Source organism: Thioalkalivibrio sp. ALE23 (assembly GCF_000378545.1).
GTDB lineage: Bacteria > Pseudomonadota > Gammaproteobacteria > Ectothiorhodospirales > Ectothiorhodospiraceae > Thioalkalivibrio.
This window is the reverse complement of record NZ_KB900035.1, coordinates 1-56,341: the sequence shown is the minus strand read 5'-3', so window position 1 is coordinate 56,341 and position 56,341 is coordinate 1. Positions and strand designations below refer to the sequence as shown.

Sequence of the window (56,341 nt, the reverse complement as noted above, 5' to 3'; positions counted from 1 at the left end):
GCCGAGAGCACCTCGGCCCACTTGTAGGAGTAGTAACCCGCGGCGTAGCCCCCCGCGAAGATATGCGCGAAACCGTGCTGAAAACGGTTATAGGACGGCGGAGTGAAGACCGCGACCTCCTTGCGCACCGCATCCAGCAGATCCTGGATCTCGGCGGGGTCCGTCGGGGCCGGACGGTCGTGCAGGCGCATGTCGAACAGGGAGAACTCCACCTGGCGCAACAGCTGCAGGGCAGCATGAAAATGACGCGTCCCCTGCAGGCGTTCGTACAGGTCCTCGGGCATCGGCTCGCCGGTCTCGTGATGCCGGGCGAAGAGGTCCAGCGGTTCTCGCTCCCAGCACCAGTTTTCCATGAACTGGCTGGGCAGCTCGACCGCATCCCATTCCACCCCGTTGATGCCGGCGATCTCGGGCTCGTCGACCCGGGTCAGCATGTGGTGCAGACCGTGGCCGAATTCGTGGAAAAGCGTGATCACCTCGTCGTGGGTGAACAGCGCGGGCTGGTCATCCACCGGCGGCGTGGAATTGCAGGTCATGTAGGCCACGGGCAGCTGCAACCCGTCGGCCCGCGCATAGCGCTGGCGGCAGACATCCATCCAGGCGCCTCCGCGCTTGTTGCGGCGAGCGTAGAGGTCCAGGTAGAAGCCGGCCCGCTCATCGCCCTCGGGGCCGAAGATGCGGTAGAAGGTCACGTCGTCGTGCCAGGTCTCGATCTCCGGATCAGCCTCGAAACGGACCCCGAACAGGCGTTCGACCAGACGGAACAGACCGTCCACGGCCCGGGTGGCGGGGAAATACGGTTTCAGCATCTCCTGCGACAGTCCGAGCCGGCGCTCGCGCATCTTCTCCGCGGCCCAGGCCACATCCCAGGACTCGAGTTGCTCGAGGCCGAGTTCCTCGCGGGCAAAGCGCTCCAGCTCGGCACGGTCGCGTTCGGCCTGCGGACGGGCGCGGCGGGCGAGATCGGCGAGAAACTGCTCCACCTGCTCCGGGGTCTCGGCCATCTTGGTCGCCAGCGAACGATGGGCGTAACGGGGAAAACCGGTGAGTTCGGCCTTTTCCTGGCGCAGCTGCAGGATTTCGACCATGTTGGCGGAGTTGTCGTAGGCAACGTCGTGCGGGCCGGTCTCCGAGGCTCGGGTGACGAAGGCGTGATACACGCGTTCGCGCAGCGCGCGATCGTCGGCGTGAGTGAGGACGGCGTGCACGCTGGGGAAGTCGAGGGTGGCGGCCCAGGGTGCGTCCGGTTCGTGGTCACGGGCGTTCCGGGCCAGCAGGGCGCGGTCGGAATCGGACAGGCCGGCGAGTTCGCCCTCCTCGTGTAGCGGATGGGCCCAGGCCTGAGTGGCGTCCAGCACATTCTCTTCGAAGCTGGCGGTCAGCTCGGAGAGCCGCCCGTCGATTGCTCGCAGACGGTCGCGCGCCTCCGCGGGCAGATCAACACCGCTCAGATGAAAGTCACGCAGGGCATCGTCGATGACCTTGCGCCGCTGCGGCGAAAGCCGCGGGTATTCATCGCCATCGGCCAGCGCGCGGAAGGCCTGGTACAGGCCCTGGTGCTGCGACAGCCAGGAACCGTAATCCGACAGCCTGGGCAGGCAGGCATTGTAGGCCTCGCGCAGGGCCGGCGAATTCATCACCGAATTCAGATGGCTGACCGGTGACCACGCGGTCTCCAGGCGGTTTTCCAGTTCCTGGAGAGGAGCGACCAGATTGTCCCAGGTGGGGCGATCACCGGCGCGGGCGACGAGTTCATCGATCTCGCGGCGATTGTCGGCGAGCAACTGATCAATGGCCGGGATCACATGATCCGGCTCGATGGACCGGAACGCGGGCAGGGAATCCACGTTCAGCAACGGATTGGACACGACGGCTCCCGGGGTCGATGTTTGGGAACGGGATTATGCCACTGTCAGGGAAACACTGATCAATGTGCACGCTCGCGCTGGTGGGAGGGCTCCAGTGGGGCGTAGGAACCACGGGCGGTCAGGCGCGCGACCAGTACGCCCGGAGGGGTTCGGCACAGCGAGCGATAGGCGCCAAGGGCCGCATTGTAGCGGCGAATGGCATCCGTTATCGCTGCATCCAGGGCCTCGATACGCCGGACGCCGGAGTGATCGCGGTTGGATTCGCCGAATTCCTCGACGAGCAGGTCCCAGTTCTTCCGCAGGTCTCGCTCGGCCGTCGCAAGTTGCGGAGGATCGCCGTGGCGGCGGGCGGATTCCTGTGCCGCCAGGACGGTGTCCAGGCCGGCGCGCCGGGTGGGCGGGACCGCGAGTTCGGTCAGAGCCTGCGGTAAAAGCGCATTACGCTGGCACACCAGGACATCGAACTGCTCCCAGGCACGGGTGACCTGGCGATGACAGTGGGCGAGACGGGCCGCCGTCCGCCCCAGCCAGACGAGTCCGATCGCGCCGACAAGGGTCAGCAGCAGGGCGAGCACGGGCGACGCGCGCGGCTCAGATGTCGACGTTTTCGGCGCTCAGCGCGCGGGTCTCGATGAAGTCGCGGCGCGGCTCGACCTGGTCGCCCATCAGGGTGGTGAAGATCTCGTCCGCGCGAATCGCATCCTCCACGCGGACCTGCAGGAGGCGCCGGGATTCGGGGTCCATGGTCGTCTCCCACAGCTGCTCGGCGTTCATTTCCCCGAGGCCCTTGTACCGCTGGACGGACAGCCCACGCCGGCCTTCGGCCAGCAGCCATTCCATGGCTTCGGAGAAACGGACGATTTCGTGGCGTCGCTCGCCGCGCTGGATGTAGGCCCCTTCGTCCAGCAGGCTCTGCAGGCGTTCGGAGAGATCGAGGATGGCCTGGAAATCGCGCGAGGCCAGGGTGTCGTCGGTGAGGTGCTGCGACAGCCGCGCGCCGTGCTCGAGACGATGGAGTGCGAGCCGGTCATGACCGTCGGGGTCGCGATCGGCCTCCAGTTCGTAGCGCGTGGCACCCGCCTTGTCACTCGACAGTCCGTCGAGAATCGCCTGGAACCACTGCTGAACCGCAGGTTCGGTCACCGAACGCGGGCGCGGCATGGGTGGCGCTTCGAGCATGCCCCACAGGACGCGAGGATCATACAGACGTCCCAGACGCCCGACCGCCGCGGCGGCCGCCTGGTAGGCACGGATCAGGTCCTCGAACGCCTCGCCGGTGATCGCGGGGGCCTCGGCGGCGGGATGCAGCGCTGCCCCGTCCAGGGCCAGGGAGTGGATGATCTGCTGCATCTCCTGTTCGTCGCGGATGTACTGCTCGCGCTTGCCGCGCTTGATCTTGTACAGCGGCGGCTGGGCGATGTAGACGTGGCCGCGCTCGATCAGCTCCGGCATCTGACGGAAGAAGAAGGTCAGCAGCAGGGTACGGATATGCGAGCCGTCGACATCCGCGTCGGTCATGATGATGATCCGGTGATAGCGCAGCTTGTCGGGGTCATATTCGTCCTTGCCAATACCGCAGCCCAGGGCGGTGATCAGCGTACCGACCTCGGCGGAGCCGAGCATGCGGTCGAAACGCGCGCGCTCCACGTTGAGGATCTTGCCCTTGAGCGGAAGGATCGCCTGGAAGTGGCGGTCGCGGCCCTGCTTGGCCGATCCGCCGGCCGAGTCCCCCTCCACCAGGTAGAGTTCCGAACGGGACGGGTCCTTTTCCTGGCAGTCGGCGAGCTTGCCGGGCAGGCCGGCAACGTCCAGGGCACCCTTGCGACGGGTGACTTCACGTGCCTTGCGCGCGGCCTCGCGGGCGCGGGCGGCGTCCAGTACCTTGTCGGTGATCGCCTTGGCCTCGGACGGATTTTCCAGCAGGAAGGCGCCCAGCGCATCGGAAAGCACCGAATCGACGATCGGCTTCACCTCGGAGGAGACCAGCTTGTCCTTGGTCTGGGAGGAGAATTTGGGGTCGGGAACCTTCACCGACAGGACCGCCGTCAGACCCTCCCTCATATCATCGCCGGCCGTGGCGACCTTCGCCTTTTTGGTCAGGCCTTCGCGCTCGAGATACTGGTTGATCGTGCGGGTGAGCGCGGCGCGAAAACCGGCCATGTGGCTGCCACCGTCGCGCTGCGGAATGTTGTTGGTGTAGCAGAAGATATTCTCCTGATACGAATCATTCCACTGCAGGGCGACCTCAACTGCGTAATCGTCCCGCATCTGGTCGGCGTAGATGACCGTGGGATGCAGGGCGGTCTTTTTCTGGTTCAGGTGTTCGACGAAGGCACGGATACCGCCTTCGAACACGAAGGTCTCTTCGCGGTTGTCACGCAGGTCTCGGAGCGTGATGCGCACCCCCGAGTTGAGGAACGAAAGCTCGCGCAGGCGTTTGGCGAGGATCTCGTAATGAAACTCGATGTCGGAGAAGATCTCGCTGCTGGGCCGGAACCAGATTCGGGTGCCGTGCCGTTCGGTCGCCCCCGTTACGGTCAGGTCGGTCTCCGGGACGCCGAGATGGTAGGTCTGTTCGTGCCGCTGGCCATCGCGATGGATCTCGAGTCGAAGCTCTTCCGACAGGGCGTTAACCACCGAAACCCCGACCCCATGGAGGCCACCGGACACCTTGTAGGAATTGTTGTCGAACTTGCCGCCGGCGTGGAGGACGGTAAGGATGACTTCGGCCGCCGACTTGCCTTCTTCCTCGTGGACATCCGTGGGAATGCCGCGGCCGTTGTCGGCAACGCTGATGGCATTGTCCTCGTGGATCACGACCTCGATGCTGTCACAGTGTCCGGCCAGCGCCTCGTCGATGGAGTTGTCCACCACCTCGAAGACCATGTGGTGCAGACCGGTGCCGTCATCGGTATCGCCGATGTACATCCCTGGACGCTTGCGCACCGCGTCCAGCCCCTTGAGGACACGGATCTGGCTGGAATCATAGGCGGCGGGATCGGCGGGGATTTCGTGGTCGGCCATGGATGCGCTTCCGGCAGGTGACAATCCCGTCATTGTACCGCAAAGCCGGCCGATTCTGGCGGTCGGCGCGTCGGCGGCTGAAAAGGAGGAGGAGGAATGTTCCACGTGGAACATCAGTCGGGCGGAGCAGCCACCCGCCCGTGTTCCACGTGAAACATCCGGGGCTCCCGAACCCGGTCCCCGACCGCGCCGTGATCCACTGCGGTCAGCAGGACCTGCCAGCCCAGCATATCCAGCCCGCCGAGCAGCCCGGCCGTCACCCCTCGATCCAGTTCCGAAAGAACGTCGTCCAGCAACAGCAGCGGCGAGCGCCCCGTACGCGCCTCCAGCATCAGACCCTGGCCCACCACCAGTGCCGTCACCAGCCGTTTCTGTTCCCCGCGCGATCCCTCCGTCGCGTCCCTTCCGGCCAGTTTGAGCACCAGGTCGGCCCGCTGCGGCCCGACCTGTGCAAACCCCCGTTCCGCATCCGTGCTCCGACTGCGGTCGACCGCTTCCGCCAGCGAACGTCGCTGTTCCCATCCCGGCCGCAGCCGCAGATCCAGTCCTTCCAGGTCCCCCTCGAATCCCAGCTTCCCCGCGGCTTCCAGCGTCCGTGCCCGCCACTCCCCGACATAATCTTCGCGCGCCCGGGTCACGCGTTCACCCGCCGCCACCAGCGGCCCCTCGAATTCGCGCGCCGCGCGACCCTGTCCCTGACGCAACGCCGCGTTGCGTTGCTCGTGGGCCCGCCGCCAGCGCTGCCATGCCTCGCGATACCCGGCAATTCCGTGAAAACACCCCCAGTCCAGCAGGCGTCGCCGTTCTTCCGGTCCTTCGCGCACCAGGTCGAAGCTGCCCGCGTGCAGCACCCGCGAGGGCAGCCATTCCGCCACGCGCGCATGCCCCCGCAGCCACTCCCCGTCCAGACGCGAGCGTCGGCTTCCCTGCCATTCCACACCGAGCCGGTGGCGTGTCCCGCTCACCGGATCCCGCACCGTGCCTCCCACGCCGAGGTAGTGTTCCCCCTCGCGGACCACCCGGCGCAGTTGCTGCGTACGAAACGAACGACCGACCGACAACAGGTGACAGGCCTCCAGCACCGATGTCTTGCCGGCTCCGTTGGCCCCGGCGAACACGTTGAATCCGCCACTCAGCTGCAGCCGGCTTGCCTCCAGGTTGCGCACGCCCTGGATACGCAGTTCTTCCAGCACTCCGGGTACGCAGCTACAGACGCATCGGCATGACCACGTAGCGCGCGCCGCCGGGCGGTTCCGCCTGGATCAGGATCGAGGAGTTTCCGTCCCGAAGGCCGATCCGCACTGAATCCGTTTCAATCACGTTGAGCACGTCCTGCAGGTACCCGAGGTTAAAGCCGATCTCCATTTCCGGCCCGTCATAGGATGCTTCCACCGACTCCTGTGCTTCCTCGCGATCGGCGTTATGGGTCATCACCTGGCAGCCCGCCGGTCCCAGGACCATCCGCACGCCCCGGTACTTGTCACTCGCGACGATGGAGACCCGCGCCAGCGCCCTTTTGAGCACTTCCCGTTCAACCACCAGGGTCGCCGGGAGATCCGCAGGGATGACCCGTTCGTAGTCCGGGAAGCGCCCCTCGATCACCTTGGAACGCAACACCGCCGTTCCCAGCTCGAACACGATCTGGTCCTCGGCGAACCCGATACGCACCGCCTGATCGTCGTCGTTGAGGTTGCGCTTCAGCTCGGCCACCGCCTTGCGCGGCACGATCCGCTCGATGCGATTCTCCACGGGCTGGTCGAGTTCGATCTCCGCCAGGGCGAGGCGATGGCCATCGGTGGCGACCGCGCGCAGGGTGTGTCCGGTGGCCACGAGCAGCAGCCCCTGGAGGTAGTAACGCACATCCTGCTGCGCCATGGAGAACATGGTCGCCTCCAGCAACCGCCGCAGGCGGTTCTGTGGGACATCTACCGCGGCCAGGATTCCGCCGGCTTCCCAGTCGGGGAAATCCGCCCCGGGCAGGGTGGCGAGCGAAAACCGAGAACCGCCAAAACCGACACTCATGCGTTCGGCATCCAGGCTCGCCCGGATCTCGCTCTCGACGGGTGCGGCCTTCACCACATCCAGCAGCTTGCGCACCGAGACCGTGGTGTCGCATTCCGCCGGGATGTCCCCGGCTGCATGGGCACTCCAGGCCAGTTCCAGGTCCGTGGTTTCCAGCCGCATGCCCCCGGACTCGTCCGGCCGCACGCGGACATTCCCGAGGATCGGCATGGTCAGCCGCTTCTCGGCCGCACCCACGATCCGCTGCAGGGCCTCGGTCATCGCTTCCCGGTTGAATGAGAGTTCCATGGCGTGTCCTGTTGTAAGAGCTTTCTAAATGAATACTTGCAGTAATAACTGACGCATCAGCCTGTGGGAAAAAGACTATTTCCTTTTTCAAAACAAATACTTGATACTATTTCGCCGTCCCGTGAGCCCTTGGGGGCAACTGTGCGTGACCTGTGGACAGATTCCGTCTGCTCATTCGCCCACGGTTTATGCACCGTCACCCGGACAGGTTGTCCACCGTCTTGTCCACAGCCCGCAGAGCAGGTTCACCGACCCGGCTGTCAGCTGCTCAGTGTTCGCAGCAGATTGGAATAATCCTCGTCCAGGCTCGCGTCCGATTCGCGCAGTTCCGCGATCTTGCGGCAGGCGTGCATGACCGTGGTGTGATCGCGCCCGCCAAAGGCCTGACCGATCTCCGGCAGGCTGTGCTGGGTCAGTTCCTTGGCCAGAGCCATCGCGACCTGACGCGGTCGCGCGATGGAGCGGCTGCGCCGCGTCGACAGCAGATCCGCAACCTTTATGCGGTAGTAATCGGCCACCGTCTTCTGGATGTTTTCCAGCGTAATCAGCTTGTTCTGCACCGCCAGCAGGTCGCGCAACGCCTCCTTGGCGAAGTCCACCGTAATCGGCTTGCCGGTAAAGTGGGCGTTCGCCAGGACCCGGCGCAGCGAACCTTCCAGTTCGCGGATGTTCGAACGGATCCGCTTGCCCATGAAGAAGGCCACCTCGCTGGGCAGTTCGATCCCTGCCTGTTCCGCCTTGCGCTGCAGGATGGCGACACGGGTCTCCAGTTCCGGCGGTTCGATCGCGATGGTCAGTCCCCAGCCGAACCGCGACTTCAGGCGTTCCTCCAGCCCCTCGACTTCCTTGGGGTAACGGTCGGAGGTCAGGATGATCTGCTGCTGGCCTTCCAGGAGCGCGTTGAAGGTGTGGAAGAATTCTTCCTGCGAGCGTTCCTTGCCGGCAAAGAACTGGATGTCGTCGATCAGCAGCGCATCCGCACTGCGGTAGTGCTGCTTGAAATCGTCGATCGCGTTGTGCTGCAGCGCCTTGATCATGTCGGCCACGAAGCGCTCGGAATGCAGGTAGATGATCCGGCCTTCGGGCTGGCGTGCGAGGATACTGTTGCCGATCGCATGCATCAGATGGGTCTTGCCCAGGCCGACACCGCCGTAAATGAACAGGGGGTTGTAGCCGACCCCGGGATTTTCCGCGACCTGCAGACTGGCGGCCTTGGCCAGCTGGTTGGACTTGCCCTCGACGAAGGTCTCGAAGGTGAACGCCGGATTCAGGTTGCTGACCGGTCCGGATGCGCGAGGCGGCGCGCCGGCACCTTCGGCCGGCCGCGTCCCGCTGGCGCGCTCCCCGTCGCCTGCCGCTGCCGGCGCCGGTTCCTCGCCGCCGATCCCGAGACGGACGGCCGGCGTCTCACCCCCGGAACCGGCGGGGGCGATCTCCACCACCGCCTCTTCGATCGTCCCGAGGAGATGGTCCCGCACGTGCTCGAACACGAACTGGTTCGGGGCCAGAAGGCGCAGGGTGTCGCCACTTTCATCCGCATGCAGGGGGCGCAGCCAGGTATTGAGCTGCTGTTCGGAGACCTTGTCCTGCAGGCGGTCCAGGCAGGCCCTCCAAAGGCTGTCGGAAGCCACGCGATATTCTCCGATGAGGGATACGAAACAGGCGTGCAGTCTACGCCCGCCGCGCCCGGTCACGCCAGCCGCATCCCCCGGGGACGATTGACTTGTGGCGCTACACGGGGTAGGTTCACCGGCCTTTCATCCAGTCATTCCGGAATCATCATGAAGCGCACCTTCCAGCCCAGCCGTCTCGTCCGCGCGCGAACCCACGGATTCCGTGCCCGCATGGCCACCCGTGGCGGTCGCAAGGTCATCAATGCCCGTCGGGCCAAGGGCCGCAAGCGCCTGACGCCGTAACGCCCGGCCTCGGCCCGAGTGCCCGCGCAGTCCTCGCCGGCCGGCTTTCCGCGCGCCGCGCGCCTGCTGACCGGCGGTGACTACCGCTACGTCTTTCAGGACGCACGGCGGGTGCGCGGGCGCCACCTGACCCTGCTTTACCGCCCGCGGAGCGAGGACGGCCCCGCCCGGCTGGGCCTGGCGATCGGCAAGCGCCATGTCCGACGCGCGGTACGGCGCAACCGTATCAAGCGAATTGCCCGCGAGGCCTTTCGCCATCGCCGTACCGAACTTCCGCCGGTGGATGTCATCATCCTCGCGCGCGGCGGCGCGGGCGACGTGCAGGCCGAAGCCCTGCGGCGCGAGATCGACCATTTGCTGGACCGCATCCGATGAGCCGTCTGCTGCGCAAGATCGCCCTGTTGCCCGTGCGGGCCTACCAGTACGGCATTTCGCCGTTCATGGCGCCGCATTGCCGCCATTTCCCGACGTGTTCCGCCTACACGGTGGAAGCCGTGGAGACCCACGGCGTGCTGCGCGGATTCTGGCTGGGCCTGCGCCGCATCCTGCGCTGTCATCCCTGGTCACCGGGTGGCTATGATCCGGTCCCGCCGCGGGATCCCGACTCTCAATCTCCTTCCCGGAAGTAATCGCGCCCATGGATAACATCCGTCCCCTGCTGTGGTTGACCCTGGCCTTCATCCTGTTCCTGATGTGGATGGCCTGGAACGATGACTACGGCACCCGACCGGCCACCGAGACCGCGGCCGAACGCGAGCTGGAAGAAGATCCGGATGCGCGGCCGGAGGATGTTCCGGATACTCCGGAGGCGGCGGCCGAGCCCGAGGCCGACCCGGCCACCGATGCCCCGGAACCCATCGCGGCCCCGGAGCGGCGTCAGATCCAGGTGGTGACCGACAAGCATGACCTGCTGATCGATACCCGCGGTGGCACGATCCTGCGGGCCGATCTGCTGCAGTTCCCGCAGGATCTGCGCGACGACCCCCTGGTGCCGGTGCGCTTACTGGATCACCGCATTCGCGGTTATGTCGCGCAGAGCGGCCTGACCCACGACCGCGTCGAGGGTGTCGCCCCCGAAGGACGCGCGCCGTCGCATCACGCCGACTTCGAGGTCGATCAGGATCGTTTCGAGCTGGGCGAAGGCCAGGATCAGCTGCGCGTGCCGCTGCGCTGGACCTCGGAAGACGGCGAGATCGAAGTCGTGAAGACCTACGTCTTCAACCGCGGCACCCACCTGATCGAGGTGGAATACGAGGTTCACAATCACAGTGCCGATCCCTGGATCGGGCGCCAGTATCGCCAGCTGCGTCATGGCGAGACCCCCGACCGTGAATCCTGGTGGCTGTACACCTTCACCGGGGCGGCCTGGTACGACGGCAGCTACGAGCGCGAGCGTTTCGAGTCGCTGGCAGACGATCCGGTCGAGGATCGTATCGAGGGTGGCTGGGTCTCGATGATCGAGCACTATTTCGTGTCGGCGTGGATCCCGGGCGCCGAGGAACTCAACGCCCTGTACGCCCGCTCCGTGCCCGGCGAGGTGGGCGAGGAATACCTGATCGGCCTGCATTCGGCCGAGCCACTGCGCGTTGGTCCCGGTGAGACCGGGGATTTCCACACCCGGCTGTGGGTGGGGCCCAAGACCCAGGCCGAACTGGCCGAGATCGCGGACGGCCTGCAACTGACGGTCGATTACGGGGTGTTCACCTTCCTCTCCAGTCCGCTGTTCTGGCTGCTGGACAAGATCCACGCAGTGGTGGGCAACTGGGGCTGGTCGATCGTGATCCTGACGATCCTGATCAAGCTGGCGTTCTTCAAGCTCTCGGCGACCAGCTACCGCTCCATGGCGCGCATGCGCAAGGTCGCGCCCAAGCTGCAGGAGCTGAAGGAACGCTACAAGGACGACAAGCAGCGCATGAACCAGGCGCTGATGGACCTGTACAAGAAGGAGAAGATCAACCCGCTGGGTGGCTGTTTGCCGATACTCGTCCAGATCCCGGTATTCATCGCCCTGTACTGGGTGCTGCTGGAGAGTGTCGAACTGCGCCAGGCCCCGTGGTGGCTGTGGATCCAGGACCTGTCGTCGCGCGATCCGTTCTTCATCCTGCCGATCCTGATGGGCGTGTCCATGTTCGTGCAGTACAAGCTGAACCCGCCGCCGATGGATCCGGTGCAGCAGAAGGTCTTCATGGCGCTGCCGTTCGTGTTCACCGTGTTTTTCGCCTTCTTCCCGGCGGGCCTGGTGCTGTACTGGTTCACCAACAACCTGTTCTCCATCGCGCAGCAGTGGTACATCACGCGCAAGATCGAGACCGGCGCGGACCCCGACAAGCAGAAGGAGTGACCCTTCGTGGACGGTGACACCATCGTCGCGGTCGCGACCCCTCCGGGGTCCGGCGGCATCGGGGTGGTGCGCCTTTCCGGTCCCGAGTCCGCGGTAATGGCGCGGCGGATCGCCGGGCTTGATCCACGGCCCCGGCACGCCCATTACGTGCGGCTGCAGGACCCCGCCGGTGGCGCGCTGATCGACGACGGTCTGGTGCTGTTCTTCCCGGGCCCGCGTTCCTACACCGGCGAGGACGTGGTGGAGTTTCAGGGCCACGGGAGCCCCGTGTTGCTGGAACGGCTGGTCGCGGCCTGCGTGGCCCTGGGCGCGCGCCGTGCGCGCCCCGGCGAATACACCGAACGCGCGTTCCTCAATGGCCGCATGGACCTGGCCCAGGCGGAGGCCGTCGCCGATCTCATCCACGCCCAGACCGAGCGCGCGGCGCGGCGCGCACGTTCCAGTCTGGACGGCGCCCTGGCCGCCGAGCTGCAGCCGGTCTCGCGCCGCATCCGCGACCTGCGGGTCCACATGGAGGCGGAACTGGACTTTGGCGAGACCGATCTCGAGACGGATGTGGCCGGTACACTGGCGCCGGCGGCGGCCGAACTCGCCGCGCAGATCCGTGCGCTGATCGAACGCCTGCGGCCCGGCCGCTACCTGGACCGCGGTCTGCGACTGGCGCTGCTTGGGCCGCCCAACGCCGGCAAGTCCAGTCTGATGAACCGCCTTGCAGAGGATGAGGTCGCGATTGTCACCGATCGGCCCGGGACCACGCGCGACGTGCTGCGGGCACCGGTCGCGATCCACGGCATTCCGGTCGAGGTGGTGGATACCGCCGGCCTGCACGGGAGCGAGGATCCGGTGGAGCAGATCGGCATGGAACGGGCCCGCGAGGCCGGACGGACGGCCGATCTGGTCCTCGAGCTGCGTGACCTGACCGATCCCGACGCCGGGATACCGCAGGACCTGCCGGCCGATCTGCCCCGCCTGGTCGTGTGGAACAAGACCGATCTTGCCGATGATCGGGAGGGTTGTGTTTCCGCCGACGCACTCGCGATCTCCGCGCGCACCGGCGAGGGACTGGATGCGCTGCGCGACGCGATTGCCGCGCGCCTTGGCCTGGCCCCCGAGACGGATGGCGGCTTCAGCGTGCGTGCGCGTCACCTGGACGGCCTGGCGGCGGCGGCCGGCGCCCTGGAACGCATCGACCCGGCACTGCCCGGCGATCTCGCCGCGGAAGAACTGCGCAGCGCCGAACAGGCCCTGGACGCCCTGCTCGGGCGCCAGGACCACGAGGCCCTGCTGGGCGAGATCTTCGCCGGATTCTGTATCGGCAAATAATCCGAGTGCCGTCCTGCGACTTTTGCATTCGCCGTGATCCCGCCGCAGGCTTGCCGAATCCCGAGCGAAGGAATGCGGCATGGCGACCGAACCGGAAGTCCCGACCGAGGAATCCTCCCCTGCCTCCCTGCGTGAACGCCTGATCCGGATGAATCTTCCCGATCTGGTCCACGGCGGCGGTCACGCGCCCGACTTCCGCGAAACCCGGGCGGATTACATCCGCCGACGGATCCGGCCGCTCGCGCTGTTGCTGGCCATCGGTCTGCCCCTGTGGCTGCCGCTTGAATTCTTCCTGCTGGATACCCCGGATGCCCTGCTCACGATGATCCTGCGGCTCACCGGCGCCGTCGCCGGACTGGTGCTGTGGTGGAGTTGCCGCCAGGATACCGGCTACCGCGGGACGCTGTGGCGCCTCGCCCTGCTGCTGGCGATTCCGATGACGCTCTATGCCATGGCGCGGTTCATCATCAATTCCGACCTCGGGTCGGCGCTCGCCTCGGGTTACGCTTTCTTTCCCGCACTCACGGTCGCGGCCCTGGCCATCTTCCCGCTGACCCTGCGCGAAGGTGCGTTCGGTTCGGTCGCCATCCTCGCCGTCTACATGGCCATCGAGGCGGCCATGGGGAATCTGGGTCGCTGGGACACCCTGGGCAATCTCTGGCTGCTGGTGCTGGTCGCCGGGGTAGCCGTATGGGCCGCTCTCAGTCAGCTGCACATGCTGCTGCGGCTCTACCGTCAGGCCACTCGTGATCCGTTGACCGGCCTGTTCAACCGCGGGGCCCTTGCGCGCCGGGTCCGGCGTCAGCTGGAAGTCGGCGGCGGGGCGGATGCCGGCCTGTGTGTGCTGCTGTTCGATCTCGACTGGTTCAAGCGGATCAACGACACCCATGGCCATCGTGCCGGTGACCGGGTGCTGGAACATTTCGCTGCCCTGCTGCAGGACGAGTTGCGCGATGGTGGCACCCCCGGCCGCTGGGGCGGTGAGGAATTCCTCGCGGTCCTCCCGCATGGCGACCTCGAGCACGCGCGAGCGCTGGCGGAACGGATCCGCGAGCGTCTGGGGGCGGAACCGGTCGATCTGTTTCCGGCGGATTCGCTGAGCGTCACCGCCTCGGTAGGCGTGGCGTGTCGCCACGGCGGCGAATCGCTGGACGCGCTGGTGCAGCGTGCCGATGACGCACTGTACGCCGCCAAGACCGCCGGCCGCGACTGTGTGCGCAGCGCCCCCGTGCCGACCTGATCGATGCGCGCGCTCCTGCTACACTGATCGCTTGCAACGCAGTGGCCCGACCCCCGGGCCGGGAATTTCTGGAGCATGGCGGAATCCTTCGATGTCATCGTAGTGGGCGGCGGGCATGCCGGTACCGAGGCAGCCCTGGCGGCCGCGCGTACCGGTGCGCAAACCCTGCTGTTGACCCACAACCTCGAGACCGTCGGGCAGATGAGCTGCAACCCGGCGATCGGCGGCATTGGCAAGGGGCATCTGGTCCGGGAGATCGACGCGCTGGGCGGGGTCATGGCGCGGGCCGCGGATGCCGCGGGTATCCATTTCCGCGTGCTGAACCGGCGCAAGGGGCCGGCGGTGCGCGCGACCCGCGCGCAGTCGGATCGCCAGCTCTATCGCCTGGCCGTGCGCCGCGCCGTCGACCAGTGCCCCAACCTGCGGGTCTTTCAGCAGGGCGTCGCCGATGTCGTGCTCGAGGGTGACCGTGCCGCGGCGGTGATCACCGATGGCGGGATCCGTTTCGAGGCCCGCTCGGTGGTGCTGACCGTGGGCACCTTCCTCAACGGCCGGATGCATACCGGCGAGCAGAACCAGGCCGGTGGCCGCGCCGGCGACCCGCCGAGCGAACGCCTGGCGGCGCGCCTGCGCGAGATGGCGTTCGATGTCGGCCGGCTGAAGACCGGTACCCCGCCACGCATCGACGGCCGCAGCGTCGACTTTTCCGTGCTGGAACGTCAGCCCGGCGACGATCCGCGACCGGTCTTCTCGTTCATCGGTTCGCGCGACGAGCATCCGCCGCAGCGTGCCTGTCACATCGCCCGGACCACCGAGCATACCCACGCGATCATCCGCGACAACCTCGAGCGCTCGCCGATGTATTCCGGGGCCATCGACAGCACCGGCCCGCGCTACTGTCCGTCGATCGAGGACAAGGTCGTGCGCTTCGCGGACAAGGACAGTCACCAGATCTTTGTGGAACCCGAAGGCCTGGATACCCACGAGCTGTATCCCAACGGCATCTCCACCAGCCTCCCCTGGGAGGTACAGGTTGACCTGGTCCGCAGCATCCCCGGCTTCGCGCACGCACACATCACCCGTCCGGGGTATGCGATCGAATACGATTTCTTCGACCCGCGCGGCCTGACCCCGGCGCTGGCCACCCGCGACGTCGGCAACCTGTTCCTCGCGGGCCAGATCAACGGTACGACCGGCTACGAGGAAGCGGCCGCCCAGGGGCTGGTGGCCGGCCTCAACGCCGCCCGCCACGTCGCCGGGCACGACCCGTGGGTCCCGCAGCGTTCCGAGGCCTACATCGGGGTGCTGATCGACGATCTGGTCACCCGCGGTACCCGCGAGCCCTACCGGATGTTCACCTCGCGCGCCGAACACCGCCTGCTGCTGCGCGAGGACAACGCCGATCTGCGCCTCACGCCGGCGGGTCGCGAAATGGGTCTGGTCGACGACGAACGCTGGACCGTGTTCAGTCGCCGGGCCGAACAGGTCCAAGCGGAACGCGCGCGCCTGGGTGCGACCCGACTGTCGCGCGAACAGCGCCGCAACGAGGCCCTGGTCGCCTACCTCGGCCAGACACCCGATCCCGAAGCGACCCTGGAAGACCTCCTGCGCCGCCCGAACGTGGATTATCCCGGCCTGATGGCCTGCCTGCCCGAGCTGGCTGCGACCCTGCCCGCCGACGTCTGCGAGCAGGTCGAGATCCAGACGAAATATGCCGGCTACATCGAACGTCAGCAGACCGAGGTCCGCCGCCAGGCGCGCGCGGAAAACACGCCGCTGCCGGAAAACCTGGACTACGACCGCGTCCATGGGCTGTCCGCCGAACTGCGGCAGAAGCTCGCCGAGTTTCGTCCCCACACCCTGGCCCAGGCGGGGCGCATTCCCGGCGTGACCCCGGCCGCGCTGTCCGCCCTGGCCGTGCATCTGAAGCAGCGGGCCAGTGGCGAATGAGGACACCTGGCGTGCGGAGCTAGCGCGCCACGCCCCTGCCGCGGGCCTGACGGAACCCGCGATCGACGCGCTGGTGACCTGGCTGAGTCAGCTCGAACGCTGGAACCGGGTGCACAACCTGAGCGCGGTGCGCGACCCGCAGCAGATGGTGTCGCGGCATGTCTTCGACAGTCTCTGCCTGCGCCCGTGGCTGCAGGGGGAGCGTATCCTGGATGTGGGAACCGGCGCCGGACTGCCGGGGCTGATCCTGGCCCTGGCCGACGCGTACGCCCCCGACGGCGAGGCGGCCGCGAATCGGCGGTACTGTCTGCTGGACAGTGCCGCCAAGCGCGTTCGCTTCCTGCGTCACGTGATCGGCCTGCTGCGGACGGAAAACGTCGAGGCCCGGCATCTGCGGATCGAGCAGTTCGCGCCGCAGGCCCCGTTCGATACCCTGGTCTCGCGCGCCTTCAAGGCCCCCGCCGAGACCCTGCAGCGCGCCGGCCATCTGGTCGCCCCGCAGGGGCGGGTACTGGCGATGCTGGGCCCCGCCGACCGTGCCCGCGAAGCGTTGCCGGCACCGTGGTCGTATCAAGCGGTCGAGCCGGTTACCATTCCCGGCGAGCACGCCCCCCGTCACATCGCCATCATCGAGAGAACTGCGCCGTGACCGAGACCCTTGCGATCACCAACCAGAAGGGCGGCGTCGGCAAGACGACCACCTGCGTCAACCTGGCCGCATCGCTCGCCCGTCTGGGTCGTTCGGTGCTGGTGGTCGACATGGACCCGCAGGGCAACGCGACCACGGGATCCGGCGAAGACAAGCATGCCGACGTACGCACCACCTGCGACGTCCTGCTGGGTGATGCGCCCCTGGATGATGTCGTGCAACGCGTCGAGGCCGGCTTCGATCTGCTGCCGGCCAACGGTGACCTGACCGTGGCCGAGGTGCGCCTGATGGAGGAAGAGGGCCGCGAATATCGCCTGCAACAGGCCCTGGCGGATGCCCGTGGCCGCTGGGACTACGTGCTGGTCGACTGCCCCCCGTCGCTCAATCTGCTGACGGTCAACGGTCTGGTCGCCGCCGATGGCGTCGTCATCCCCATGCAGTGCGAGTACTACGCCCTCGAGGGCCTAACCGCGCTGATGCGCACCATCGAGAGCATCCAGCGCGGGCCCAATCCCCGCCTGCGCATCGCCGGACTGCTGCGCACCATGTTCGATGCCCGCAACCGTCTCGCCGGCGACGTCTCCGAGCAGCTGACCGGGTATTTCGGCGACCGGGTCTACAATACCGTGATCCCGCGCAACATCCGCCTGGCCGAAGCCCCCAGCTTCGGTCAGCCTGCTCTGTTGTATGATGCATCATCGCGCGGCGCGGTCGCCTATCTCGCCCTGGCAGGCGAACTGCTGCGCCGCTGATTGCTCCTTTCGGCAGGATTCGAAACATGGCCAGAAGAAACAGTGGACGACTCGGACGTGGTATCGACGCGCTGCTCAGCGGGGCCTCCGAGGAGCCCGGTGAAGAGGATCGCCTGGAGTCCGTGCCGGTCGAACGCATCCGCCGCGGCCGTTACCAGCCGCGGGGCCGGATATCCGAAGAAGCGCTGGCCGAACTGACCGAATCCATCCGCTCGCAGGGCATCGTCCAGCCGGTGGTCCTGCGGCCGGTGGACGAAGGCTACGAGCTGATCGCCGGCGAGCGACGCTGGCGCGCCGCCCAGCAGGCAGGCCTCGAAACGGTCCCCGCAGTGATCCGCGAGATCCCCGACCAGGCGGCCGCCGCGATGGCCCTGATCGAGAACATCCAGCGGGAGAACCTCAACCCGCTGGAGGAAGCCAGTGCCATCCACCGGCTGATCGGCGAATTCGAACTGACCCACCAGGACGCGGCCACCGCCGTCGGCCGCTCGCGCACCGCGGTGACCAATCTCCTGCGACTGCTGGAGCTCCACGATGCGGTCAAGGTTCACGTCGACGAGGGCCGCCTCGAGATGGGCCATGCCCGCTGCATCCTTGCCCTGCCGGTTGACGACCAGCCCGAGGTCGCCGAGCGCGTCGTCAAGCGCGGCCTCTCGGTACGCGCCACCGAACAGCTGGTTCGCCGCACCCTCGAGCAGAAGGATGCCGAGCCGGTCTCCACCGAGCCACCGCCCGAGATCCGGCAACTGGAGAGCCGCCTTGCCGACACCCTGGGTGCTCCCGTCCAGGTGCGTTACAACCGTCAGGGCAAGGGCCGGCTGGTGATCGAATACAACTCCCTCGACGAGCTCGACGGAATCCTGTCACATATTCAGTAACCCGGTCGGCCCCCGCGGGTCGCGTTGACCTCCCTTAAGGGCCCACTTATACTGCGCGCAATTTTCCGGAGAGGGGTGGGTTGTGCCCATCCACCAGATGACACCGCGACGCTTCAGCCCTGCCATCCAGTCGCTCGGTCTGCAGCTCGCAGTCACCCTTCTCCTGACGGTGCTCTTGCTGGTGCTGTCGTTACCGTCGGCCGCCATCTCGATGGCGCTCGGCGGCGGGATTGCCGCCCTCGGAAACGCCGTGATGGTATTTGCGGTCTTCGGGGCGTATCGTGCGTCGGCTGCCCGGAACCTGGCCGGGCGCATGATGCTGGCTCAGGTATTCCGGCTGCTGCTCATCGCAGCCGCATTTGCGGCGGTGTTCGCGGGTTACGAGAACCCCGACCTGCCCGCCCTGTTCGGTGGCTTTCTCGCGGTGCATCTTCTGCCCGTGTGGTGGGTCCACCGGGCATCCGCCCAAGCAATGAAGAGATAGCGACATGGCTTCAGAAATGGACGACCATATCAATCACCATCTCACGAACCTGACCTTCGGGTATCACCCGGAGGACGGGCTCGGCTTCGCGATGAGCGCATCGGAGGCCGCCGAGATGGGTTTCTGGGCCATCCACGTCGATTCGATGATCTGGTCCATCGGGCTCGGCCTGCTGTTCATCCTCAGCTTCCGTTACGCGGCAAAGCGGGTCACCGCCGGTGTCCCCGGTGGCTGGCAGAACTTCGTCGAATGGATCATGGACTTCGTCGACACCAACGTGCGCGGTTCGTTCAAGCACAAGAACGACCTCATCGCGCCGCTGGCACTGACTATCTTTATCTGGATCTTCCTGCTCAACCTGATGGACCTGGTGCCGGTGGATCTGATCCCGCACCTCGCCTATCTGCTGGGCATCCCGTACTTCAAGATCGTGCCCACGACCGACATCAACGTGACGATCGGTCTGGCGCTGGGCGTGTTCATTCTCATCATCTATTACTCGCTGAAGATCAAGGGTCCGGTGGGTTTCGTCAAGGAGCTGACCGGTGCGCCGTTCCAGACCTCCATCACCCCGCTGAAGCCCCTGACCTGGGTGGCCAACTTCGTGCTGGAAGTCGTCGACCTCCTGGCCAAGCCGGCTTCTCTCGCCCTGCGACTGTTCGGCAACCTGTACGCCGCCGAGATGATCTTTATCCTCATCGGCCTGATGTACTCCGCCGGACTGATGTTCGGGCTCGCCGGGGGCGTGCTGCACGTCGGCTGGGCGATCTTCCACATCCTCGTGGTGCCGCTGCAGGCCTTCATCTTCATGGTGCTGACCATCGTCTATCTGGACATGGCTCACTCGGAAGACCACTGATAACCCTTAACTTCAACCGACCGTCTCAACTTCACTGGAGATATTACGATGGAAATGGCTAACGCTCTGGTTATTATCGCCGCCGCTCTGATGATGGGCATGGCCGCTATCGGCGCCGCGATTGGTGTCGCCACCCTCGGGGGTCGCTTCCTCGAAGGCGCTGCCCGTCAGCCGGAACTGATCCCGATGCTGCGCACCAACTTCTTCATCGTTGTGGGTCTGACCGACGCCGTGCCGATGATCTCGGTGGGTATCGGCCTGTACGTCCTGTTCGTTCTCGGCTAAGGGCTGATCGAGTCACGAGGATCCCTCACCACTCGTCAACCTGAGGTAGCAGGATGAATATCAATCTCACCATCATCGGGCAGCTGCTGGCCTTCAGCGTTTTCGTATGGTTCACCATGCGATTCGTCTGGCCGCCGCTGACCCAGGCCCTGGAGGCACGGCGCAAGAAGATCGCCGACGGCCTCGCGGCCGCCGAACGCGGCGAGAAGGAACAGGAGCTGGCCCAGGAGCGTGCGACCGAGGTCATCAAGGAGGCCAAGCAGCAGGCCAACGACATCGTCGCCTCCGCTCAGAAGCGTGCCAACGAGCTCGTCGAGGAAGCCCGCACCAACGCCCGCGAGGAAGGGGAGCGAATCAAGGAATCGGCGCAGGCCGAAGCCGAGCAGGAGCTCAACCGCGCGAAGGACGAACTGCGCAAGCAGGTCTCCGACCTGGCGGTGCAGGGTGCCGAGCAGATCCTGGCCAAGGAGATTGACGCCAAGGCCCACGGTGACCTTCTCAAGAAGCTCGCTGCCAAGCTGTAAGGAGAGGCTATGTCAGACCTGATTTCGGTAGCCCGACCCTACGCCCGCGCCGCTTTCGAGCGGGCACGCGAGGACCAGGACCTCGCCGGCTGGGCCGAGCAGCTGGAATTGCTGGCGGCGATCGCCGGCGATTCCCGGATGCACGATCTCCTCTCGAATCCCCGGGTGCCGCGGGACAAGCGTGCCCAGCTCGTGCTGGACATCGCCGAGGGCAAGCTCAACGACGGTGCGGCCAACCTGGTCCGCCTGCTGGGCGAGAACGGGCGCCTGCCGGCACTGCCGGCCGTGAGCGAGGCCTTCAACGCGCTGAAGGCCGAAGCCGAAAGCCGCGTGGAGGCCGAGGTCATTGCGTTCCGCAAACTCACCCAGGCGCAGGAGAAAGAGATCCACAAGGCGCTGTCCGAACGTCTCGGCCGCGAAGTGGATCTGACCTCCTCGGTCGACAGCTCCCTTCTTGGAGGGGCCATCATCCGCGCCGGCGACCTGGTCATCGACGGCTCCGTGCGAGGCCAGCTGGACCGCCTGGCTGCCAATTTGAGTCGCTAAGAGGAAATTATCATGCAACTGAATCCCTCCGAGATCAGTGATCTGATCAAACAGCGCATCGACAAGTTCGATGCGGGCTCCGAGGCCTCGAACGAGGGCACCGTGGTCAGCCTGCAGGACGGCATCGCCCGCGTTCACGGCCTGGGCGACGTCATGCAGGGCGAAATGCTCGCCTTCCCCGGCGAAACCTACGGCATGGCGCTCAACCTCGAGCGCGACTCCGTGGGTGTGGTGATCCTCGGTGATTACAACCACCTGCGCGAAGGCGACACCGTCAAGTGCACCGGCCGCATCCTCGAGGTCCCGGTGGGCGACGAGCTGCTCGGCCGCGTGGTCGATTCGCTCGGGCAGCCGCTGGACGGCAAGGGCGCGATCGAGACCGGTCAGACCAGCCCGATCGAGCGCATGGCACCCGGCGTCATCGAACGTCAGGGCGTGGACCAGCCGCTGCAGAGCGGCATCAAGGCCATCGACGCCATGGTCCCCGTCGGCCGCGGTCAGCGCGAGCTGATCATCGGCGACCGCCAGACCGGCAAGACCGCCGTGGCCGTGGATGCGATCATCAACCAGAAGGATTCCGGCGTGAAGTGCATCTACGTCGCCGTTGGCCAGAAGGCCTCCTCGGTGGCGTCGGTGGTGCACAAGCTGGAACAGGCCGGCGCGATGGAGAACACCATCGTTGTCGCGGCCAACGCGTCCGAATCCGCCGCGATGCAGTTCATCGCCCCCTATGCCGGCTGCGCGATGGGCGAATATTTCCGCGACAAAGGCGAAGATGCCCTGATCGTCTACGATGACCTCACCAAGCAGGCCTGGGCGTATCGTCAGGTGTCCCTGCTGCTGCGTCGTCCGCCGGGCCGCGAAGCCTATCCGGGTGACGTGTTCTACCTGCATTCGCGTCTGCTGGAGCGTGCCTCCCGCGTCAACGAGGAATACGTCGAGCGTGCGACCAATGGCGAGGTCAAGGGTCAGACGGGCTCGCTGACCGCCCTGCCCATCATCGAGACCCAGGCCGGCGACGTGTCCGCGTTCGTGCCGACCAACGTGATCTCGATCACCGACGGTCAGATCTTCCTCGAGACCGACCTGTTCAACTCGGGTATCCGCCCGGCGATCAATGCCGGCCTTTCGGTTTCCCGTGTCGGTGGCTCGGCCCAGACCAAGATCATCAAGAAGCTGGGCGGCAGCGTGCGTCTCGACCTCGCCCAGTACCGCGAACTGGCCGCATTCTCGCAGTTCGCCTCCGATCTGGACGAAACCACGCGCAAGCAGCTGGATCGTGGCAAGCGCGTCACCGAGCTGATGAAACAGGGCCAGTACCAGCCGATGTCCATCGGCCAGATGGCGTTCTCCCTGTACGCGGCCAATCAGGGCTACCTCGACGACGTCGAGGAAGACAAGGTCGTGGATTTCGAACGCGAACTCCAGGCCTGGCTGCGCTCGAACCAGAAGGCGCTGCTCGACGAGATCAACAGCACCGGCGACTACAACGACTCCATCCAGGAACGCATGACCGCCGCCCTGGACGAGTTCAAGTCCAAGAACACCTGGTAACGGGAGCGCGCAATGGCGGGCACGAAGGAGATCCGGACGCAGATCAAGAGTATCCAGAATACTCAGAAGATCACCAAGGCCATGGAAATGGTGGCCGCGTCCAAGATGCGCAAGGCCCAGGACCGCATGCAGGAGTCCCGGCCGTACGCCGAAAAGATCCGCGACGTGATTGGTCACGTCGCGATGGCGAACGCCCAGTACCGTCACCCGTTCATGGTGGAGCGCGACGTCAAGCGCGTCGCCATGATCGTGGTGTCCACCGACCGCGGGCTGTGTGGCGGCCTGAACACCAACCTGTTCAAGCAGGCGGTCGCGGAAATGCGGCGCTACCGCGACGAAGGGGTCGAGGTGGATCTCTGCGTGTTCGGCAACAAGGCACTGCAGTTCTTCCGGCGGCTGGGGGGCAACATCGTGGCGCAGGCCACGGATCTCGGTGACCGCCCGCACCTCTCCGATCTCATCGGAACCGCGAAGGTGCTGCTGGACGATTTCCGCGAGGAAAAGATCGATCGCGTCGTTCTGGTGGAGAACAAGTTCGTCAATACCATGACGCAGAAGCCGCAGGTGACGCAGCTGCTGCCGACCGCGCCAAGCGCGGACGAAGAACTGGAATACCACTGGGACTACATCTACGAGCCGGAGCCCTACGAGGTCCTGGATACCCTCGTCGAGCGCTACGTGGAATCCCTGATCTATCAGGCCGTGGTCGAGAACGTGGCCTGCGAGATGGCCGCGCGGATGGTGGCGATGAAGGCGGCATCCGACAACGCCGGCACGATGATCAAGGACCTCCAGCTGGTCTACAACAAGGCACGCCAGGCCGCGATCACGCAGGAGATTTCCGAGATCGTCAGCGGCGCCGCGGCGGTCTAGCGACCGCCTCCGGCAGGCCCGACGCGGCAAGAATTACGACTTAGAGGATTGAACGCATGAGCTCTGGAAAGATTGTCGAAATCATCGGCGCCGTCGTGGACGTGGAGTTCCCCCACGGCGAGGTGCCCAGGGTCTACGACGCCCTGACGCTGGAAAACGGCCTGACCCTCGAGGTCCAGCAGCAGCTGGGCGACGGGATCGTCCGGACCATCGCCATGGGCAGCACCGACGGCCTCAAGCGCCAGACCGCCGTGAGCAACACCGGGGGCCCGATCTCCGTGCCGGTGGGCCAGGGCACCCTGGGCCGCGTGATGGACGTGCTGGGCCGCCCGGTGGACGAGGCCGGCGACGTGGAAACCGAAGAAAAATGGTCGATCCATCGCAAGGCCCCGAGTTTTGACGAACAGGCGGGCTCCACCGACCTGCTGGAAACCGGGATCAAGGTCATCGACCTGCTCTGCCCCTTCGCCAAGGGCGGCAAGGTGGGCCTGTTCGGCGGCGCCGGCGTGGGCAAGACCGTCAACATGATGGAGCTCATCCGCAACATCGCCATCGAGCACAGCGGCTACTCGGTGTTTGCCGGCGTCGGGGAGCGTACTCGTGAAGGGAACGACTTCTATCACGAGATGAACGACTCCAACGTGCTCGACAAGGTGGCGCTGGTCTACGGCCAGATGAACGAGCCGCCGGGCAACCGTCTGCGCGTGGCGCTGACCGGTCTGACGATGGCGGAGTACTTCCGCGACGAAGGCCGTGACGTGCTGATGTTCATCGACAACATCTACCGTTACACCCTGGCCGGCACCGAGGTATCGGCGCTGCTGGGCCGCATGCCCTCCGCGGTGGGTTACCAGCCCACGCTGGCGGAAGAAATGGGTGTGCTGCAGGAGCGCATCACCTCCACCAAGAAGGGCTCGATCACCTCGATCCAGGCGGTCTACGTCCCGGCGGACGACCTTACCGACCCGTCCCCGGCCACGACGTTTGCGCACCTTGACGCGACCGTCGTGCTGTCGCGCCAGATCGCGGAGCTGGGCATCTACCCGGCAGTGGATCCGCTGGATTCGACCTCGCGTCAGCTGGATCCGCAGATCATCGGCCAGCAGCACTACGATACCGCGCGTGCGGTGCAGGGTACGTTGCAGCGCTACAAGGAGCTGAAGGACATCATCGCGATCCTCGGCATGGACGAGCTGTCGGAAGACGACAAGCTGGTCGTGGCCCGGGCGCGCAAGATCCAGCGCTTCCTGTCGCAGCCGTTCTTCGTTGCGGAAGTGTTCACCGGCGCCCCCGGCAAGTACGTGTCGCTCAAGGACACCATTCGTGCCTTCCAGGCCATCGTGGACGGTGAGTACGATCACCTGCCCGAGCAGGCGTTCTACATGGTGGGTACCATCGAGGAAGCCGTCGAGAAGGCCGACAAACTCGGCTAAGGAGCACCTGTCATGCCAATGACAATGCATGTGGACGTGGTCAGTGCCGAGGAGTCGATCTACTCCGGCACGGCCGAGATGATCGCGGCCCCGGCCGAGGAAGGCGAGGTCGGCGTGTATGCCGGTCACCTGCAGATGCTGGTTCGTCTGAATCCGGGCGAACTGCGCATACAGGAGAAGGAAGGGGCGGAGCCCCAGCCGGTGTTCGTCTCCGGGGGCGTGATGGAGGTGCAGCCGCGCCACGTCACGGTGCTCGCGGATACCGCGGTCCGCGCGAAGGACCTGGACGAGGCCGAGGCGCTCGAGGCCAAGAAGCGGGCGGAGGAAGCCCTGGCCGACAAGCAGGCCGACTTCGATTATGCCAAGGCGCAGGCCGAGCTTGCGGAAGCCGCGGCCCGGCTGCAGATGATCGAAAAGCTGCGTCGCCGCCGCTGAACCAGCGGCAGACACTGCAGGGAAGGATCACAAGGCCGCCTCTCTCGGGCGGCCTTGTTGTTTGTGGTCCCGGCCGGGATCTCGGTATGGAAGGGTGATTGTGGAACGACTGCATCTGATCATACTCGCCGCCGGCAAGGGCACGCGGATGCGCTCGGCCCTGCCCAAGGTGCTGCAGCCGCTGGGCGGCCGACCCATGCTGGCGCACGTGCTCGAGCGCGCGGACCGGCTGGAGGCCAGCGCCGTCCATGTCGTGGTCAGCCACGGCCGGGAGGCGGTGCAGGCGGCCTTCGCGCAGCGAGAGGACCTGCGCTGGGTGGACCAGGGCCATCCCGGGGGCACCGGACACGCGGTGGCCCGCGCCCTGGAGGGGATCCCCGACGGTGCGCGGGTTCTGGTGCTGTATGGCGACGTGCCCCGGATCCCGTTGGCAGACCTGGAAGGCTGTGCGCGTACGCGGGAGACGCTCACGGTGCTTGGTACCCGGGTGGCCGATCCCCGTGGCTACGGGCGCCTGATCGAAGACGCGCGGGGCAATCTGGAGGGGATCGTGGAGGACAAGGAGACGGACGCTGCGGAGGCCGCCGTGAACCGCATCAATACCGGGGTCCTGGCGGGCGATGCGGTGGCGCTGAGACGCTGGCTGGGTGCGTGCGAGCCCCCGGCCGATGCCGAGCGCGAGTGGTACCTGACGGATGTGGTCGCGGTGGCCCGGGGCGAGGGCCAGTCGGTGGCCCTGATCGACAGCCAGGACCCCGACGCGGTCCTGGGCGTGAACGACCGGGCGCAGCTTGCGGTACAGGAACGCCTGCTCCAGCGGGAGATCGCCGATGAATCCATGCGCGAGGGACTCGCGCTCGTGGACCCGGCGCGGTTCGATTGCCGCGGTACGCTGGAGTTCGGGCGGGACTGCCGGCTGGACGTGAATTGCGTGGTGGAGGGGACGGTGATCCTCGGCGATGATGTCGAGATCGGTGCGGGTTGCGTGCTGCGTGACTGTCGTATCGCCTCCGGGGCGCGGCTGCAGCCGTATACGGTGGTCGAGGGCGCCCGGCTCGGCGAGCGGGCCGAGGCCGGTCCGTTCGCGCGCCTGCGTCCGGGGGCCGATCTTGGCGAGGGCGCCCGGGTCGGCAATTTCGTCGAGGTGAAGAACGCGCGCCTGGAGTCCGGTGCCAAGGCCAACCATCTTGCCTACGTCGGCGATGCGCGGGTCGGTGCCGGAGCCAACCTGGGGGCGGGCACCATCACCTGTAATTACGACGGGGCCAACAAGCATCACACCGAGATTGGCGCGGACGCGTTTATCGGCTCCAACACCGCGCTGGTCGCGCCGATTTCCATCGGTGCGGGCGCGACCGTGGGCGCGGGCTCGACCATCAGCCGCGACGTGCCGGACGGCGCGCTGGCCCTGACGCGGGCGCCGGCACGGACCGTGGAAGGCTGGCAGCGTCCGGCGAAGAGACCGAAATCGGGCGAAGCCGGCACCGAGGCAACGGAAGACGGGGACTGAACCATGTGCGGACTGGTTACCGGCATTGCCGAGCGCAACATCGTTCCGCTCCTGATCGAGGGCCTGCACCGCCTGGAGTACCGGGGCTATGACTCCGCCGGGGTCGCGGTCGCCCGCACGGCCGGCATTGAGGTCGTTCGTACCGAGGGCAAGGTCGCGGCGCTGGAGGAGCGGGTCGCGCAGGCCGGGCTCCAGGGCCAGGCCGGGCTGGCTCACACCCGCTGGGCTACCCACGGGCGGCCCTCCGAGGCGAATGCGCATCCGCACCTGTCGCGCGATCGGCGCGTCGCCATTGCGCACAACGGCATCATCGAAAACCATGCGGCCCTGCGGGACGCCCTGGCGGCCGATGGCTGGAACTGTGCATCCGACACCGACAGCGAGGTCATCGCCCACCTGATCGAACAGGCGCTGGCTGCCGGGGAAGAACCGGTAGCGGCCGTGCGCGGCGTCTGCGCCCGACTCCAGGGGGCGTGGGCGCTGGCCGTCACCGTGGCCGATGCACCGGACCGGGTCATCGTAGCCCGTCACGGGTCGCCCCTGCTGATCGGTCTGGGGATCGGCGAGAACTTTGCGGCGTCCGACATGCAGGCACTGCTGCCGGTCACCCAGCGGTTCATCGATCTGGAAGAAGGCGACATCGCGGTCCTGCGACGCGATCGCGTCGAGATCGAGGATGCGCGTGGCAACACGGTCACCCGTGAGGCGCGCGAGACCCGCTGCGAGGTGACCATCGCCGATCGCGGCGACTACCGCCATTTCATGCTCAAGGAGATCCACGAGCAGCCGCGCGCGCTGGCCGAAACCCTGGCCGGACGGTTCGGTCATGACGGCGTGCTGCCGAATCTGCTCGGCCCGGACACCGACCGTCTGTTGTGCGACGTCACCTCGGTGCAGATCGTCGCCTGCGGCACCAGCTATCACGCGGGCATGGTGGCGCGGTACTGGATCGAGGATTATCTCGGCATGCCGGCACAGGTCGAGGTGGCGAGCGAGTACCGCTATCGCCGGCATGTGGTCGCTCCCGGGACCCTCCTGCTGGTGCTGTCGCAGTCCGGGGAAACCGCTGACACCCTGGCGGTGCTGCGCCAGGCGCGCGAAGAGCCCTTCGCCGCGCGGCTGGCCATCTGCAACGTACCCGAGAGCACCATGGCCCGGCTCGCGGATCTGGTATTGATGACCCAGGCCGGCCCCGAGATCGGCGTCGCCTCCACCAAGGCCTTCACCACCCAGCTCGCCGCGCTGGCCGTCCTGGTGCTCCTGCTCGGTGATACGGCGCGCACCGCGCGGCTCGGGGCCGCCGACCGCCAGGACGGCATCCGGGCGCTGCAGGCCCTGCCGGCGATGGCCGACGCCGCACTGCAGCTGGACGGGCGCCTCGCCCAGGTGGCGGAGCATCTGGTGGAGCGCCACCACGCGCTGTTCCTGGGGCGGGGGGTGCATTACCCGATTGCGCTGGAGGGCGCCCTGAAGCTGAAGGAGATCTCCTACATCCATGCGGAGGCTTACCCTTCGGGCGAGCTCAAGCATGGGCCCCTGGCACTCGTGGACGCCGAAATGCCGGTCATTGCGGTGGCACCGGATGACGCCCAGCTGGAGAAACTCGCGAGCAACCTGCAGGAGGTACGGGCCCGCGGCGGCGAGCTGATCGTGATCGGCGAGGAGGCGGCGGCACGCGCCCTGGGCCCGGATGACACCTGGGTCGGCATGCCCCACGACGGCCCGTTGAACTCGTGGATCGCTCCGGTTCTCTTCGCGATCCCGTTGCAGCTGCTCGCGTATCACACCGCCGTGCTCAAGGGCACCGACGTGGACCAGCCGCGCAATCTGGCCAAATCCGTGACCGTGGAATAGTCCGCATGGCTTGTATTGCCACGCCGGCTTCGCTAGATTCCCCGGCGTCCTGAAAACCGTGACCGGAGTACCCCATGGATCAGCAACAGATCAATCAGCGCTGCGTCGAACTGTTCAACTCGCCGCGGGTGCAGACCAAGATGTGGAATCCACGCATGTTCTGGGAGGTGGGGCGCCACCTGAACGTCACCTCCGACCAGCTGACCGATCCGAAGGTAGACGTCGCCGAACTGGAAGTGATGCTCTCGGCCGCGGCCTACGAGCCGTCGCAGTGCGCGGACGAGGTCAACCAGCGCGAAAGCGGCCGTGCGGACTTTATCCGCCGCGCCGTGCAGTCCGGCCAGCGCCCGTTCCTGCGCCGCGCCGACTGACGCGATTTCGTGTTCGGCCTCCGCGTAGGAGGCGAGTCCCCGCGCCGTTCCGGCGCAGGCGATTGGCCGAACGCAAAATCGGCCGGAGGGCCGGCCTCCTACCGGGGCCAGGGTTCGACCTCCTCCCTGTAGGAGGCGAGCCCCCTCGCCGATTCGGCCACCGATTCGGCCCTCTCGCCGATCCGATATCCCGTCCGTTCCGGCGGCCCGCCTCAGGCCCGCAGGAGCGGACCCTCAACCGCCTCACGGGCCTCGCGGCCCGCCAGTTCCTCGATCACCGCCAGGGTGAAATCCATCGCCACGCCGGGCCCGCGCCCGGTAATGACGTTCCCGTCGATCTCCACGGCCGCACCGCTCGACTCCACCCCGGTGCCATCGAGCGCGCCGGTAAAGCAGGTCGCTCGGCGGCCCTGCAGCAGCCCCGCCTGCGCCAGGACCTTGGGTGCCGCACAGATGGCCGCCAGATGCCGGCCCGCTTCTGCCTGTTTCTGCAGCCGCGCGATCAGCCGCGGGTCATCGCGCAGGTGATTCGCGCCCGGCAGTCCCCCGGGAATGGCAATCAGATCGAAATCCTCGCCGACGGTCGTTTCGAGGTCGCTGTCCGGCTGGATCACCGTAGCGCGCGAGCAGGTGACCGGCCCGGCCTCCTGACCGGCCACCGTGACCTCGAAGCCGGCCCGCCGGAACAGGTCGATCATGGTCACGGCCTCCAGCTCTTCCGAGCCGGAGGCCAGAGGTACGAGCACTCGCGTCATCGAGCCCCTCCCGCTAGCGTCCGTTGTAGAAGTTCAGGCCCTTGAGGAGATTGAGGGCCTCGTTCAGGCCAAAGTCGCGCTCGGCCAGGCTTTCTTCTTCCTCGTCATCGACATCGTCCGGCAGGTCGGGCCGCGCGGGCGAGTCGTCTTCCGAGCGCGATACCCGCAGGGTCTCGTCCAGCGCGATGTCCGGGGTGATCCCTTCGTCCTGGATGGACCGGCCGTCCGGGGTGAAGTAGCGTGCGGTGGTCAGCTTGATCCCGGTCTGCTCCGACAGCGGCAGGATGGTCTGCACCGATCCCTTGCCGAAGCTGTTCTGCCCCATGACGATCGCGCGACCGTGGTCCTGCAGGGCACCCGCCACGATCTCCGAAGCCGACGCCGAGCCGCGGTTGACCAGTACCACCATCGGCACGCCATCGAGGACGTCTCCCGGCGAGGCGTCATATTCGATCTGCGCCTCGTCCAGCCGGCCCTCGGTGTAGACGATCCGTCCTCCGTCCAGGAAGGCGTCGGATACGCCCACGGCGCCGTTAAGGATCCCGCCCGGGTTGTTGCGCAGGTCCAGGACCAGGCCCTTCAGGCCGTTGGCCTCCTTGAGCTCCTCGATCGCGCTGACCAGATCCCGCGCCGTGCGTGTCTGGAAGTTGCTGACGCGTACGTAGCCGTAGCCGTCTTCCAGCATCTCGGAGCGGACGGATTCCACCTGGATGATGTCGCGCGTGATGGTGATCTCCAGCGGCTGATCCTCGCCGTCGCGCACCACCGTCAGGGTGATGTCGGAACCCTGTTCGCCGCGCATCCGGCTGACGGCATCCGACAGGGTCATGCCGCGCACCGAGTCGCCGTCCAGACGCACGATGAGGTCACCCGCCTGGATGCCCGCACGATCCGCCGGCGTATCGTCGATCGGAGCGATGACCTTCACGAAGCCGTCTTCCATCCCGACCTCGATCCCGAGGCCGCCGAACTCGCCCGAGGTTCCCGCTTCCATGTCACGGAAGTCGTCCTCGTCGAGGTAGGAAGAGTGCTCGTCGAGCCCCGTCAGCATGCCCTGAATGGCGTTGTCCAGCAGCTCGCTGTCGTCGACTTCCTCGACGTAATTGCGCTTGATGCGCATGTAGACGTCGGTGAAGCGCTGCAGGTCCTCGACCGGCAGTGCCGACAGACCGGCGGCATCGTCGCGCCCGGCGTACACGCCCACGGACACGCTCAGCATGATGCCCAGAACGAGGCCGGTGAGCAGGCCGTAGCCGGAATGGAAAAGCTTGTTCATCAGAGTATCCCTTGTCCGAGGTCTTTCTGCGGATATGCGCCCAATTCTAGCATTCCGCCCTTACTGTGACGGCCACCATGCCTGCGGGTTCAATGTCTGCCCCTCCCGCCGTACTTCGAAGTACAGTCCCGGCGCGATGGCGGGACTGCCTTCCCCGGCGCGACCCACCGGCTCGCCTGCATCGGCCGATTCCCCCGGCCCGGCCAGGATGTCTTCGAGGTTGCCGTACAGCGTCAGGTAACCGTCCCCGTGATCCAGGATCACCAGGAACCCGTAGCCCTGCATCCAGTCCCCATAGACCACACGACCCTGATGCACTGCCCGCACCGGCGCGCCGGAGGGCGCCTCCAGCACCACCCCGTTCCACTGGCTGCGCAGGCTGCCCCGGCGTTCGCTGCCGAAATCGCGGATGACCCGCGCATCCACCGGTCGCGGCAACTCCCCCTCCAGATCCGCGAACGGGACATCCGGATTGACCGCGCGGGACCGAGGGGTCGCCTCCTCGCCCGTTTCTTCTTCGGCGGTGGTGGCATGGCGTTGCTCTTCGATCTCCGTGATCACGCGATCCAGGGTCTCGGCGTTGCGTTCGAGGCGCTCCAGCTCGAGTGCCTCGTCTTCCATGGCCGCCTCGAGCTCCTTCAGTGCCGCCCGGCGGGCCGCTTCCTGGCGCTCCAGCTCGGCCATCGCTTCGCGGGTTTCGGTTTCGCGACGTGCCAGCCGTTCGCGCTCCTCGGTCAGATCGGCACGCGCCGCCCGCAGCTCCTCGATCCGTGCGTGCAGGTCTGCCAGGGCCCGTTCCCGCGCCTGCTGAATGGCGGACGCGTAAACGGGGTGGTGCCGCTGTCCGTCTTCCGTCGGTCGGTCACGCTGCCCGTGGCGCGCCTGCAGCCACTGGTCATGCACCAGTCGCGCCGCGTCGCGTCGCTGCTCGTGCAGCCGTTCCTCGCGTCGGGCCACGCGCGCCTCGTGCTCGGCAATCACCTCCTCCTGGGCCTCGCGGCGGCGTTCCAGCTCATCCAGTCGTTCGCGTTGTTCGCCCGCGCCCCGGGCGGACGCGGCGATCCGGTCTTCCAGATCGGCGACTGCCGCGCGTCGTTCCTCCAGCGAACGTTCGACGTCCCGGATGGCCTCCAGGGTCTTTTCCAGCTCCGCCTCGGGTTCCAGCGCCGTGGCCGGCACGGCAACCAGCAGGCCCGCCAGCAGCAGGCCAACCCATGAAAGCGACAGGGACAAGATTGCGTGAATCCGCATATCGGGGTACGTTTGCGTTCTAATATTCTCACCCAGTGGCAGGGGTCTTGCCCCTCCGAACGAGAGGCTGCCGTGAGCGACGAACCGTGCATCGAAGACGAACTGATGTCGCAGGACGAGGATATCGAGAGGGCCTCGCGCTCGCTGAAGGCCATGTCCCATCCGCTGCGGCTCAAGATCCTGTGCATTCTGGGCGACCGGGAGGTCAGCGTACAGGAAATCGTGGATCAGGTCGGGACCTCGCAGAGCAATATTTCCCAGCACCTCGGAATCCTGCGTGACAAGGGCATCCTGGCCACGCGCAAGGACGCCAATCGGGTCTATTACCGCGTGGGGGACTCCCGCACCCTGCGCCTGATCGGTATGATGCAGGACGTCTTCTGCCGTTCCTGAATCCCGACCGGTCTCCCGCATGCTTGAACGACTGCCCGAATTCCTCGCCAACAACCCGATTCTGACGGGCGCCCTGGTCGCGGTGCTTGCCCTGATCATCTACGCCGAGTTCCGGCGCCTGACACGCAAGTACCGCGAGCTGGCGCCCACCGAAGCGGTGCGCGTGATGAACCAGGATGATGCCCTCGTGCTGGACGTGCGCGAGCACAACGAGGTCTCCGGCGGCCGCATCGGTGGCGCGAAGCATATCCCCATCGGCGAACTGAAAAAGCGCATGCAGGACATCGAGGCGTGGAAATCCAGCCCCGTCGTGGTCTATTGCCGCAGCGGCAACCGGTCCTCCATGGCCGCGAACCAGCTGACGGCGGCCGGCTTCGAGGACGTGGTCAATCTCTCCGGTGGCATCCAGGCATGGGAAAATGCGGGCATGCCGCTGAAGAAGAAGTGACATGCGCTTCGAGGTCTACTCTACCGGGCACTGCCCTTTCTGCATCCTCGCCCGCCGCCTGCTGAACCAGCGCGACCTCGGCTTCGACGAATACCGCATCGATCGGGACTCCGGGCTGCGCCACGAGATGGAACAGCGGGCGGACGGACGCACCAGCGTCCCGCAGATCTTCCTGGGGGACACCCATATCGGCGGCTACGATGAACTCCAGGCCATGGAACGGTCCGGCGAGCTGGACCGCCTGATCGAGGCCTGCGGGGGCGTGGACGCCGGCGATTCCACGAACACCTGAAAGGATCCGAACGCACCATGGCTGAAGAAAACCAGACCGACGCGGCCGCACAGGGCGGCCAGGGCTCCGACGGCCCCGAATTCTCCATGCAGAAGGTCTTCATCAAGGACCTGTCCTTCGAGGCCCCCGGCGCCCCGGAGATCTTCCTCAAGGAATGGAAGGGCGAGACCGGCATCCAGCTCAACACCCAGGCGCGCCCGGTGGGCGAGCAGGAAGGGGTCTACGAGGTCGAGCTGGGCCTGACGGTCACCACCGAATCCAACGGCGAGACCGGCTACCTGGTCGAGATCAAGCAGGCCGGGGTGTTCATCGTGCGCGGTTTTTCCGAGGAACAGCGCAATCAGCTGCTGGGCGCCTACTGCCCCAATGCGCTGTTCCCCTTCGCCCGCGAGACGGTTGCCGACCTGGTCCTGAAGGGCGGATTCCCGCAGCTGCTGCTGCAGCCGGTCAACTTCGACGCGCTGTATGCCAAGCACCTGAAGGAACAGCAGGAAGGTTCGGGTCAGGGCCAGGGAGGCAACGGCGCCGCCGTCACGGCCAGCGAAAACCCCTGAGCCGGCCCGGCGCATGCGCATCGCGGTACTGGGGGCCGGTTCCTGGGGGACCGCCCTGGCGGTGCATGCCGCACGCCTGCACGACGACGTGCGGCTGTGGGGGCGTTCGGCCGAGACCGCCGAGCGCCTCCAGCGCGAACGCGAGAATCCCCGCTATCTCCCGGGCCTGACCTTCCCGCGCAACCTGCGGGTGACCGCCGCGTCGGAGGTCGTCGACGGCGTCGACCTGGTGCTGGTGGTCGTGCCTTCGGGCGCCTTCCGCGAGACCCTGCGCTGGCTGCGGCCCCGGCTGGAACCGGGGCAGGTCGTGGCCTGGGCCACCAAGGGGCTGGAAACCGGGACCGGTGCCTGGCTGCACGAGGTGGCCGAGGCGGAACTCGGCCCCGGACAGCCGGCGGCCCTGATCTCCGGGCCTTCGTTCGCCGCCGAGGTCGCGCGCGGTCAGCCCACTGCCCTCACCGCCGCCTCGGCCGACCCGGAGCGCCGGCGACGTCTGGCGGATGCCTTCCACGGCGGTTCCATGCGCATCTACGGCAACCCCGACGTGATCGGCGTGGAGCTGGGCGGGGCGTTCAAGAACGTCCTCGCGGTGGCCTCCGGTATCGCCGACGGGGCCGGGTTCGGCGCCAACGCCCGCGCCGCGCTGCTGACCCGCGGGCTGGCCGAGTTACAGCGCCTGGGCGAGGCCCTGGGGGCGCGGCCGCAGACCCTGACCGGGCTGTCCGGCCTCGGCGATCTGCTGCTCACCTGCACCGACGACCAGTCGCGCAACCGCCGCGTCGGTCTTTTGCTGGGCCAGGGTTACGACCTGGCGACCGCGCGCGAGCGGGTGGGCCAGTCGGTGGAAGGGGTCGAGACCGCGCGCGTGGCAGTGGAACGCGCGCATGCCGCCGGCGTGGAGATGCCGATCTGCGAGGAGGTGCACGCGGTGCTCTACCGTGGCCGGCGGGTGCACGACGCGGTGCGGCGCCTGCTGGAGCGCGACCCGGTCGCCGAGAATATCTGACCCATCGGCTCATTCGCCGCCGGCGAAGTCCAGCTGGCGCCAGGCCTCGTAGATCACCGCCGCGACCGAATTGCCGAGATTGAGGCTGCGGCTGCCGGGCTGCATCGGCAGCCGCAGGTGTCGCTCCTCCGGGATCGCGTCCAGTTCCTGCTGCGGCAGGCCGCGGCTCTCGGGGCCGAACAGGAAGGCATCGCCGGCGGCGAACGCCGGGGTATCAAAGCGGCAGGTGCCGCGCGTGGTGATCGCGAACACCCGCCGCGGGGCCACGGATTCCCGCCAGGCGGCCAGGCTGTCATACTCGCGGACCCGGGCCCATTCCCGGTAATCCAGCCCCGCGCGGCGCAGCCGGCTCTCGTCGAGGCTGAAGCCCAGCGGGTGGATCAGATGCAGGGCCGCCCCGCTGTTGGCGGCCAGACGAATGACGTTCCCGGTGTTCGGCGGGATCTCGGGCTGATACAGGACGATGTGAAACATGAGCGAAGCGCGCGACGATTCGCGGCTCTCCCTGGAATTCTGCGGGCTGCATTTCAACACGCCTCTGGTGCTGCTGTCCGGCTGTGTCGGCTTCGGCGAGGAATATACCCGGGTGGCCGGCTTTTCCAACCGCGATGCCGGCGCGGTGTGCCTCAAGGGCACCACCGGGGCCGCACGGCCCGGCAACCCCCCGCACCGGGTGTACGAGACCCCGGAGGGCATGCTCAACGCCATCGGCCTGCAGAACCCCGGGGTCGAACAGGTGGTCGGCGGGATCCTGCCGGGGCTGGATTACGACGAGACGCGCTTCATCGCCAACGTCTCCGGCTCCACCATCGAGGAATACATCGCAGTCACCCGGGCCTTCGACGATTCCCCGGTGGACGCGATCGAGATCAACATCTCCTGCCCCAATGTGAAGGAAGGCGGGGTCGCCTTCGGCAACGACCCCGACATGTCCGCGCGGGTGGTCGAGGCCTGTCGCTCGGTCACGCAGAAGCCCCTGATCACCAAGCTCTCGCCCAACCAGACCGACATCGCCGAGAACGCCCGGCGCTGCATCGAGGCGGGTACCGACGGCTTTGCCGTGATCAACACCCTGATGGGCATGGCGGTGGATGCCGAGAGCGGCCGCGCGGTGATCGGCAACAACCAGGGCGGACTGTCGGGCCCGGCGATCAAGCCGGTGGCGCTGCTGAAGGTCCACCAGGTCCACCAGGTAGCGAAGGCCCACGGCATCCCGATCATCGGCCAGGGCGGGGTCACCCGCGCCGAGGATGCCCTGGAATTCCTGCTGGCGGGGGCTGCTACCGTGGGCGTGGGTACCGGTCTGTTCTACGATCCGCTGTGCCTGCCGAAGATCCTCGCGGGCATCAACGACTACATGGACCGCCACGGGATCGGCCACGTGAGCGAGCTGACCGGGCGGCTGCAGCTGAACGAGGGGTTCTCCGGCTGCGGCGCCTGACGCGCCGGCAGCGCCCGGGCCCGCCGGTTACGGTCGCTCCTCGTTCATACCCAGCTCCTGGATCTTGCGCGTCAGCGTGTTGCGGCCCCAGCCCAGCAGGGCCGCGGCCTGCTGGCGGTGTCCGCCCGAGGCTCGCAGCGCCTCGCGGATCAGCGTGCGTTCCATCGCCGGCTGCAGGCTTCCCAGCACGTCCCGGTCACCGCGTTCCCAGTGCTCGCGGGCCACGCGCGCCAGTTCATCGGTCCACTCCCGGGGTTCGATCGGCACGGCCTGTGCCGGTCCCGGTCCCGGTTGCGGCGTGCCCGTGGACCGGGGCGCGTCATCGCGGCGCAGTTCCGCCGGCAGGTCGTCCAGGTGCACCTCGCGTCCGGAGGCCATCACCGTCAGCCAGCGACAGGTGTTTTCCAGCTGGCGCACATTGCCCGGCCATGGCAGGCGCTGCATCTCCGCGACCACCTCGGGGCGCATCACCTTGGGCTCCACGCCCAGCTCGGTGGCCACCTCGCTCATGAAATGATTGACCAGCAGCGGGATATCTTCCGGCCGCTCGCGCAGCGACGGCACATGGATGCGGATCACGTTGAGGCGGTGGAACAGGTCCTCGCGGAACTGCCCCGCGCGCACCCGCTCTTCCAGGTCCTGGTGGGTCGCGGCGATGATGCGCACGTCGGTATGGATGGGGGTATGCCCGCCCACCCGGTAGAAAGTGCCGTCGGCCAGCACCCGCAGCAGGCGGGTCTGCAGGTCGAACGGCATGTCGCCGATCTCGTCGAGGAACAGGGTCCCGCCGTCGGCCTGCTCGAAGCGGCCCTTGCGCGTCTGGCTGGCGCCGGTAAAGGCCCCCCGCTCGTGGCCGAACAGCTCGCTCTCGAGCAGGTCCTTGGGGATGGCCGCGGTGTTCAGGGCGATCAGCGGCTGCCCCGCCCGCGGACTGTGCTGATGCAGCGCGCGTGCGACCAGCTCCTTGCCGGTGCCCGATTCGCCGTTGATCAGCACCGTGATATTGGAGCGTGACAGGCGGCCGATGGCGCGGAACATCTCCTGCATCGCCGGCGCCTCGCCGATGATGGGGGTTTCCTCGGCGCTGCCCTCGTCGGGCGTTGCGGCCGCCAGGCTGTCACGGCGGGCCTCCAGGGCACGCTGCACCAGGGCCACCGCCTCGTCCACGTCGAACGGCTTGGGCAGGTATTCGAACGCCCCGGTCTGGTAGGCGCCCACCGCGCTCTCCAGATCGGAGAATGCGGTCATGATGATCACCGGCGGCGCGTCACCGCGGCTCTGCATGCGCGCCAGGAAATCGAGCCCGTTGAGCCCCGGCATGCGAATGTCGGCGACGATGGTATCCGGGGTGTCTTCCGTCTCCAGGGCCGCCCATGCCGCGTCGGCGGACTCGAACCCGCGCACCGCGATATCGGATCGGCTCAGGGCGCGTTCCAGCACCCAGCGGATGGAATCGTCGTCGTCGATGATCCAGACCGTCGGATTCATGCGTCGGGGCTCTCGCTGGCGGGCGGTCCGGCCACGGGCAGGAGGATGTCGAAGCGCGTGGAGCCGGGCCGTGAATGGCATTCGATCAGGCCGTCATGCAGCTGGACCAAGCTCTGCGCGATCGGCAGGCCGAGGCCGGTGCCGCTGTCGCGGCCGGTGACCATGGGGAAGAAGATCCGCTCGCGGACCTCCTCGGGGATTCCCGGCCCGTTGTCGCGCACGCTCAGGCGCGCGACCAGCCGGTGGCGTTTGCCGGAAACGGTGTACTGGCGCAGGATGCGCGAGCTGAGCACGATCTCGCCCTCGTCGCCCAGCGCCTGCAGGGCGTTCTGCACCAGGTTGAGGAGCGCCTGCACCAGCATGTCGCGATCCGCTTCGATCTCCGGGATCGAAGGGTCGTAGTCGCCGCGGATCTTCACGCCCAGCGGCAGCTGGACGCTGATCAGGCCGCGCACATGCTCGAGGACCTCGTGCAGGTTAAGGGGGGCGCGCTGCGGCATGTTGTTGGGGCCGAGCATGCGGTCCACCAGCGAGCGCAGGCGGTCGGCCTCATGGATGATGATGCGCGTGTATTCGCGCAGGTCGGGATCGTCCAGTTCTCCGGCCAGCAGCTGCGCGGCGCCGCGCAGCCCGCCGAGCGGGTTTTTGATCTCGTGCGCCAGCCCGCGCGTGACTGCGCGCGAGATGGCCTGCTGCTTCTGCAGCTGTTCCTCGCGCGAGATGCGCTCGTGCCGGTCGATCGCGCTGAGTTCGAACAGCAGCCGTCCGGGTTCGTCACCCTCGCCGTGCAGCGGCGTGATCACCACGTCGGCCAGGAAGCTTTCCGCGCGCAGCGGTTCCAGGCGCCGCGCACGCAGGGTGATCGGCTGGTCCCGGGTCAGGGCGTTGCGCAGACGGGTGGTCAGGTTGCGGTCCAGATGCAGCCACTGGCCGAGCGGGTGACCGAGGATGCGCTCGCGGCTGAGGCCCAGCAGGACCTCGGCCGCGCCGTTCATCGCCTGCAGCCGCAGATCCCCGTCGGTGACCATCACGGCCGTGGACAGGTCGTCCCACCACGGGGGGGTGGGCAGCGAGGCGGGCGAAGGGGGCGTATGCGGGCTCATCACCCGGTTTCAAGCATGAAGTGCGCCAGAATGGCCACGAGGGCGTCGCAGCGCTTCGTCCGGGGGCGTTGTGCGGTGGCGCTCTGATGAGGTGCAGTCATTGCCCCATTGTAGGGCATTCTGTGCATCAAAGTGGTGCGATGCCCGTGGCTGGCTCAGAAATCCACCAGTTCCACGGGCACCGGGACGTCCTCGATCGAAGTTTCGTCTTCATCGTCGGTCTCTTCGTCCGCATCCGCATCTTCCTCCGGCTCGTCGTCCGTCGGGTCTTCTCCCGGCCGCCGGATCGGGCGTTCGAGGATCTCGCGGGCATTCTCCAGGGGGACGGCGCCCATCGGCTCCTGAACCTCGATGCGTTCGCTGCGCCCGTCGCCGGGTGCCTCGTCGGAGAGATGCACCACACCGTCTTCATCCACCCAGCGGTGGACCTCGGTGGAGGCCAGAACGCCGACGCCCGGCGCCCCGGCGATGGCCAGGGCCACAAGCCCCGCGAGGGAGGCCCGCGGGGTCATCAGGCGGCGGGCCTTACCCATACCGACTGCACCCGGGTGCCGGCGTCCTGCAGGCCGGCCAGGCGCGGATCGGGGCCCGCGGGCGCGTGGCCGGCCTCGATGCGTTCCAGCCAGTCATCCAGCGCGGCCATGCGCAGGAGCGTCGGGGCGGCGCCGCGTTCGATCGCGCTCAGCGGGCGCTCGCGGTGATAGCCATCCAGCAGGGCGCGGTAGCGTTCGCGATCGAGCTCGCCCGTCTCGCTTACGGCCACCGCCAGCGCGATGCGCGCCAGTTGCCAGAACGCCGGAACGGGGGCCGGCGGGAGCGTCAGATCCGCCAGTCCGGTGTATTCGCCGTGCCGCCGGACCGAGCGCCAGAAGCTGCCGGCCACCGGCAGGTCCTCGAACCGGTACAGCCCCTGATGATGCAGCTCGCGGTTCAGTTGTTCGCGCGCCTGTTCGTCCAGGGTGGCGCTCAGGTCTTCGGTACGTTCGCGCAGCTGCTGCTGCAGTACCCCGCGGCGCCAGACGCCGTCCTGCGGCAGGGCCTCCGCCGGATGCCAGGCCTGCCAGCGGGCCGCGAGGCGGCCCAGCGCCTCCGGCGTGCCGGGACCGCTGGCGATCGCCCCGGGCTCCGCAGCGTTGCCGCGCTCCAGGACCCAGCGCGCGCGATCCCCGTCGAGCTGCGGGGCATCGCCGGCGGCGGGCAGCCCCACGGGCGCGCCGGCCGCCCGGGCGGCGGCAAAGGCTGCTTCCAGCGCCGCGGCACCCGCGACCGGCAGTTCCACGGTCGACTGCGTGGTTACCATTCCAGGATCCTCCAGCGGGGCGGGGTGAAACCGGGGGCCAGGTCGTCGCGGCGTTCAAGATCGCCTTCCCCGGTGACGTCCACCAGATAATAGGTCGGGCCGGCGGCCGGGGTGACCTCGACGATCACCAGATCACCGTCCACGCGATATTCGCGTCGCCGCTCGCCATCGCGCTCCATGATGATGACGTCCGCCTCTTCCAGTTCCTGCAGCTGGCGGGCGCGCTCGTCCAGCACCGGCGGCGGCGCGGGCTCGTCGCCGGCGGCCTCGTCGGGCATGTCGGGCGGTGGCGGGGCGTCTTCGAAGTCCTGCGCCGCCAGCGGCCCGGCGGCGAGAACAAGGCCCAGCAGGGCAGCGGCCAGCGCCGTGGCGCGGGTGCTCGTCATCATCAGAGCTCCATCAGTCGTTGTTTCTCTTCCGCCGAGGGCTCGAAGCTGCGGGCCTCGTAGTACTCGAAGATCACGTCCACGACCTCCTCGGGGGTGTCCACCACCGAGTATAGATTGAGGTCCTCGGCATCGATGGTCCCATGGGTGACCAGCGCGTCCTCGAACCACTGCAGCAGGCCTTCCCAGAACTTGCTGCCCACCAGCACGACCGGGATGCGGCGGGTCTTGCCGGTCTGCACCAGGGTCAGGATCTCGGCCAGCTCGTCCAGGGTGCCGAAGCCGCCCGGCAGTACCACGTAGGCGGAGGCGTACTTGACGAACATCACCTTGCGCGAGAAGAAGTGCCGGAACCCCAGGCCAATGTCCTGGTAGGGGTTGGCGTGTTGTTCGTGCGGCAGCTGGATGTTGAGCCCGATGCTGGGGGAATGGCCGGCGAACGCGCCCTTGTTGGCGGCCTCCATGATGCCCGGCCCGCCGCCGCTGACCACCGCGAAGCCCGCGTCCGACAGCTGGCGCGAGATCTGTTCCGCAAGCAGGTAGTCCGGGTGATCGGACGGGATGCGCGCCGAGCCGAACACGCTGACCGAGGGCTTGATGTGCGCCAGGCGCTCGAAGCCCTCCACGAACTCCGCCATGATCTGGAAGATCTTCCAGCTCTCGCGGGTCAGCGAGGAATCGTCGATGGGCCGCAGCCCGGGGTGTTCGGCTCGATCGTGATCGTTCATGGGGGGGCGCGTTCTTTGCACTCTGGGGCGCCTAGACTAACCGTGGCCCGACGGCCGCACAAATCGCGCCGGCGCTGCTCGGGCCGGGGCCCGCAGCCTGCTAGAATGCTTCCCTCGCAAGCCCAGCCGGATCCGCATGATGTCGCAAGCCCCGCTCGTCCTGGTCGACGGTTCCTCCTACCTGTTCCGGGCCTACCACGCCCTGCCCCCGCTGACCGCCCCCGACGGCCACCCCACCGGGGCGCTCTACGGCGTGGCCAACATGCTGCGCAAGCTGCGCGCGGACTATGCCCCCGAGCGCATGGGGGTGGTGTTCGACGCGAAGGGGCCCACCTTCCGCGACGAGATCTACCCCGAATACAAGGCCACCCGGCCGCCGATGCCGGAGGAGCTGGCGGCGCAGATCGAGCCGCTGCACGAGCTGGTGCAGCTGATGGGCTTCCCGCTGCTGTGCGTGGAAGGGGTGGAGGCGGATGACGTGATCGCCACCCTGGCCGACCGCGCCGCGGCTGCCGGGCAGGATGTGGTGATCTCCACCGGCGACAAGGACCTGGCGCAGCTGGTGGACGGCCACGTGACCCTGGTCAACACCATGAGCGGCACGGTGCTGGATCCCGCCGGCGTGCGCGAAAAGTTCGGCGTGGAGCCGGAGCAGATCGTCGACTACCTCGCGCTGATGGGCGACAGCGTGGACAACATCCCGGGGGTCGAGAAGGTCGGGCCCAAGACTGCAGCCAAATGGATCGCGAAGTACGGCGACCTCGACACCATCCTCGAGCGGGCCGACGAGATCGGCGGCAAGATCGGCGAGAATCTGCGCGCCGCGGCCGATCGCCTGCCGACCTCGCGCGAGCTGATCACCGTGCGCCGGGATGTCGAACTGCCGCTGGGCCCCGATGACCTCGAGCTGCGCGAGCCCGATTCGCAGCAGCTGCTGGAGCGGGTGCGCCACCACGGGTTCTCCCGCTGGCGGGCGGAGCTGGAAGGCGGCGACGCCGGCGACGCTGCCTCCGGTAACGACGGTAATGCCGATCCTGGGCAGGCGGCCGAATATCACACCGTGCGGGACGAGGCGGCATTCACCGAGCTGCTGGAACGCCTGCAGGGCGCCGCGCGGGTCGCGTTCGACACCGAGACCAGCAGCCTGGAGGCCATGCGGGCCGAGCTGATCGGCATGTCCTTCGCGTTCGAGGCGGGTACCGCCTATTACTTGCCGCTGGCCCACAGCGGTCCGGATGCCGATCCGCAGCTCCCGCGCGAGGCGACCCTAGAGCGCCTGCGGCCGTGGCTGGAATCGGCCGAACACGGCAAGCTCGGCCACAACCTCAAGTACGACCGCAACGTGCTGGGCAACCATGGCATCGTGCTGCGCGGCATCGTCGATGACACCATGCTGCAGTCGTTCTGCCTCGACGCCGGCGCCAACCGGCACGACCTGGATTCCCTGGCCGAGCGCCATCTGGATCACCGCATCACGAAATACGAAGACGTGGCCGGCAAGGGGGCGAAACAGATCCCGTTCGCCGAGGTGGACGTCGGCATCGCCACCGATTATGCCGGCGAGGACGCGGACATCTGCCTGCGTCTGGACGCCCTGTTCCGGCCGCGCCTGAACGAGGCCGAGGGCCCGGCCTTCGTCTACCGCGAGATCGAGATGCCGCTGGTGCCGGTGCTCGCGGACATCGAGCGCGCCGGCGTGAAGGTGGACCCGGACCTGCTCGGCGAGCAGAGTCAGGAGCTGCTGAGCGAGATGGAGCGCATCGAGCGCGAGGCCTTCGACGAGGCCGGTACCGAGTTCAATCTCGGCTCGCCCAAGCAGATCCAGGAGATCCTGTTCGAGCGCCTGGGCCTGCCGGTGCTGCGGCGCACGCCCAAGGGCCAGCCCTCCACCGCCGAGGACGTGCTGGAGCAGATGGCGGACGACTACGCCCTGCCGCGGCTGATCCTTGAGCACCGCGGCCTGTCCAAGCTGCGCAGTACCTATACCGAGACCCTGCCGCGGCGTATCCACCCGGAGACCGGGCGGGTGCATACCTCCTATCACCAGGCCGGCGCCGCGACCGGGCGCCTGTCGTCCTCCGAGCCCAACCTGCAGAACATTCCGGTGCGCACCGAGGCCGGACGGCGCATCCGCCGGGCGTTCATTGCCGCACCCGGCTATCGTCTGCTGGCGGCCGACTATTCGCAGATCGAGCTGCGGATCATGGCCCATCTGTCGCAGGACGCCGGCCTGCTGCAGGCCTTCGCCGACGGCCAGGACATCCATCGCGCCACCGCGGCGGAGGTCTTCGGGGTCGACCCGGATGCGGTCACCGGCGAGCAGCGCCGCGCGGCCAAGGCGATCAACTTCGGCCTGATCTACGGCATGTCGGCCTGGGGGCTGGCGCACAACCTGGGGATCGAGCAGACCGAGGCGCGGGAGTACATCGACCGCTATTTCCACCGCTATCCCGGCGTGCACGACTACATGGAGCGGGCGCGCGAGCGCGGGCGCGAGCAGGGCTATGTGGAAACCCTGTTCGGGCGCCGGCTCTACCTGCCCGAGATCAACAGCCGCAACGGGGCCCGCCGGCAGCAGGCCGAACGCGTGGCGATCAACGCCCCGATGCAGGGTACCGCGGCCGACATCATCAAGCGTGCGATGGTGCGCATGGCGCAGGACCTGGACGGCAACGGGCTCGATGCCCGCATGATCATGCAGGTGCACGACGAACTGGTGTTCGAGGTTGCCGACGATGCAGTGGAGGCCCTGGGCGAGCGGGCCCGCCGCGCGATGGGCGGGGCGGCCGAGCTGGATGTCGAGCTGCTGGTGGACATCGGCGTCGGAGATAACTGGGATGATGCCCACTGAGGCTCCTGTCGGAGCCGGAGGCTGAGCATGGCGGATCTCGAATCACTGGCCCGCGGGTTCAACCGCGTGGCCCCGTGGCTGGTCGCGGGCCTGCTGCTGGCGGCCGGCTGGGTGGCGGCGGACCGCTACCTGGCCGGCGGGGGCGGCGGCGACGATGTCGTGGTGGTGACCCCGGAGATCTGCGATCTCAATGAAGGGGCCTGTACCGCTCAGCACCCCGAGGGAGGCGAGATGACCCTCGAGATTACCCCGCGGCCGGTCCCCATGCTGCGGGAGCTGGAGCTGCATCTGCGGCATGTCGGGCACGACGGGCGCGACCCCGAATGGATCGAGCTGGATTTTGCCGGGGTGGAGATGTACATGGGCTTCCAGCGCCCGCGCCTGGAACGCGTGGGCCCGGGTGAATACGCCGGCACCACCACCCTGCCGATCTGCACCACCGAGGCGATGACCTGGGCGGCGACCGTGCTGCCGGAAGGCGACGGCGACGCCGCGCGGGTACAGTATCGCTTCGTGACCGCCCGCGACCACTGACGTACGGGCTTCCACCGAGGATTGCGCACGATGTCCCGACTTCCCCTGACCACCCTCCTGTGGGCCCTGGCCGCCGTCGCCGCGGCCGCGCTGCTGCTGTATGTATGGCTGGTGCCCGGGCAGCCCCCCGCGGGCGAGGCCGCCACTCACGAAGACATCCCGGTGGCCGACCGGGTGACCGGCGGCCCGTTCCAGCTGCCGGTCTCCACCGAGGGGGAGGCCTTCGATCTGCGCGATCTGGAAGGACAGTATGTGTGGCTCTATTTCGGCTATACCTCCTGTCCGGATGCCTGCCCGGTCAGCCTCGGATGGATCCGGATGGCGCTGGAGCAGCTCCCCGAGTCGCTGGAGGACCGCGTCAGCGCGGTGTTCGTTAGCGTGGATCCCGAGCGTGACGACCGCGAGCACCTGGCGGAATACACCGACCATTTCCATCCCCGGATCCAGGCGGCCACCGGCCCGCACGATGCGCTGGAGCCGGTGGTGGAGCAGTACGGGGTGTTCTACGAGAAGACCGACAGCCAGTCCGCGATGGGCTACGTGATCGATCACAGCTCGTCCACCTACCTGGTGGGGCCGGAGGGCGACCTGCTGGAGATCCATTCGCACGGGACTACGGCGGATGAACTGGTGGCGACCCTGCAGGCCCATGCGGAACGCGAGTGAGGGCCGCGGTTGCGCGCGCTTTCCCGGGTTGTGACGCATTCCCGTCCGACAGTAGAAGGACCGGGAACTTCACGGCCGGTCAAGCGTCATAAGGGGTGAGCGCCGTGGCCCGGCGTTCCCCGCTTCTCTCCCTGAGCGGGAAGACCTCGCCTCCCCCTGTCGAGGTCGCTGTTGCCCCGATCCTCCTCCCCGGGATCGGGGCACTTTTTTGTTCACGGTCTTTCTTCGGCCCCGCTGTCCCCGTCCTCCGCCGTTTCCTCCTCCAGCCATTCCGCCAGCAGCCCGCGCAGGTCGTCGACGCCCTGGTTCTTCAGCGTGGAGAAGGTCTGCAGCGAAGCCTCGATTCCGGCCTCTTCCAGGCGTGCGTGGGTGGCGTGCAGCTGGCGCTCGGCTTCCTGTCGCGAGATCTTGTCGGCCTTGGTCAGTACGCAGTGCAGCCGCCGGTTCGCGCCGGTCCATTCGAGCATCTGCCAGTCCAGGTCGGTCAGCGGGCGGCGGATGTCCATGATCAGGACCAGCCCCGCCAGGCACTGGCGTCGGCGCAGATACCCGCCCAGCAGCCGGTCCCAGTGTTCGCGCTGTTTCGCGGAGACCTTCGCGTAGCCGTAGCCCGGCAGGTCGATCAGGCGCCAGTCCTCCGCCGGCGGCAGCGTAAAGATGTTGATTTCCTGGGTGCGGCCCGGCGTGCGCCCGACCCGTGCGAGGGCCTTGCGCCCGCACAGACCGTTGAGGGCGCTGGACTTGCCGGCGTTGGAGCGCCCGGCGAAGGCGATCTCGACCCCCTGGTCCGCGGGGAGCTGGTCGAGGCGGGAGACACCCCGGGAGAAGGCGGTTTCACGAAAACGAGGTTGCATGATCGAAATCATCCTGAGCTGAGCGGGACAGTGGGAAACTTTTGTGGGTTCCCTGGCGTTGTGCTATAAACTGCGCCCCAGATTTTGATCGCCCTTCTACACGGGGCACAAGGAACGGGTCGAGGCCCGGCACGCATATACAAGCAGGAGATTCTCCATCATGAACCACAAGCTTTCCGCTCTCTTTGCTGCCCTGTCCGTCTCCCTGATGCTCCCGCTTTCGGCGGCCCAGGCGGGCGATCCCCAGCGCGGTCAGGAACTCTCGCAGTCCTGCGCCGCCTGCCACCAGGCCGACGGCAACAGCACCAATCCCGAGTGGCCCAAGCTGGCCGGGCAGCACCCGAAGTACACGGCCAAGCAGCTGCGCGACTTCCAGGATGGCGAGCTCCGCTACAATAACCTGATGGCCGGAGAGGTCGCCGACCTCAGCGAGCAGGACATGAAGGACCTGGCGGCCTATTACGCCGAGCAGAGCATCACGACCGAGACCGCGGACGAGAGCGTGGTCGCCCGCGGCGAGCAGATCTATCGCGGCGGCATCCCGTCGGAAGGCGTGGCCGCCTGCATCGCCTGCCACGGCGCCCAGGGCCAGGGCAATCCGGAGGCCATGTTCCCCAAGGTTGCCGGTCAGCACGCGACCTACAGCCTGGACCAGCTGCAGCAGTTCCGTGACGGCGAACGTCGCAACGACAACGGCCAGATGATGCGCGGCATCGTCGGCAACATGTCGGATGAAGACATGGAAGCCGTGGCCCAGTACATAGCCGGCCTGCAGCCGAACTGAGCACGGTACGTACGGCCCGGGTGCGCAGCGGTGCTCCGGGTTCGTCCGGTTTACGAGGGGGCGGCTTTGGCCGCCCCCTTGTCGTTTCGGGGCCCGGAGAATGCCGGGGGAACCCGGACACCGGAATGAAGTCGGAAGACGGGACGTCTGGTCCCGCGCCCTTCACGCAGCGCCGGAACCCAGCGTCCGTGCGGAATGTCGTGGAAATTGAATTTCCGACCGCGTCCCGACACATTCGGGGCGATTAACGCAGGTTTGAACATGGCAGAATCCCATCAGCCCGAAGGGGCCTCCGAACACAGCAACCGGACGGGCTCCGAGTCCTCGTCCGGCCGTCAGGCCCGGACCCCGCGCCGCAGCCGGATCATCGTCGAATTCCTGGGGTCGATGAACCTCGCGATCACCCTGCTGGTGGCCCTGGCCATCGCCTCGGTGATCGGCACCGTGCTGGTGCAGAACGAGCCGTACACCGAATACCTGATCCAGTTCGGGCCCTTCTGGCACGAGATCTTCGCCGGGATGGGGCTCTACCAGGTCTATTCGGCGACCTGGTTCCTGCTGGTGGTGAGCTTCCTGGTGGTTTCCACCGCCTTCTGTGTCTACCGCCAGACGCCGGGTATCCTCAAGGACCTGCGCCGCTACAACCTGCAGGTGAAGGAAAAGTCCCTGCGTTCCTTCCCGGCCAGTTCTACCGGCGATCTGGGGCAGTCGCAGGAGGATTTCCTCGCCCATGCCCGCCGGGTTCTGAAGGCCCAGGGTTTCCGGGCGCGGGAAAAGACGCGAGACGGCGAGACGGTCGTCGCCGCGATGAAGGGGCGCTGGAACCGCCTCGGCTACCTGCTGACGCACGTGGGGATCGTGGTGATCTGCGTGGGCGCGCTGCTCGACGGCCAGTTCCTGCTCAAGGTCAACGAGTGGATGGGCAACGTCGAGATCGAGACCCGCTCCATCCCCGAGTCGCAGGTGCCCGAGATCTCGCGCGTCCCGGTCAGCAACCCGTCGTTCCGCGGCAGCGTGGAAATCCCCGAGGGGGCCTCGGCCAACGTGGTCTTCCTGCCGGTACGCGAGGGGTATCTGGTGCAGGATCTGCCGTTCCGGGTCGAGCTGGAGGAATTCCGGATCGAGCGCTTCTCCACCGGCGCCGAGCAATCCTACGAGAGTGACCTGGTCATCCATGATCCGGAACGCGACGAACCGTTGCGCGCCACCATCAGCGTGAACGACCCGCTGATCTACGATGGCTATGCGATCTATCAGTCCAGCTTCGCCGACGGCGGTACGCGCGTCGAAATGGAGGCCATCCCGCTCGGCCCCGGGGCCCTGCGCGGCGTGGACTTTCCGGGCCGGATCTTTGACGAGATGGATATTCCGGCCCCCGGGGGCGAGGAGTTGACGATCGAGTTCATCGACTTTTCCGTGGTGAACACCCAGGCCCTGCTCAACGAGGAAGGCGAGGAAGAAAACGTGTTCCTCGGCCCGCGCGTGGATTTCCGCCTGGTGGACCGCACCGGCGCGGGGCTCTATTACCGCAACTACCAGAATCCGATCCCGCAGGAAGGGGCGAAATATTTCCTCAGCGGTGTCCGCGAGAGTCCGGCCGAGGAATTTTCCTACCTGTTCATCCCCGCGGACGCGGATGACTCGCTGGATCGCTTCCGCACCTATCTGACCATGCTTCACGATGACGATGTCCGCATGGCCGTCGCGCAGCAGGCCGCGCGGGGTTCGGAGGACATGATGGGCGGAGAAGAAGGGCGCCAGGCGATCGCGCGCACCGTCAGCATGCTCATGCAGACCTTCGCCGAAGGCGGTTACCCTGCGGTGGACGCCGAGATCGAGCAGCGCATCCCCGAAGGCCAGCGCGAGCAGCTCGGCGGCCTGCTGTTCCAGGTCCTGAACTCCGGGCTCCAGGGCCTGTACATGGAAGTCCTGGAGGAAGAAGGCGTGGTGGCGATCACCGAGGCGGAACAGCGCTGGCTGGAAGATGCCGTTTCGGCCATCAATGCCCTCAACTTCTACGGCTCGCCGTATTTCTTCCGCCTGGACGACTTCGACCATCGCGAGGCCTCGGGCCTGCAGATCGCGAAGGCACCGGGCGAAAGCACGGTGTACACCGGCAGCCTGATGCTGATCATCGGGATCTTCCTGATGTTCTACGTGTCCTACCAGCGTCTGTGGATCGTGGCACGTCCGAACGAGGACGGCAGCGGCACCCACGTGGTGATGGCGGGCACGAGCAACCGTCACCGGGTGGAATTCGAGAAGCGCTTCGCGCATCTTAAACGGTGGATCATCGAGCAGAAGAACGTTGGCGACGATGAATCGCCGGATTCTGCAACCAACAAGAACGACTAAGTCGCACGCAGTCGGAGGAGAGCGCCCCATGTCTGTACCCCACGAGGCCCTGGATTTCGAACGGCCCGGATTCTTCCGGCAGCTGCTTCTGCGGGACTGGGCCTACATGGCCCTGGTCCTGGCGGTGGCGGTCACGGCCTATGCCATGTACGGCCACATGATGGACCGCTACGACACCGGCGGCCTGATCCTCGCGGCCGGCATGAGCGCTTGGCTGGGCTGGTTCTGGCGGCCCTGGCAGCTGTTCTCCGTCATCGTGGCGGCGCTTTCGCTGTTCGGGGTCTGGCTGTACGGGGATGATCTGGCGCGCGGCGAGAGCGTGTTCTGGCTCAACTACATCGGTTCCGGCCAGGCCGGGGTGATGTGGATGAGCGTGATGGTCTACCTCTCCACGGTTGCCTATGCCGTGGGTCTGTTCTCGCGTTCCGACTTCCCTTACCGCGTTGGCGGGGCCTTCGCCTGGATCGCGGCGGGTGCGGGCCTGATGGCCCTGATGGTGCGCTGGCGCGAGATCTATCTGCACGACCCGAGCTGGGGCTACATCCCGGTCGCCAACCTTTACGAGGTGTTCGTGCTGATGGTCGCGATGATCGCGCTGATGTACCTGTACTACGAACAGCGTACCGGCCAGCGGGGCATGGGTGCCTTCGTGATGCTGGTGGTCGCGGCCTCTACCACCTTCCTGCTGTGGTACATGTTCGATCGTGATGCCCACATGGTCGAACCGCTGGTGCCGGCGCTCAACAGCTGGTGGATGAAGATCCACGTGCCGACCAACTTCGTCGGCTACGGCGGATTCGCGATCGCGGCGATGCTGGGCGTGGCCTATCTGGTGCGCCACCGCATGGAACGCACCCGTCCGGACTCCCGTGTGCTGGCCCGCATCCCGAGCAAGGATGCGCTGGACGGGGTGATGTACAAGGCCATCGCCATCGGCTTCGCGTTCTTCACCATCGCCACCGTGCTGGGCGCGATGTGGGCGGCCGAGGCCTGGGGCGGCTACTGGACCTGGGACCCGAAGGAGACCTGGAGTCTGATCCTGTGGCTGACCTACGCGGCCTGGCTGCACATGCGCTTCACCAAGGGCTGGCGCGGTCCGGGCATGGCCTGGTGGGCGGTCATCGGTCTGTTCGTGACCACCTTTACCTTCCTGGGCGTGAACATGTTCCTGTCCGGCCTGCATTCCTACGGAGAACTGTAAATGAAGCGTCGTCAGTTTCTTGGAACTCTGGCCGGTACGGGCGCCCTGCTGGCGTCCGGCCGCCTGCTGGCCGACTTTGCCGAAGGGCGTAACTTCATGCGCCTGGACTCGCCCGTCGATTACGGCCTGGAACAAGGCCGCATCAAGGTGGTCGAGGCCTTCTGGTACGGCTGTCCGCACTGCTACTCGTTCGAGCCGCTGGTGCAGGAGTGGAAGGCCACTCTGCCCGAGGACGTCGAGTTCGAGTACATGCCGGCACCGCTGAACGATGTCTGGGCATTGCATGCGCGCGTGTACTACGCCGCCGAGCAGCTCGATATCGTCGAGGCCATTCACCAGCCGTTCTACACCGCGATTCACGAGCAGGGGCGCGAGATGCGCTCGGAGAGCGCGATCCTGCGATTCGTCAACCAGATGGATCAGGATGCCGACGCCTTCCGCGAGGCCATGCGTTCGGAAGACGTGGCGCGCAAGGTCGGCCGGTCCGCCGAGCGCGTCCGCGAGTACCGTCTGGAAGGCGTCCCGTCGATGGTGGTCAACGGCGAATCCGTGGTTTCGGCCAGCATGACCACCAGTCACGAGCAGATGCTGGAGATCGTCGATCACCTGATCGCCGAGGCCCGGGGCTGAGCGCCCCGGCCCGACCCTCGAGGGAACGCATGTCCGATCCGTCGCCGACCACCGCACGGCGCCTGGTACAGTGTCTGGAGCAGGAAGGGGTCGAACGGGTCTTCGGCCTGCCCGGCGAGGAGAACATGGCGGTCCTCGATGCCCTCGAGGACTCGCCGATCGAGTTCGTCACCACCCGCCACGAGCAGGGCGCGGCCTTCATGGCCGATGTCCACGGCCGCCTGTCCGGCCGGGCCGGGGTCTGCATGGCGACCCTGGGGCCCGGTGCGACCAACCTGATCACCGGTGTGGCGGATGCCAACATGGACCACGCGCCGCTGGTGGCCATCGCCGGCCAGGCCAGCACCCATCGGCTGCACAAGGAATCCCACCAGGTCCTGGACCTCAAGGGGCTGTTCGGTCCGGTCACCAAATACGCCTCCAGTGTGGTGGAGCCCGAGATCCTGCCCGAGGTCCTGCGCAAGGCGTTCAAGTGGGCCGAGGGCGGCAAGCCGGGGGCCAGTTTCATCGAGCTGCCGGAAAACGTGGCTTCCCAGCCCTGTCCGGTGGCCCCGCTTCCGGTCCATACCGGGGCACCGGCGGTGCCGGCCGAGGTGTCCCTGGCGGCTGCCGCCCGGCTGCTGGAGAATGCCCGCCATCCCCTGATCCTTGCCGGCAACGGCGTGATCCGTTCCGGGGCCAGCGAGGCCCTGGCGCACTTCGCGGGGACCCTGAACATCCCGGTGGCCAACACCTTCATGGCCAAGGGGGTGCTGCCGTTTCGCCACCCGCTGGCGCTGGGCAGCGTGGGCCTGCAGAGTCGCGACTATGTCCACTTCGGCTTCGACAAGGCGGACGTGGTCCTGTGTATCGGCTACGACCTGGTCGAATACCCGCCGTCACTGTGGCACCCGGAGGGTGACTGCACCCTGATCCACGTGGATGCCTCCCCGGCGGAGATCGACGGCCACTATGACATCCAGGCCGAGGTAATCGGCGATCTGGATACCTGTCTGCGGGATCTCGCGGAGCGGGTCAGCCCGCGCGAGGAGACCGTGCTGCGGCCCCTGCGCCAGTTGCTGATCGACGACATGAACGAGCATCGGGAGGACACCGGTGTCCCGATGAAGCCGCAGAAGATCATCTGGGATCTGCGCACCGCCGCCGCACTGGATGCCGTCGTGATCACCGACGTGGGTGCCCACAAGCTGTGGATGGCCCGCATGTTCCGCTGCGAGCAGCCCAACACCTGTCTGATCTCCAACGGGTTCGCGAGCATGGGCATCGCCGTGCCGGGGGCAGTGGCCGCGGCCGCGCTGGACCCCGGCCGCCAGGTCGTGGCGGTCACCGGAGACGCCGGCTTCCTGATGAACGTGCAGGAACTGGAGACCGCCGTGCGCCTGGGCCAGAATTTCGTGGTGCTGGTGTGGAACGACAGCGCCTATGGCCTGATCGAGTGGAAGCAGGTGCGCGAATATGGCCGCAAGGCCTCGGTGGACTTCGGCAACCCCGACTTCGTTGCCCTAGCCCGGTCGTTCGGGGCCGAAGGGGTGCGCATCGAGCCCGGCGACAGTCTGGAACAGGCCCTGCGTTCCGCCCTGGCGCGCCCCGGAGTCACCGTCATCGACTGTCCGGTCGACTATTCTGAAAATCTCAAGCTCACGGAACGCTTGGGGGATCTCGTCTGCCCCTTCTGAACAGGAGTCCCGTGAGGGATGACGGGCAGGAAGGATGACACCATGACGGAAAACGGCGCGTCCGCGGAGCCTGGCGAACCCGCCCGTGGTCTGGTCTGGCAGCCGGAGGCTGCGGGCCAGCGACTGCGTCTGCTGAGTTTCAATGCCCAGGTGGGCATCCATTCATCGCGTCTGCATCATTACGTCACCAACAGCTGGAAGCACGTGCTGCCGTACGGCGGACGCATGACCAACCTGGAGCGCGTCGCCCGCTTCATCCGCGACTTCGACATCGTCGGCGTGCAGGAGCTGGACGGCGGCAGTCTGCGCTCGCGCTTCGTCGATCTGTCCAGCTGGCTGTCCGACCGTGCCGACTTCCCCCACACGTATACCCGCATCAACCGTGATCTGGGCCAGATCGCCAAGCATTCACTGGCGCTGTTCTCACGGATCGAGCCGGTGCATGTGCAGATGCACAGCCTGCCCGGGCCGCTGCCAGGACGCGGGGCGGTGGAGGCGCGGTATGCAATGGGGAATGGCGAGGAGCTGGTGCTGTTCCTGCTGCACCTCGCGCTGAGTCGGCGCGCGCGTCGCCAGCAGCTGGACTATGTGGCCGAACGCATCGAGGATCAGCCGCACGCGGTGGTGATGGGCGATCTCAACTGCCAGCAGGACAGCCCCGAGATCCGCCGTCTGGTCGCGCGTACCGGGCTGATGGAACCCATGGCCTGCCCCGCCACCTATCCCGCCTGGGACCCGCAGCGGGTGTTCGATCACATCCTGCTGACCCCGGACCTGCACGTGTCCGACATGCGGGTCTACAACGTTGCGCTGTCCGATCATCTGCCCGTGGGTGTCGAGATCCAGCTCCCCGCGAGCGAACGTCTGGCCGCCGGGACCGCTCCCGCATGACCGGTCCGCGCGCCGCATTTCCGGGGTTCGGCGGTGGCATTCAGGTCGCCCATCAGCTGTAATGGGCGCCCGTACAGGGGAGAGCCATGGCCGACAACGACCTGCGCAAGAACGTCATCGAACTGGAGTCGGCGCTCAATGCCGAGCGCGAGCGCATGCGTTCGCTCCGGCGCGTGGCCCTGCGCGCCCTGGCCGTCCTGTCGGCCCGCGAGCCTGATCTCGAGGGCGCGGTGCATGACCTGACGCGCACCATCGAAGACAACCCCGAGGATACCCGGGCCCTTGATCGCATGAGTGCCCGGCTGGCGGACACCATCCGCCAGCAGGACCAGCGCGAGGACCTGGAAGCCGGTTTGCTGGCCGCGCTGGAGAGCGGGTTGCAGGGCTTCACGTTTCTGGCCGAAGACCTCGCAAAGGTCCATCAGGCCGCCGAACGCGGAGACGCGGACCTGACGCGCCGAAGTCTCGCGCGGGTGTTCTCCGCGTTGCAGGAGAACTGCGGCCAGGCGCTGGCCGAGCGCGAGCAGCTCTCGGAGGTGATGGGCGAGATCCGTTCGCGCCTGAATGACGTGGATTCGGCCCTGTCGGCCGACCACGACCACTCGGAACGCACGCGGACGTCCATCCGCGAGCTGCACGAGAACATCTCCGGGGATGTCAGCAGCATCAAGGGCCGCGTGGTCGACATCACCGACATCGACACCATGCGCCGCGAGGTCGTTGAGGGCCTCGACCGGGTCGCCGACCGGGTCCGCGATTTCCGCGATACCCGCGAGGCCGAACTGCTGGCAGCCCTGGAGCGCAACCGGGCCCTGCGTGCGCGCAGCCAGGAGCTGGAGAACCAGGTCGCCGGGCTGCATGACCGACTGTCCCGGGCGCGGGACGAGGCCACCCGCGACAAGCTGACGGGGCTCCTCAACCGGCACGCCTTCGACCAGCGGATGGCCGCCTTCCCGGCCGATGCCGGCCCGGCCTCCCTGATCGTCTGGGACATCGATCATTTCAAGCGTATCAACGACGAATACGGTCATACCTCGGGCGACCGCATCCTCAAGGCCGTCGCCGAGGTGCTGGCCGAACGCGTCAGTGAGCCCGACTTCGTCGCCCGTTACGGCGGCGAGGAGTTCGTGATGGTGATGCATCAGCCGCTGGAGGCCGCCCGCGAACAGGCCGACCAGCTGCGTCGCGAAGTGGCCGCCATCGTGGTCAGGGCCGGCAGCAAGCGCCTCAAGGTCACCATCTCCGGCGGCATGACGGAGCTGCGTGCCGAGGCGCCCGAGGGTACCGCCTTCGAGCTGGCCGACAAGGCTCTGCTGGCCGCGAAACGCCAGGGCCGTGACCGTATCGTCGCCGTTGCGCCGGTCTGAGCGGAGGGTTCGAGAATGCCGGAAGCATCCGACGTGATCTTTGGTGAAGTCCTGTTCGACCGTTTTCCGGACGGCCATGAAGTCCTGGGCGGAGCCCCGTTCAACGTCGCCTGGAACCTGCACCAGCTGGGGGAACCCGTGCTGTTCGTCGGTGGTGTGGGAAACGACGCCGCCGGGCGACGCGTGCGCGAGGCCATGCGCGAGGTCGGCCTGGCGGAAGACGCACTGTATACGCACCCACAGGCCCCCACCGGCGCGGTGCAGGTGACGGTGGAGAACGGCGAACCCGCTTATCACATCCTGCCCGACCAGGCCTATGACGACCTGCCTGCGGCGGTCGACCCCGCGGTGCCCGCCCGCATCCCGCTGCTCTATCACGGTACGCTGGCCCTGCGCAGCGGCAACCGCGAGCTGCTGGCGGCCCTGCGCCGGCGCTGCGAACGCCGCTTCGTCGACGCCAATCTGCGCGAGCCCTGGTACGACCCGCAGGACGTGCGCGACCTGCTCCGGGGTGCCGATGTGGTCAAGCTGAACGCCGACGAGCTGGCCACGCTGTTCCCGGACACCCCGGCGGCGGAGCGCGCCGATCACTGCCTGCAGGCCTGCGACATCCAGTCCGCGCTGATCGTCACCCTGGGCGCCGACGGCGCCAAGATCCATCCGCGCGCCGGTCAGCCCGTGCGCGCCCGCGCCCCGGTGGTGGAAGGCATGCAGGACGCGGTAGGCGCCGGCGACGCCTTCGCCAGCGTCGCCATCCTGGGCCTGCGCCGCGGCTGGGGCTGGGAAGGCACCCTGCACCGGGCGCTCGACTTCGCCGCCCGCGTGTGCACCCTGCAGGGTGCCACCACCACCGATCCCGGGTTCTACCGCAGCGCGGCGGCGGCCTGGACTTAGTTGTTAGGTGTCGGGCCCCGGCTGATTGTATACACGTTTACGAAATAAATCGGGGCGTTCCTGTTGCCAGGCCTTGAGTGTCTCAACCGGCGTTCGGTGCCCCAGCGCCTTCTGCCCGATCTGATGGTTGTAAAGGCGCTGGTAGTCCTGGAGGGTGTCCTTCATGTGCTCTCCCGAGCCGAAGCGCCGGGTCCGCAGCAAGTCGGCGATGCGGCCGTTGAAGCGCTCCACCATTCCG

Annotated in this window: 57 protein-coding genes (1 of these 57 cut by a window edge); 39 read left to right on the top strand and 18 right to left on the bottom strand. The window is 67.1% G+C overall.

From position 1 onward, the window contains the following. From F573_RS0110560 to dnaA, 6 genes are all read right to left on the bottom strand, one after another. On the bottom strand, positions 1-1,868 hold the 5' portion of the coding sequence (locus F573_RS0110560) for a M3 family metallopeptidase (RefSeq protein WP_019022553.1). The gene continues 187 nt to the left of window position 1, outside the view; only the first 1,868 of its 2,055 coding nucleotides appear in the window; its start codon is at positions 1,866-1,868; its stop codon lies off the left edge, out of view. A gap of 59 nt (positions 1,869-1,927) precedes the next feature. Then, positions 1,928-2,443 (bottom strand): hypothetical protein, encoded by a 516-nt coding sequence (locus tag F573_RS0110555; RefSeq protein ID WP_019022552.1) that lies wholly within the window; start codon positions 2,441-2,443, stop codon positions 1,928-1,930. Between the two features lie 16 nt (positions 2,444-2,459). Beyond that, entirely contained in the window at positions 2,460-4,892 is a 2,433-nt protein-coding gene (gene gyrB / locus F573_RS0110550) for a DNA topoisomerase (ATP-hydrolyzing) subunit B (protein ID WP_019022551.1), read from the bottom strand. A gap of 113 nt (positions 4,893-5,005) precedes the next feature. Beyond that, on the bottom strand, positions 5,006-6,085 hold the full coding sequence (locus F573_RS0110545; RefSeq protein ID WP_019022550.1) for a DNA replication/repair protein RecF: 1,080 nt from the start codon (positions 6,083-6,085) through the stop codon (positions 5,006-5,008). Positions 6,086-6,098: 13 nt separating this feature from the next. After that, positions 6,099-7,202, bottom strand: coding sequence for a DNA polymerase III subunit beta (dnaN, locus tag F573_RS0110540; RefSeq protein WP_018868888.1), 1,104 nt, complete (start codon positions 7,200-7,202; stop codon positions 6,099-6,101). A 260-nt stretch (positions 7,203-7,462) separates the two neighbouring features. After that, a complete protein-coding gene (gene dnaA / locus F573_RS0110535; RefSeq protein WP_019022549.1) occupies positions 7,463-8,833 on the bottom strand; it encodes a chromosomal replication initiator protein DnaA in 1,371 nt (456 codons plus the stop codon). Positions 8,834-8,983: 150 nt separating this feature from the next. Between dnaA and rpmH the strand changes: the two genes are divergently transcribed. The 22 genes from rpmH (at position 8,984) to F573_RS0110425 (ending at position 28,979) form a co-directional block, all read left to right on the top strand. Beyond that, the gene (gene rpmH, locus F573_RS0110530; RefSeq protein WP_018868890.1) at positions 8,984-9,118 is read left to right on the top strand and encodes a 50S ribosomal protein L34; all 135 of its coding nucleotides are present in this window, start codon (positions 8,984-8,986) and stop codon (positions 9,116-9,118) included. Positions 9,119-9,136: 18 nt separating this feature from the next. After that, positions 9,137-9,493 (top strand): ribonuclease P protein component, encoded by a 357-nt coding sequence (gene rnpA, locus F573_RS0110525; RefSeq protein WP_019022548.1) that lies wholly within the window; start codon positions 9,137-9,139, stop codon positions 9,491-9,493. Beyond that, the gene (yidD, locus tag F573_RS0110520) at positions 9,490-9,747 is read left to right on the top strand and encodes a membrane protein insertion efficiency factor YidD (protein WP_018868892.1); all 258 of its coding nucleotides are present in this window, start codon (positions 9,490-9,492) and stop codon (positions 9,745-9,747) included. Before rnpA ends, yidD begins: the two co-directional genes overlap by 4 nt. A gap of 8 nt (positions 9,748-9,755) precedes the next feature. Further along, a complete protein-coding gene (gene yidC, locus F573_RS0110515) occupies positions 9,756-11,459 on the top strand; it encodes a membrane protein insertase YidC (protein WP_019022547.1) in 1,704 nt (567 codons plus the stop codon). A gap of 6 nt (positions 11,460-11,465) precedes the next feature. Continuing rightward, entirely contained in the window at positions 11,466-12,782 is a 1,317-nt protein-coding gene (gene mnmE / locus F573_RS0110510; RefSeq protein WP_019022546.1) for a tRNA uridine-5-carboxymethylaminomethyl(34) synthesis GTPase MnmE, read from the top strand. Between the two features lie 79 nt (positions 12,783-12,861). Beyond that, positions 12,862-14,022 carry a GGDEF domain-containing protein gene (locus F573_RS0110505; RefSeq protein ID WP_019022545.1) on the top strand — a complete coding sequence of 387 codons (1,161 nt, stop codon included), beginning with the start codon at positions 12,862-12,864 and terminating at the stop codon, positions 14,020-14,022. 75 nt (positions 14,023-14,097) lie between these two features. After that, the gene (gene mnmG / locus F573_RS0110500) at positions 14,098-15,972 is read left to right on the top strand and encodes a tRNA uridine-5-carboxymethylaminomethyl(34) synthesis enzyme MnmG (protein ID WP_018868896.1); all 1,875 of its coding nucleotides are present in this window, start codon (positions 14,098-14,100) and stop codon (positions 15,970-15,972) included. Next, positions 15,962-16,621 carry a 16S rRNA (guanine(527)-N(7))-methyltransferase RsmG gene (rsmG, locus tag F573_RS0110495; protein ID WP_019022544.1) on the top strand — a complete coding sequence of 220 codons (660 nt, stop codon included), beginning with the start codon at positions 15,962-15,964 and terminating at the stop codon, positions 16,619-16,621. Before mnmG ends, rsmG begins: the two co-directional genes overlap by 11 nt. Continuing rightward, positions 16,618-17,373, top strand: a complete 756-nt coding sequence (locus F573_RS0110490; RefSeq protein ID WP_019022543.1) for a ParA family protein — start codon at positions 16,618-16,620, stop codon at positions 17,371-17,373. Before rsmG ends, F573_RS0110490 begins: the two co-directional genes overlap by 4 nt. Positions 17,374-17,399: 26 nt before the next feature. Next, a complete protein-coding gene (locus F573_RS0110485; protein WP_019022542.1) occupies positions 17,400-18,251 on the top strand; it encodes a ParB/RepB/Spo0J family partition protein in 852 nt (283 codons plus the stop codon). Positions 18,252-18,333: 82 nt separating this feature from the next. Next, the gene (locus F573_RS0110480; protein WP_018868900.1) at positions 18,334-18,735 is read left to right on the top strand and encodes an ATP synthase subunit I; all 402 of its coding nucleotides are present in this window, start codon (positions 18,334-18,336) and stop codon (positions 18,733-18,735) included. Between the two features lie 16 nt (positions 18,736-18,751). After that, positions 18,752-19,594: a F0F1 ATP synthase subunit A gene (gene atpB / locus F573_RS0110475; protein WP_019022541.1), complete on the top strand. Its 843-nt coding sequence runs from the start codon at positions 18,752-18,754 to the stop codon at positions 19,592-19,594. A 48-nt stretch (positions 19,595-19,642) separates the two neighbouring features. Continuing rightward, a complete protein-coding gene (atpE, locus tag F573_RS0110470) occupies positions 19,643-19,879 on the top strand; it encodes a F0F1 ATP synthase subunit C (protein ID WP_018868902.1) in 237 nt (78 codons plus the stop codon). Between the two features lie 53 nt (positions 19,880-19,932). Next, the gene (locus F573_RS0110465; RefSeq protein WP_019022540.1) at positions 19,933-20,403 is read left to right on the top strand and encodes a F0F1 ATP synthase subunit B; all 471 of its coding nucleotides are present in this window, start codon (positions 19,933-19,935) and stop codon (positions 20,401-20,403) included. A gap of 9 nt (positions 20,404-20,412) precedes the next feature. Further along, on the top strand, positions 20,413-20,949 hold the full coding sequence (locus tag F573_RS0110460; protein ID WP_019022539.1) for a F0F1 ATP synthase subunit delta: 537 nt from the start codon (positions 20,413-20,415) through the stop codon (positions 20,947-20,949). Between the two features lie 12 nt (positions 20,950-20,961). Next, positions 20,962-22,503, top strand: coding sequence for a F0F1 ATP synthase subunit alpha (atpA, locus tag F573_RS0110455; protein WP_019022538.1), 1,542 nt, complete (start codon positions 20,962-20,964; stop codon positions 22,501-22,503). A gap of 12 nt (positions 22,504-22,515) precedes the next feature. Continuing rightward, positions 22,516-23,376 (top strand): F0F1 ATP synthase subunit gamma, encoded by an 861-nt coding sequence (atpG, locus tag F573_RS0110450; protein ID WP_018868906.1) that lies wholly within the window; start codon positions 22,516-22,518, stop codon positions 23,374-23,376. A gap of 56 nt (positions 23,377-23,432) precedes the next feature. Beyond that, positions 23,433-24,809 (top strand): F0F1 ATP synthase subunit beta, encoded by a 1,377-nt coding sequence (gene atpD, locus F573_RS0110445; protein WP_019022537.1) that lies wholly within the window; start codon positions 23,433-23,435, stop codon positions 24,807-24,809. Between the two features lie 12 nt (positions 24,810-24,821). Further along, entirely contained in the window at positions 24,822-25,244 is a 423-nt protein-coding gene (locus tag F573_RS0110440) for a F0F1 ATP synthase subunit epsilon (protein WP_024328652.1), read from the top strand. Between the two features lie 100 nt (positions 25,245-25,344). Then, entirely contained in the window at positions 25,345-26,754 is a 1,410-nt protein-coding gene (glmU, locus tag F573_RS0110435; protein WP_019022536.1) for a bifunctional UDP-N-acetylglucosamine diphosphorylase/glucosamine-1-phosphate N-acetyltransferase GlmU, read from the top strand. A gap of 3 nt (positions 26,755-26,757) precedes the next feature. Next, a complete protein-coding gene (gene glmS, locus F573_RS0110430; RefSeq protein ID WP_019022535.1) occupies positions 26,758-28,608 on the top strand; it encodes a glutamine--fructose-6-phosphate transaminase (isomerizing) in 1,851 nt (616 codons plus the stop codon). Positions 28,609-28,682: 74 nt separating this feature from the next. After that, a complete protein-coding gene (locus F573_RS0110425; RefSeq protein WP_018868911.1) occupies positions 28,683-28,979 on the top strand; it encodes a hypothetical protein in 297 nt (98 codons plus the stop codon). A gap of 212 nt (positions 28,980-29,191) precedes the next feature. On the opposite strand, the gene F573_RS0110420 is transcribed toward F573_RS0110425, so the two are convergent. The 3 genes from F573_RS0110420 to F573_RS0110410 are packed head-to-tail and all read right to left on the bottom strand — an operon-like array spanning position 29,192 to position 32,261. Next, the gene (locus F573_RS0110420) at positions 29,192-29,734 is read right to left on the bottom strand and encodes a DJ-1 family glyoxalase III (RefSeq protein ID WP_019022534.1); all 543 of its coding nucleotides are present in this window, start codon (positions 29,732-29,734) and stop codon (positions 29,192-29,194) included. 13 nt (positions 29,735-29,747) lie between these two features. Next, positions 29,748-31,010 (bottom strand): S41 family peptidase, encoded by a 1,263-nt coding sequence (locus F573_RS0110415; RefSeq protein ID WP_019022533.1) that lies wholly within the window; start codon positions 31,008-31,010, stop codon positions 29,748-29,750. Between the two features lie 60 nt (positions 31,011-31,070). Further along, entirely contained in the window at positions 31,071-32,261 is a 1,191-nt protein-coding gene (locus tag F573_RS0110410; protein ID WP_019022532.1) for a murein hydrolase activator EnvC, read from the bottom strand. A 105-nt stretch (positions 32,262-32,366) separates the two neighbouring features. Between F573_RS0110410 and F573_RS0110405 the strand changes: the two genes are divergently transcribed. Genes F573_RS0110405 through F573_RS0110385 form a run of 5 tightly spaced genes read left to right on the top strand, consistent with a single transcriptional unit; the run spans position 32,367 to position 34,954 of the window. After that, positions 32,367-32,654, top strand: a complete 288-nt coding sequence (locus tag F573_RS0110405; RefSeq protein ID WP_051073636.1) for a helix-turn-helix transcriptional regulator — start codon at positions 32,367-32,369, stop codon at positions 32,652-32,654. 19 nt (positions 32,655-32,673) lie between these two features. After that, on the top strand, positions 32,674-33,102 hold the full coding sequence (locus tag F573_RS0110400) for a rhodanese-like domain-containing protein (RefSeq protein WP_019022531.1): 429 nt from the start codon (positions 32,674-32,676) through the stop codon (positions 33,100-33,102). Between the two features lies 1 nt (position 33,103). Next, the gene (gene grxC, locus F573_RS0110395) at positions 33,104-33,394 is read left to right on the top strand and encodes a glutaredoxin 3 (protein WP_018868917.1); all 291 of its coding nucleotides are present in this window, start codon (positions 33,104-33,106) and stop codon (positions 33,392-33,394) included. A gap of 17 nt (positions 33,395-33,411) precedes the next feature. After that, positions 33,412-33,948, top strand: a complete 537-nt coding sequence (gene secB, locus F573_RS0110390; protein WP_018868918.1) for a protein-export chaperone SecB — start codon at positions 33,412-33,414, stop codon at positions 33,946-33,948. Positions 33,949-33,961: 13 nt separating this feature from the next. Beyond that, positions 33,962-34,954 carry an NAD(P)H-dependent glycerol-3-phosphate dehydrogenase gene (locus F573_RS0110385; RefSeq protein ID WP_019022530.1) on the top strand — a complete coding sequence of 331 codons (993 nt, stop codon included), beginning with the start codon at positions 33,962-33,964 and terminating at the stop codon, positions 34,952-34,954. A gap of 9 nt (positions 34,955-34,963) precedes the next feature. Here F573_RS0110385 and F573_RS0110380 read toward each other — a convergent pair whose 3' ends face one another. Further along, a complete protein-coding gene (locus F573_RS0110380; RefSeq protein WP_019022529.1) occupies positions 34,964-35,428 on the bottom strand; it encodes a tRNA (cytidine(34)-2'-O)-methyltransferase in 465 nt (154 codons plus the stop codon). Between F573_RS0110380 and F573_RS0110375 the strand changes: the two genes are divergently transcribed. Then, positions 35,427-36,395 (top strand): dihydroorotate dehydrogenase, encoded by a 969-nt coding sequence (locus F573_RS0110375; RefSeq protein WP_019022528.1) that lies wholly within the window; start codon positions 35,427-35,429, stop codon positions 36,393-36,395. The two genes, F573_RS0110380 and F573_RS0110375, sit on opposite strands and share 2 nt — an antisense overlap. Before the next feature lie 27 nt (positions 36,396-36,422). On the opposite strand, the gene ntrC is transcribed toward F573_RS0110375, so the two are convergent. The 6 genes from ntrC to F573_RS0110345 form a co-directional block, all read right to left on the bottom strand. After that, positions 36,423-37,883: a nitrogen regulation protein NR(I) gene (gene ntrC / locus F573_RS0110370; protein ID WP_019022527.1), complete on the bottom strand. Its 1,461-nt coding sequence runs from the start codon at positions 37,881-37,883 to the stop codon at positions 36,423-36,425. Continuing rightward, complete coding sequence (gene glnL, locus F573_RS0110365) at positions 37,880-38,986, bottom strand: nitrogen regulation protein NR(II) (protein WP_019022526.1); 1,107 nt, start codon at positions 38,984-38,986, stop codon at positions 37,880-37,882. Before glnL ends, ntrC begins: the two co-directional genes overlap by 4 nt. Positions 38,987-39,141: 155 nt before the next feature. Then, on the bottom strand, positions 39,142-39,519 hold the full coding sequence (locus tag F573_RS0110360) for a DUF4124 domain-containing protein (RefSeq protein WP_026300901.1): 378 nt from the start codon (positions 39,517-39,519) through the stop codon (positions 39,142-39,144). Beyond that, positions 39,498-40,286 carry a hypothetical protein gene (locus F573_RS0110355; RefSeq protein ID WP_019022524.1) on the bottom strand — a complete coding sequence of 263 codons (789 nt, stop codon included), beginning with the start codon at positions 40,284-40,286 and terminating at the stop codon, positions 39,498-39,500. The genes F573_RS0110360 and F573_RS0110355 overlap by 22 nt, the downstream gene beginning before the upstream one ends. Next, positions 40,280-40,675: a DUF2782 domain-containing protein gene (locus F573_RS0110350; protein ID WP_019022523.1), complete on the bottom strand. Its 396-nt coding sequence runs from the start codon at positions 40,673-40,675 to the stop codon at positions 40,280-40,282. Before F573_RS0110350 ends, F573_RS0110355 begins: the two co-directional genes overlap by 7 nt. Further along, entirely contained in the window at positions 40,675-41,400 is a 726-nt protein-coding gene (locus F573_RS0110345; RefSeq protein ID WP_018868927.1) for a TIGR00730 family Rossman fold protein, read from the bottom strand. The genes F573_RS0110350 and F573_RS0110345 overlap by 1 nt, the downstream gene beginning before the upstream one ends. 139 nt (positions 41,401-41,539) lie before the next feature. Between F573_RS0110345 and polA the strand changes: the two genes are divergently transcribed. Genes polA through F573_RS0110330 form a run of 3 tightly spaced genes read left to right on the top strand, consistent with a single transcriptional unit; the run spans position 41,540 to position 45,451 of the window. Next, the gene (gene polA, locus F573_RS0110340; RefSeq protein ID WP_019022522.1) at positions 41,540-44,251 is read left to right on the top strand and encodes a DNA polymerase I; all 2,712 of its coding nucleotides are present in this window, start codon (positions 41,540-41,542) and stop codon (positions 44,249-44,251) included. 27 nt (positions 44,252-44,278) lie between these two features. Further along, entirely contained in the window at positions 44,279-44,785 is a 507-nt protein-coding gene (locus F573_RS0110335) for a hypothetical protein (RefSeq protein ID WP_019022521.1), read from the top strand. 30 nt (positions 44,786-44,815) lie between these two features. Beyond that, positions 44,816-45,451 (top strand): SCO family protein, encoded by a 636-nt coding sequence (locus F573_RS0110330; protein ID WP_019022520.1) that lies wholly within the window; start codon positions 44,816-44,818, stop codon positions 45,449-45,451. Between the two features lie 212 nt (positions 45,452-45,663). On the opposite strand, the gene yihA is transcribed toward F573_RS0110330, so the two are convergent. Continuing rightward, on the bottom strand, positions 45,664-46,305 hold the full coding sequence (gene yihA / locus F573_RS0110325; RefSeq protein ID WP_019022519.1) for a ribosome biogenesis GTP-binding protein YihA/YsxC: 642 nt from the start codon (positions 46,303-46,305) through the stop codon (positions 45,664-45,666). A gap of 160 nt (positions 46,306-46,465) precedes the next feature. Between yihA and F573_RS0110320 the strand changes: the two genes are divergently transcribed. From F573_RS0110320 to F573_RS0110285, 8 genes are all read left to right on the top strand, one after another. Continuing rightward, a complete protein-coding gene (locus F573_RS0110320; protein ID WP_019022518.1) occupies positions 46,466-47,089 on the top strand; it encodes a cytochrome c in 624 nt (207 codons plus the stop codon). Positions 47,090-47,350: 261 nt separating this feature from the next. Next, the gene (locus tag F573_RS0110315; RefSeq protein ID WP_019022517.1) at positions 47,351-49,444 is read left to right on the top strand and encodes a cytochrome c biogenesis protein ResB; all 2,094 of its coding nucleotides are present in this window, start codon (positions 47,351-47,353) and stop codon (positions 49,442-49,444) included. Positions 49,445-49,472: 28 nt separating this feature from the next. Next, positions 49,473-50,645, top strand: a complete 1,173-nt coding sequence (gene ccsB, locus F573_RS0110310) for a c-type cytochrome biogenesis protein CcsB (protein WP_018868934.1) — start codon at positions 49,473-49,475, stop codon at positions 50,643-50,645. After that, positions 50,646-51,275, top strand: a complete 630-nt coding sequence (locus tag F573_RS0110305; RefSeq protein ID WP_019022516.1) for a thiol:disulfide interchange protein DsbA/DsbL — start codon at positions 50,646-50,648, stop codon at positions 51,273-51,275. It abuts the gene before it with no gap. Between the two features lie 29 nt (positions 51,276-51,304). Next, a complete protein-coding gene (locus F573_RS0110300; protein WP_019022515.1) occupies positions 51,305-52,951 on the top strand; it encodes an acetolactate synthase large subunit in 1,647 nt (548 codons plus the stop codon). Between the two features lie 42 nt (positions 52,952-52,993). Continuing rightward, positions 52,994-53,842: an endonuclease/exonuclease/phosphatase family protein gene (locus F573_RS0110295; protein WP_019022514.1), complete on the top strand. Its 849-nt coding sequence runs from the start codon at positions 52,994-52,996 to the stop codon at positions 53,840-53,842. A gap of 86 nt (positions 53,843-53,928) precedes the next feature. Beyond that, the gene (locus F573_RS0110290; protein ID WP_019022513.1) at positions 53,929-55,209 is read left to right on the top strand and encodes a GGDEF domain-containing protein; all 1,281 of its coding nucleotides are present in this window, start codon (positions 53,929-53,931) and stop codon (positions 55,207-55,209) included. Between the two features lie 15 nt (positions 55,210-55,224). Then, positions 55,225-56,103 carry a PfkB family carbohydrate kinase gene (locus F573_RS0110285; protein WP_019022512.1) on the top strand — a complete coding sequence of 293 codons (879 nt, stop codon included), beginning with the start codon at positions 55,225-55,227 and terminating at the stop codon, positions 56,101-56,103. A gap of 3 nt (positions 56,104-56,106) precedes the next feature. Here F573_RS0110285 and F573_RS15255 read toward each other — a convergent pair. After that, positions 56,107-56,341: integrase core domain-containing protein (locus tag F573_RS15255; RefSeq protein WP_019022511.1), on the bottom strand; the 235-nt coding region annotated here is incomplete at its 5' end.

Excerpts from the sequence above, each read along its gene's own strand:
- secB (WP_018868918.1), top strand. The coding sequence starts at position 33,412 with ATGGCTGAAGAAAACCAGACCGACGCGGCCGCACAGGGCGGCCAGGGC.
- F573_RS0110415 (WP_019022533.1), bottom strand. The coding sequence starts at position 31,010 with ATGAACAAGCTTTTCCATTCCGGCTACGGCCTGCTCACCGGCCTCGTT.
- F573_RS0110290 (WP_019022513.1), top strand. The coding sequence starts at position 53,929 with ATGGCCGACAACGACCTGCGCAAGAACGTCATCGAACTGGAGTCGGCG.
- gyrB (WP_019022551.1), bottom strand. The coding sequence starts at position 4,892 with ATGGCCGACCACGAAATCCCCGCCGATCCCGCCGCCTATGATTCCAGC.
- F573_RS0110505 (WP_019022545.1), top strand. The coding sequence starts at position 12,862 with ATGGCGACCGAACCGGAAGTCCCGACCGAGGAATCCTCCCCTGCCTCC.
- F573_RS0110400 (WP_019022531.1), top strand. The coding sequence starts at position 32,674 with ATGCTTGAACGACTGCCCGAATTCCTCGCCAACAACCCGATTCTGACG.
- F573_RS0110330 (WP_019022520.1), top strand. The coding sequence starts at position 44,816 with ATGTCCCGACTTCCCCTGACCACCCTCCTGTGGGCCCTGGCCGCCGTC.
- yidD (WP_018868892.1), top strand. The coding sequence starts at position 9,490 with ATGAGCCGTCTGCTGCGCAAGATCGCCCTGTTGCCCGTGCGGGCCTAC.
- atpE (WP_018868902.1), top strand. The coding sequence starts at position 19,643 with ATGGAAATGGCTAACGCTCTGGTTATTATCGCCGCCGCTCTGATGATG.
- atpA (WP_019022538.1), top strand. The coding sequence starts at position 20,962 with ATGCAACTGAATCCCTCCGAGATCAGTGATCTGATCAAACAGCGCATC.
- F573_RS0110360 (WP_026300901.1), bottom strand. The coding sequence starts at position 39,519 with ATGGGTAAGGCCCGCCGCCTGATGACCCCGCGGGCCTCCCTCGCGGGG.
- rpmH (WP_018868890.1), top strand. The coding sequence starts at position 8,984 with ATGAAGCGCACCTTCCAGCCCAGCCGTCTCGTCCGCGCGCGAACCCAC.
- F573_RS0110385 (WP_019022530.1), top strand. The coding sequence starts at position 33,962 with ATGCGCATCGCGGTACTGGGGGCCGGTTCCTGGGGGACCGCCCTGGCG.
- F573_RS0110295 (WP_019022514.1), top strand. The coding sequence starts at position 52,994 with ATGACGGAAAACGGCGCGTCCGCGGAGCCTGGCGAACCCGCCCGTGGT.
- F573_RS0110440 (WP_024328652.1), top strand. The coding sequence starts at position 24,822 with ATGCCAATGACAATGCATGTGGACGTGGTCAGTGCCGAGGAGTCGATC.
- F573_RS0110375 (WP_019022528.1), top strand. The coding sequence starts at position 35,427 with ATGAGCGAAGCGCGCGACGATTCGCGGCTCTCCCTGGAATTCTGCGGG.
- yidC (WP_019022547.1), top strand. The coding sequence starts at position 9,756 with ATGGATAACATCCGTCCCCTGCTGTGGTTGACCCTGGCCTTCATCCTG.
- F573_RS0110350 (WP_019022523.1), bottom strand. The coding sequence starts at position 40,675 with ATGATGACGAGCACCCGCGCCACGGCGCTGGCCGCTGCCCTGCTGGGC.
- glmS (WP_019022535.1), top strand. The coding sequence starts at position 26,758 with ATGTGCGGACTGGTTACCGGCATTGCCGAGCGCAACATCGTTCCGCTC.
- mnmG (WP_018868896.1), top strand. The coding sequence starts at position 14,098 with ATGGCGGAATCCTTCGATGTCATCGTAGTGGGCGGCGGGCATGCCGGT.
- ntrC (WP_019022527.1), bottom strand. The coding sequence starts at position 37,883 with ATGAATCCGACGGTCTGGATCATCGACGACGACGATTCCATCCGCTGG.
- F573_RS0110305 (WP_019022516.1), top strand. The coding sequence starts at position 50,646 with ATGAAGCGTCGTCAGTTTCTTGGAACTCTGGCCGGTACGGGCGCCCTG.
- ccsB (WP_018868934.1), top strand. The coding sequence starts at position 49,473 with ATGTCTGTACCCCACGAGGCCCTGGATTTCGAACGGCCCGGATTCTTC.
- F573_RS0110410 (WP_019022532.1), bottom strand. The coding sequence starts at position 32,261 with ATGCGGATTCACGCAATCTTGTCCCTGTCGCTTTCATGGGTTGGCCTG.
- F573_RS0110335 (WP_019022521.1), top strand. The coding sequence starts at position 44,279 with ATGGCGGATCTCGAATCACTGGCCCGCGGGTTCAACCGCGTGGCCCCG.
- atpD (WP_019022537.1), top strand. The coding sequence starts at position 23,433 with ATGAGCTCTGGAAAGATTGTCGAAATCATCGGCGCCGTCGTGGACGTG.
- F573_RS0110380 (WP_019022529.1), bottom strand. The coding sequence starts at position 35,428 with ATGTTTCACATCGTCCTGTATCAGCCCGAGATCCCGCCGAACACCGGG.
- F573_RS0110405 (WP_051073636.1), top strand. The coding sequence starts at position 32,367 with ATGTCGCAGGACGAGGATATCGAGAGGGCCTCGCGCTCGCTGAAGGCC.
- F573_RS0110345 (WP_018868927.1), bottom strand. The coding sequence starts at position 41,400 with ATGAACGATCACGATCGAGCCGAACACCCCGGGCTGCGGCCCATCGAC.
- glnL (WP_019022526.1), bottom strand. The coding sequence starts at position 38,986 with ATGAGCCCGCATACGCCCCCTTCGCCCGCCTCGCTGCCCACCCCCCCG.
- dnaN (WP_018868888.1), bottom strand. The coding sequence starts at position 7,202 with ATGGAACTCTCATTCAACCGGGAAGCGATGACCGAGGCCCTGCAGCGG.
- grxC (WP_018868917.1), top strand. The coding sequence starts at position 33,104 with ATGCGCTTCGAGGTCTACTCTACCGGGCACTGCCCTTTCTGCATCCTC.
- polA (WP_019022522.1), top strand. The coding sequence starts at position 41,540 with ATGTCGCAAGCCCCGCTCGTCCTGGTCGACGGTTCCTCCTACCTGTTC.
- atpG (WP_018868906.1), top strand. The coding sequence starts at position 22,516 with ATGGCGGGCACGAAGGAGATCCGGACGCAGATCAAGAGTATCCAGAAT.
- F573_RS0110285 (WP_019022512.1), top strand. The coding sequence starts at position 55,225 with ATGCCGGAAGCATCCGACGTGATCTTTGGTGAAGTCCTGTTCGACCGT.
- F573_RS0110425 (WP_018868911.1), top strand. The coding sequence starts at position 28,683 with ATGGATCAGCAACAGATCAATCAGCGCTGCGTCGAACTGTTCAACTCG.
- F573_RS0110460 (WP_019022539.1), top strand. The coding sequence starts at position 20,413 with ATGTCAGACCTGATTTCGGTAGCCCGACCCTACGCCCGCGCCGCTTTC.
- yihA (WP_019022519.1), bottom strand. The coding sequence starts at position 46,305 with ATGCAACCTCGTTTTCGTGAAACCGCCTTCTCCCGGGGTGTCTCCCGC.
- F573_RS0110355 (WP_019022524.1), bottom strand. The coding sequence starts at position 40,286 with ATGGTAACCACGCAGTCGACCGTGGAACTGCCGGTCGCGGGTGCCGCG.
- F573_RS0110300 (WP_019022515.1), top strand. The coding sequence starts at position 51,305 with ATGTCCGATCCGTCGCCGACCACCGCACGGCGCCTGGTACAGTGTCTG.
- atpB (WP_019022541.1), top strand. The coding sequence starts at position 18,752 with ATGGACGACCATATCAATCACCATCTCACGAACCTGACCTTCGGGTAT.
- F573_RS0110315 (WP_019022517.1), top strand. The coding sequence starts at position 47,351 with ATGGCAGAATCCCATCAGCCCGAAGGGGCCTCCGAACACAGCAACCGG.
- F573_RS0110420 (WP_019022534.1), bottom strand. The coding sequence starts at position 29,734 with ATGACGCGAGTGCTCGTACCTCTGGCCTCCGGCTCGGAAGAGCTGGAG.
- F573_RS0110485 (WP_019022542.1), top strand. The coding sequence starts at position 17,400 with ATGGCCAGAAGAAACAGTGGACGACTCGGACGTGGTATCGACGCGCTG.
- F573_RS0110465 (WP_019022540.1), top strand. The coding sequence starts at position 19,933 with ATGAATATCAATCTCACCATCATCGGGCAGCTGCTGGCCTTCAGCGTT.
- F573_RS0110320 (WP_019022518.1), top strand. The coding sequence starts at position 46,466 with ATGAACCACAAGCTTTCCGCTCTCTTTGCTGCCCTGTCCGTCTCCCTG.